The sequence below is a fragment of the Gemmiger sp. genome, from assembly GCF_057431175.1.
On the sequence record NZ_DBMDDV010000001.1, the window covers coordinates 170,973 to 227,788 of the forward strand.

Here is a 56,816-nt window from a genome sequence, read left to right on the forward strand (position 1 = left end):
GGACTGGTGAAGGCGGTGGGGTGAGAGATAAAGGAAAGGCGGCAAGAGCAACGTTTGCCATAGTCCCCTCTTTACTTTTTATAAAATACCTGCTACAATAGCTATATTCATCGTATAAAGAGGAGTGGACTATCCATGCAGAGAACGGAACTTGCATCGCTGTACAAGGCCACCCCCGCAGACGGTACCAAGGTCACTGTCTGCGGCTGGGCAAAAACCGTGCGCGATTCTAAAAATATCGGCTTTATCTCGCTGTCCGACGGCAGCTGCTATAAGCCCGTCCAGATCGTTTTCCAGGCTGACAAGCTCGCCAACTATGCCGAAATCGCCAAGTGCGGCCTGTACACGAGCTTTGAGGTCACCGGCACGCTGGTCGTGACCCCGGGCGCCAAGCAGCCCTTTGAGATCAACGCCGACGAGATCACGGTGCTTGGCCCCTGCGGCGGTGATTATCCGCTGCAGAAAAAGAAAATGGGCATGGATTACCTGCGCACCATGACCCACCTGCGCCCCCGCACCAACACCTTCAACGCGGCGTTCCGCGTGCGCGGCCAGGCGGCGTTTGCCCTGCATCAGTTCTTCCATGAGCACGGATTTACCTACGTGCATACGCCGATTTTTACCGGCTCTGACTGCGAGGGCGCCGGTGAGATGTTCCAGGTCACGACCCTCGACCTCAACGATATCCCCCGCAACGACGAGGGCGGCGTTGACTATACGAAGGACTTCTTCAAGCGCCCGGTCAACCTGACCGTCTCCGGCCAGCTGGAGGCCGAGGCCATGGCAATGGCCCTGGGCAACGTCTATACCTTCGGCCCTACCTTCCGCGCCGAGAAGAGCTACGATACCCGCCACGCCGCCGAGTTCTGGATGATCGAGCCGGAGATGGCTTTCGCCGATCTGAACACCTACCTGGAGACCGCCGAGGCCATGACCCGCTACGTCATCCGCTACCTGCTGGACAACTGCCACGACGAGCTGGCCTTCTTCAACCAGTTCTTTGACAAGGGTCTCATCGAGCGCCTGGAACTGGTTGCCAGCAGCGACTTTGCCCGAGTGACCTACACCGACGCCATCGAGCTGCTGAAGAAGAACAACGACAACTTCCAGTACAAAGTCGAGTGGGGTACCGATCTGCAGACCGAGCACGAGCGCTACCTGACCGAGCAGATCTTCAAGAAGCCGGTGTTCGTCACCGACTACCCGAAGGAAATCAAGGCGTTCTATATGCGCCAGAACGAGGACGGCAAGACTGTTGCTGCAGCCGATATGCTGGTGCCCGGCATCGGTGAGCTGATCGGCGGCTCCCAGCGTGAGGAGCGCCTGGACGTGCTGGAAGCCCGCATGAAGGAACTGGGCCTGAATACCGCCGACTACGACTGGTATCTTGACCTGCGCCGTTATGGCAGTGTCAAGCACGCCGGTTACGGCTTGGGCTTTGAGCGCCTGCTGATGTACGTCACCGGCATCCCCAACATCCGCGACGTCATCCCCTTCCCCCGCACCTGCGGTGGTTTTTGATGGAGCCCATTGCCGCACCGCTGCTGCAATGGTTTAACGCAAACAAGAGGCTCCTGCCTTTCCGGCAGGAGCCTTCTGCGTACCACATCTGGGTCAGCGAAATTATGCTGCAGCAGACCCGCGTGGCAGCGGCGATACCCTATTATGAACGTTTTATCGCAGCTTTGCCGAACCCTGCCGCCCTGGCGGCCTGTGAGCCGGACGCCTTGCGCAAGCTGTGGCAGGGCCTTGGCTATTACAACCGCGTCAACAATATGCAGAAAGCCGCCCGCATCGTCTGTGAGCAGTACGGCGGAGACCTGCCCGCTGACTACGACGCCCTGCGCAGCCTGCCGGGCATCGGCGACTACACGGCGGGCGCGGTGGCGAGCATTGCCTTTGGCATCCCCGCCCCTGCGGTGGACGGGAACGTCCTGCGCGTCTTTGCGCGGCTGTACAACGACGACGCCGACGTGATGAATCCGGCGACGAAGCGGCTGTTTACAGAGCGGGTTTTGGCGCAGATGCCCAAAGCCACCCCCGGCCCCTACAACGAGGCCCTGATGGAACTGGGGGCGCTGGTCTGCGTGCCCGGCACGCCCCGGTGCGGGGAATGCCCGCTGGCCGACCTGTGCCAGGGGTATGCGGCGGGCCGCGCGGCGGAACTGCCCGTGAAGCCCGCGCCCAAGGCCAAGAGCAAAGTGCCAGTGACGGTGGCGCTGATTGAAAGCGAGCGGGGGTTACTATTACAGCGGCGGCCCGCCCACGGCCTGCTGGCCGGATTGTGGCAGCCCGCCGCATGGGAAAAGGCTCTGACAAGGGACGAACTGTGCGCTGCGCTGGCGAAACTGGGCGTGCAGGCCGCGCTGGCCGCGCCGCTGCCGCCCGCAAAGCACGTATTTACGCACAAGGTTTGGGAACTTGGCGGGTGGAAAGGCACGGCGAAAGCGTGTGAGCTGCCCGACGGCTATGTCTGGGCAGCCGCCGAGGACTTGGCCGAGGTATACCCCGTGCCGAATGCGTTTGGGGCGTATGTGAAGGCGAAATAGTAGAGCTGTAGGGGCGGCATATATGCCGCCCGCGGGTTTCCCATTAGTGTCCGTTAGCCTTTTACCTGCGGGCCGGGCATGCCCGGCCCCTACAAGGGCAATAATAACACAAAGAGGAGCGCTACCCACATGCGGGTGGCGCTCCTCTTTCTTTTTACATACTATGGTTTGTGGTTACTCCAAATTCCCCGTCAGCAGCATCGTCGCTGTCAGCGCGGCCAGGGGCGCGGTCTCGCATCGCAGGATGCGCGGGCCTAAGCCTACCGTCACGGCCCCGGCAGCTTTCGCAGCGGCGGCCTCCTCGACGGAAAAACCGCCCTCGCTCCCGGTGACGATGGCAATGCGCTTGTATCGGCTGGGGTGCAGGATCTCCCGCAGCGGCGCACCGCCGCCCTCGTAGAAGAACAGCACAAGGTCAAAATCTGCAAATGCCTTGCACACCGCACCAAAATCCGGCAGCGGCATCGCCACATGGGGCAGCGTTGCGCGGCCCGCCTGCTTGGCGGCTTCGGCGGCAATGCGGTTGTACCGCTCGCACTTCACATCCTCTTTTTTTGGCGCTGCTACGCAGTATCGACTGAAAAACGGTACAACTTCAGTCACGCCCAGCTCGACGCTGTGGCGGATGACTTCTTCTAATTTGCCCGCCTTGGGGTAGCCCGCAAACAGCGTTACGGCGCAGTCCGGCTCGGCCTTGCTGGTCGTACCGTCGGTGACGGAAAACTCCACCCGCCCCGGCTCAATGGCCGTGACCGTGCCGAGATATTCCAGCCCGTCCGGGCCGCAGAGGACGACTTCCTCACCCAGTTTGGCACGCATGACGTCGGCCAGGTGGTGGGCATCGCTGCCGGTCAGCGCGGCGCGGCCATCGGCCAACTCCCGGGTAAAATAACGATGCGGCATACTTTACGCCTCTTTCTTTTCGCAGATGATGCAGACCCAGCCGCGCTTTTCCTTGACCTCGATGGGCGCAAGACCTGCGGCTTGCAGCCCGGTGAGCACTTCATCCCTGCGCTCGGTGATGATGCCGCTGGCGATGAAACGTGCGCCCGGGGCCATCAGCGGCGGCACGTGGGGGGCCAGCGACAGGATGGCCGCCGCCACGATGTTGGCCGTGATGATGTTGTACTGCCCGCTGGCCTGGTCGGACAGATCGCCGACGAGGACTTTAAAGTGGTCGGCCACGCCGTTGCGCTGGGCGTTCTCACCCGCAGTGCGCACGCACATCGGGTCGATGTCCACGCCCTCGGCCTCGGCTGCGCCGAGCTTCAGTGCGGCAATGGCCAGAATGCCGGAGCCGGTACCGATATCCAGCACCCGCTCGCCGCCCTTGACCAGGCTGTCCAGCGTTTCCAGGCAGAGCGAAGTCGTCTCGTGCGTGCCGGTGCCGAAGGCCATGCCCGGGTCCATGATGATCTTGATGCGGTCGGTCTGGTGATCCTCCCACCCGGGCACGATGGCAAGGCGGTCGCCAATATCCATCGCGTGGTAGTATTTTTTCCAGCCGTTCTGCCAGTCCTCCTGCTCGACGCCGGTGGTGTTGAGCTGGTAGTTGATGCCGCTGTTCTGCAGACGTTCCTCAAACAGGGGCAGAACCTCGGCGGGGTTTTCATCGGGTGCAAGGTACATATGTACGATGACGACGTCGCGGGGCTTGTCCAGCAGCTCCTGCTCGATGAGGTCCACGTGGGCGATCTCCCACGCCTGCTGTTCCAGGTCGCTGTAATCCTCGATATAAATGCCGCCGTTGGCGACCATCGTTGCGATGGCCTCGGCCGTGTCTGCGTCACGCTTGGCGACGGTAATGCTGATGTCAGTCCATTCCATGTGGGTGGCTCCTTGTTTATAAAGTGTGTCGCAAATGGCGGCGGTCAGAGGACTGACCGCCCTACAGGGCAGCTGCATGGTAGGGCGGCCAGTCCTCTGGCCGCCGTTGGGCAGCACCCGTGATGCGTAATTTTACCTATTATACCGTATTTTCCCCCACAATTCAATCACAGAAAGGAGAAATCTCCATGCAAATCAAGCGCCTGTCCCCTGCTGCGTGCGAAGAACTCTACCACACGGCGCTGCCGCGGGATTTCCCTGCGGCAGAGCTCAAACCCTTTGCCGAGATACAGCGCCTGTTAGACGCGGGCATCTACGAGCCGCTGCTGCTGACCGACGACGCAGGTGTGCGGCTGGCCTACGCGTGGCAGGTCGTGCTGCCGGGCCAGCGGACGGCGCTGCTGGACTACTTTGCCGTGCGGTGTGACCTGCGGGGCGGCGGCGTTGGCACCCAGGCATTGCAGCTCGTCAAGGCCTACGACGCCATGCGGGTGCATGATCTATTGTTGGAGTGCGAGCACCCCGCCGAGGCCCCTGACCCTGCCGTGGCGCGGCGGCGCATCGGGTTTTACCTGCGGGCGGGGGCGCGGGCCACGGCACTGGAAAGCCGGGTGTTTGGCACGCGGTACGCCGTGCTTTCCCTGCCCTGCGGCGGCACGGTTCCCGACGCCGCCCTTTGCAAAGAGCTGCGCGCACTGTACAAAACGATGATACCGCAGCCGTATTATCGCGGGAACGTTATATTTTACGGCAACTAAGCCCATACTACCCCCAAAAGGAGGTATGGACTGTGAAACTGGACCCCAAGCAATATGACGAAATGGTAAACCGCGCGTCGCCGCCTTCGCCGGTGGTGCGGGACTGTGTGTGGGCGTTCTGCGTCGGCGGGGCTATCTGCACCCTGGGCGAGGGGCTGCGCCAGCTGTTTTTGATTTGGTACGACAAAACGCTGGCAGGCACCCTGACGAGCATTGCGCTGATTTTCCTCGCCGCCGTTTTCACGCTGCCGGGCTGGTATCAGAAACTGGCCGCCAAGGCGGGCGCGGGTACGCTGGTGCCTATCACCGGGTTTGCCAACTCGGTCGTCAGCCCGGCGATTGAGTTCAAGGCCGAGGGCTGGGTGACAGGCGTAGGTGCAAAGATTTTTGGCATCGCCGGGCCGGTCATCGCCTTTGGCACGCTGGCCAGCTTTGTGTGGGGCGTCATCTACTGGCTGCTGGGAAAGGTGGGGTGACACATGATACGAAAGGGTGATACCCTGCTGTTTGACGCGCCGCCCACCGTGGCGGCCTGGGCGGCGGCGGGCGGCAAAAAGGAGAGCGAAGGCCCGCTGGCCTCGACCTTTGACTTCGTGACCCAGGACGCGGGCTTTGGTGAGCAGGGCTGCGAAAACTGGGAGCAGGCCGAGAGCATTTTGCAGCGCAAGGCGGCGGAACTCTGCCTGCGCAAGGCGGATACACCGCGCACGAAGGTGGATATCGCCTTTGCCGGCGATTTGCAGGCCCAGTGTACGGCCAGCAACTACACGATGCGGGAGCTGGGCGTGCCGTTCGCGGGCGTGTACGGCGCGTGTTCTACGATGGCAGAGACGTTGGGGCTGGCCGCTGCGTTTGCGGCGTCCGGTATGGCAGAACGCGCCATGGCGCTGACCAGCAGCCATTTTTGCGCAGCAGAACGGCAATTCCGCACACCACTGGAATACGGCGCCAAGCGCACCCCCACGGCCCAGTGGACGGCCACAGCGGCGGGAGCCTGCCTGGTGCGGGCGCACGGCGGGCAGGGCGTGCCGGTGCTCTCGGTGACGTTTGGCCGCGTGCAGGATTTTGAGGTACACGACATCAACAACATGGGCGCGGCCATGATGCCCGCCGCGGCATCAACGCTGCTGCGCTATTTTGCGGCGACCAACACCCGCCCGCAGGACTTTGACGCGATTTTTACCGGGGACTTGGGCGAGGTCGGCTCGGCCCTTTTGCGAGAGCAGATGGCAAAGGAGGGCGTACCGCTGGACAACCACCAGGACTGCGGCTGCCTGCTGTATAACACACAGGGCCAGAATGTGCAGGCGGGCGGCAGCGGGGCCGGGTGCAGCGCGGCGGTGCTGTGCTGTAAAATACTGCCCATGCTGGCGGCTGGTCAGCTGCGCCGCGTGCTGTTTATGGCCACCGGGGCGCTGATGAGCCAGACCACGTTTTTGCAGGGCGAGAGCATTCCAGGCATTGCCCACTGCGTTGAGCTGGGAGGTGCGGTATGAACTACGTCTGGGCGTTTGTGGCAGGCGGCCTGATTTGCGTCGTGGGGCAGTTGTTTATCGATTATACCAAGCTCTCCCCTGCCCGGATTTTAACCGGGTATGTGGTGGCGGGCGTAATCTTAAGCGCCGTGGGTCTGTACAAGCCGCTGGTGGACTTTGCCGGGGCTGGGGCCAGCGTGCCGCTGCTGGGGTTTGGGCACCTGCTGGCCCAGGGCGTACAGAACGCCGTGGACGAGTGTGGGCTGCCCGGCGCGTTTACCGGCGGGCTGACAGCCGCCAGCGGGGGGATTGCGGCTAGTTTGATTTTTGGAGTATTGGCCGCGTTGGTGGGGAAAAGTAAGGATCAGAACTGAGTTGAGAAAGCCTTCCTTTGACAAGGAAGGCCTTTCTGTTTTATACTAGGTATGGTGTAAAAACAGAAGAAGAGGTTTTCAGCTCTCATGCAAAAACAACTCACTACAGGCCCGGTCATGCCTACGATGCTGCAGTTTGCGGTGCCTATGATTTTGGGCGATTTGCTGCAGCAATGCTATAATATTGCCGATACCCTCATTGTGGGGCGGTTCATCGGCACCGGGGCACTGGCGGCGGTGGGGTCGGCGTTCACGCTTATGACCTTTTTGACGTCCATTCTGCTGGGTCTTGCCATGGGCAGCGGCACGGTGTTTTCCATCAAATACGGACAAAAGGACGATGCAGGGTTAAAAGAGGGCATCCTTGCCAGCTTTGTGCTGCTGGCGGGTGTCACGGCGGTGCTGGTGTTTGCTGTGTACGCCGGGTTCGACGGCATTATCTGGTTCCTGCGCATCCCTGCCGAGATCGACGCCATGATGCGGACGTACCTGCGCATCGTGTTTGCGGGACTGGCTGCAACATTTCTCTATAATTATTTTGCGTCGCTGCTGCGGGCGCTGGGCAACTCGGTCGTGCCGCTGGTGTTCCTGGCGGTGTCGGCGGGGTTGAACATCGTGCTCGACCTTTGGTTCGTCTGCGGGCTGGGGCGTGGCGTGGCCGGTGCTGCCGAGGCGACCGTCATTGCGCAGTACGTCTCCGGCGTGGGCATTGCGCTGTACACCTGGTTCGGGTTCCCGCTGCTGCGGGCGGCCTGCCGGGCCAAGCTGCGGCCCGCCCGCATAAAAGAAATCGCGTCCTTCTCGGCGCTGACCTGCATCCAGCAGTCTGTCATGAATCTGGGCATCCTGGCCGTGCAGGGTCTTGTCAACAGCTTTGGCACGGTGGTCATGGCGGCGTTTGCGGCGGCGGTCAAAATCGACGCCTTTGCGTACCTGCCGGTGCAGGATTTCGGCAATGCGTTCTCGATTTTCTTGGCGCAGAACTACGGTGCACAGGAGAAAGGCCGCCTCAAACAGGGTATGCGCGGCGCGTTTGCCGCGGCGGCAGGGTTCAGCGTGGCGGTCAGCGCTGTGGTGTATGGGTTTGCCGCGCCGCTGATGCGGATCTTTATTGATGCGGGCGAGATGGATGTCATCGCCGAGGGTGTGCGGTATCTGCACATCGAGGGCGCGTTTTATTTAGGCATCGGCTGGCTGTTTTTGCTGTACGGCCTATACCGCGCCGTGGGGCGGCCGGGTATGTCGGTGGTGCTCACGGTCATTTCGCTGGGCATCCGCGTGGCGCTGGCCTATACGCTTTCGGCAATCCCGGCGGTTGGCGTGGTCGGCATCTGGTGGAGCGTGCCCATCGGCTGGTTTTTGGCCGATGCTGTGGGGCTGGGGTATTATTGGTGGAAACGGCGGACGTTGTTTGAGATGCGGTGAAAACCGCTAGGCAGGGTTGCAGGGGCCGCAGATGTGCGGCCCGCAGCCTTCCCGCAAACGACCGTTCTCCCTATACGACCGGGCCGGGCATGCCCGGCCCCTACGGATAAATATCAAAAAAGGGATGCAGGCCGCAAAACCTGCATCCCTTTTCTTATGCTATTTTACTGTGCGCTCGACCCCAGGGCGACGTTCAGCGTCAGCACCTTACCGTCGCGCTCGACCTGCAAGGCCACCGTGTCGCCGATGGATTTATCCTTCAGATAGTTCTTCAACGCGGAAGTGTCGCTCACCGCCGTGTCATCCACGGCCAGCACGCGGTCGCCCGCCAGCACGCCGCCGGCTTCGGCACCGCTGCCTTTGGTGACTTCCACCACGTAAACGCCCATGGTGGAAACGCCCAGCTGCTGCGCGGTCTGTGCGTCGGTCACATCAACGATCTTGACGCCCAGCGCCGGACGCGCCACGCTGCCGCTTTCAATCAGCTGCTGGCCGATTTCCATGGCTGTGTTGATGGGGATGGCAAAGCCGATGCCCTCGGCTTCACTGTAGCTGCTCTTGGCGTTGACAATGCCGATCAGCTCGCCGTTGCCGTTGAACAGGCCGCCGCCAGAGTTGCCCGGGCTGATGGACGCATCGGTCTGGATCAGCGTCATATCGTTGTCTTGCACCGTGACCTGGCGGTTCAGGGCGCTGACAACGCCGTCGGTGACGGTGTTGGACAGCGTACCCAGCGGGTTGCCGACGGCCACAGCGACTTCACCCACGGCCAGCGCGTCACTGTCGCCGATGACCGCCGGGGTCAGGCCGGTGGCGTCGATTTTCAGTACCGCGATATCGGAGGTGGAATCCTGGCCGACGATGGTCGCGTCATAACTCTCATCGCTGCCGTCCAGCTGGACCTTAACACTGGTTGCGCCGCTGACAACGTGGGCGCAGGTCAGAATGTAGCCATCCTGGCTGATGATGACGCCGGAACCGGCACCGCTCTGCACGTAGTAGCCGCCGAACCAGGTCTGGCTGCTGCTCATCTGCTCGGTGGTGATGGCCACGACGCTGGGCGAGACGACAGACGCGATCTGCTGGACGCTCATGTTCGTGCCGCCGGTGCTGCCTGTGGTGGTGGCGTCGGTGTCCGTACTGCGCTGCACCTGCTGCACAACGACCTGGCTGCCGGTCAGGCCCATGCGGCTGGCGGCCACTGCGCCGCCAAAACCGCCGCCGAAGCCCAGCGCCACAACGCCGACACCGGCCAGCACGCGGAGCAGGACCTTGCGGCCGCCCTTCTTCTTCTCGGGCACAGGGGGCTGCTGCGGGGCGCTGGCGTAGCTGTACCCATTGTAGCCGCCGCTGCCGCCATTGCCGCCGCTGAAGCTGCTGGTGTAGCCGCTGTTGTCCTGCTGGGACTGCGGGCTTGCGCCGCAGCCGGAATAATCCGTGCGGGCGGTGTTTGCGGTGTTGGCCCCGCTGGAACCTACATTGGGGTAGGCGCTGCCCTGTGCGGGCTGCTGCGGGGCGGTTTGTTCGGGCTGTGCAGGCTGCGCATTGTTCTGTGCAGGCTGCCCGCCGGATGTATTGTTATAGAGACCGGAGTAATCGTATTCGTTGCTCATATGGGTCGTCTCCTTTCGCTTTCGATGCTTACAGTATACAGGGTAATTGTGAAATAGGTTTCGTCAGAGAGTGAAAACTCTGTGAAAAGCGGTGAAAACCGTGATAAATTCTCCGTTGCGCCGCGCAACAGGATGTGCTATAATCAAATTATAAAGTATACATATAAAAGGGAGGCGTTTTCTGTGAAAAAGATGATCCTGCGTGTTCTGTTGGCACTTTTGCTGCTGGTATTGCTGGCGGCAGCCGGGTTTGGCGTGCTGTATGCCGGGCGGCTGCGCACGGTGAACAGCATTGAAAAAATCACCGATTACAGCGACTATAATCTCTACCGCATGGACGTCCGGTACGATTACAGCATCGACGATGTCATCAACTACGGCATCACCGACAACCAATCGATGATCGATGCCATCCTGAAGGAAACGCTTCCCCTGCTGCCCATCCATATGAAAGCCCCACAGTTCGGGTGCAGCGCCTTTGCAACGGTGCAGGATAGGCATATCGTGATGGGCCGCAACTACGACTTCAAGCGTGATACCTCGGCCATGCTGGTCTATTGTACGCCGAAGGACGGTTACAAATCCGTGGCGCTGGCCGCGCTGGACAATATCTCGGCCAACCAGCCGGATGTGAGCATGGCGAAAAAGCTCGCCTGCCTGACCGCACCGTTCATCTGTCTGGACGGTATGAACGAGAAGGGCGTGTCCATCGCCGTGCTGACGCTGGACAGTGAGCCGGTCAACCAGGACACCGGCAAGCAGAAAATTTTTACGACCCTTGCCATCCGCCTGGTGCTGGACCGCGCCGCCACGACCCAGGAGGCGGTGGACCTGCTGGACAGCTACGATATGTTTGCAACGTCGGGGCGAGACTACCACTTCTTTGTCACCGATGCCGCCGGCGATGCCCGTGTCATTGAGTACGACCCGGAGCAGGAAGGCCGCCCGCTGCGCTGGACGGCGATGCAGGCCATCACGAACTTTTACGGCTGCTATGCCTATTTAGTGCAGCCGAACCAGAAAAATGGCATCTACGGCCATGGCAAAGAGCGCTATGACGCCATTATGGACGTTCTGGCAATGCGCGATTCTGATGGGAATATCCCTGCGGATACCGCATGGCGGGCGCTGCGGGCATCCGCCCAGAATCCCAACCCCGAGGACGTGACCAGCAATACCCAGTGGTCGCTGGTGTATGACGATACCGCGCTGACCGCGCAGATCGCCCTCCGCCGCAACTGGGACGATGTGATCCACTACGACCTGAACACAAACACGATTGGCGGGTAACGACTATGCAGATCAAGCAGGAAAAAGGGCACTACACTTTATATAAGGAGAACGAGGCCATCGGCATGGCGGTCGTGGACGGCGCGACCATCCTGCGGTTGGAGATCGTACCCGAGTGGCGCGGCCGCGGCTATGGCAGTTACTTAGTCAAAGAGCTGCTGCGGCGCGGCGGCGGGCTGGACCCCAAGCAGACCACCCGGTTTACTGCGCCCCTGCCCCGGGACGAGGCGGGCCGTGCGCTGGCGCGGCGGTTCGACTTTTTACCCGAGGGCGGGCGGCTGGTGCGCCGCCGCGTGCCCGACTTGTCTGCTGTGCAGCTCTGCCATGAATTTTTGGAGGCCCACCTGACCCCCGGCGGGCTGTTTCTGGACGCGACCTGCGGCAACGGCAACGATACGCTGTTTTTGTGCCGCCTGGCCGGGCAGAACGGCCGCGTGCTGGGCATGGATATCCAGCCCCAGGCCGTGGACCGCACGAACCGCCGCCTGAAAGAGGCCGGGTATGATAAAATCGGCCGCGCGGTGCTCTACGATCACGCCCGTCTGGGCGAGCTGGTGCAGCCCGGCAAGGTGGACTGCGTGCTGTTCAATTTCGGCTGGCTGCCCGGGGCCGAGCATGATATACATTCGACTGCTGATGGCAGTGTGCCCGCCCTGCGTGCGGCGCTGGATGCCCTGCGCCCCGGAGGGGTGCTGGCGGCGGTGCTGTACAGCGGCAAGGTCATCGGCGATGCCGAAAAGCAGGCGGCGCTGGCGTTCTTCCGCACGCTGCCGCTGACGAAGTATACGGTGCTGGTCTGTGAGTTTGCCAACTGGGCGGACACTGCCCCGCTGCCGTGCTTTGTGATCAAGAAATAAAAAAACTGCCATGCATCTTTCGCGATGCATGGCAGTTTTTTGTAATTATTCCGGCGCTCCCCCGCCCAATCGGGGGATTGGGCAGTGCTTAATATACCAGGCAAACAGCACCGACGAGATGCTCCAGGTGATAGGATACGCCCAGAACACGACACCGATCTGATGGATAAAGTGCAGCGTGATGGTGATATAGGTGATGCGCAGCGCACACCAGACCATCAGCATGACCATCATTGGCACGACTGGGCGGCCCAGCCCGCGCAGAATGCCCGCCGAGCAATGGCTGAACGCCAGCAGGCAGTAGAACAGTGCGGCCGTGTGGGCCTGCTGCACGCCGAAGGCAATGACCTCCGGCTCACGGCTGAACGCGCCGATGAGCCACGGCGACCCAAAGTAAATGCACAGGCCGACGATCTCGGCCATCAGCACCGAGCAGAGGGAACCGAATTTCATGCCCTTTTTTACGCGGTCAGGCTGGCCTGCACCAACATTCTGGCTGACGAAGGTCGCCAGCGCCATCGAGAAGCAGGTCACAGGCAGGAAGGCGAAGCCCTCCACCTTGCTGTACGCGCCGCAGCCCGCCATGGCCTGGGCACCGAACGAGTTGATGTTGGACTGCACAATGACGTTGGCAATCGAAATGACCGAGTTCTGCACGCCGGAGGGCAAGCCCTGCACAATGACCGCCTTGAGCGACGGGCCGTCAAATCTGACTTCCCGCCAGCGGACGGCCCATTCTTCTTGGGAGCGCATCAGCTTGGCGAAGGCGAGAATGGCACTGACCGTCTGGGAGGCAATGGTGGCGAAGGCTGCCGCGCCCACGCCGAAGCGCAGCCAGCCTACCAAAATTAAATCCAGAATAATATTGATGATGGACGCTGTGATAAGATACTCCATCGGGCTTTTGCTGTCGCCCACAGACTGTAAAATACTCGCACCTACGTTGTACATAACAACGGCGATCGAGCCCATAAAGTACATACGGAAGTAGGAAATCGAGTTGACGAGCACGTCGGCGGGGGTGCCCATCCAGCGCAAGATCTGCGGGGTCAGGATGACGCCGACGACGGTCAGCACCACACCGGCAGCCAGGCCCAGCGCCACGGTGGTGTGAATGGTGCGGCGCATCCTGTCCCAATCTTTGGCACCGAAATACCGTGCCACCACGACGCCCGCACCCAGCGAAACGCCGTTGACGAAGCCGGTCAGCAGAAAAATCAAACTGCCGGACGAGCCGACGGCGGCCAGCGCCTCGCCGCCCAGAAAGTTGCCGACGATCAGGGAGTCGGCGGCGTTATACAGCTGCTGGAACAGGTTGCTGACGAAAATCGGCAGCGCAAACAGCAGCATCCCTTTGGCCACGCTGCCCTGTGTCAGTGTGGTTTTTTGTTTTGTTTCCATGTTTTGTTTTTTACACCAATACGTCCTTAATCAACAAACTCAACCCGCCGGTGGCCGAATGGATGAACTCAACGGCATCGTCGGAACTGCACAATTCGGCGGGGATTTTAATTTCAATGCCGGATTCGGTCTTGAAACTGCGGCTTTCCAGCTTTTTGATGCGGGCGGGGGTCACGGTCACGCGGTCGTTCTCCTGCACGCCGGTCTCGGCCAGGGCTTCCTCAAATTTCGGCGCGGCCAGGGGAAAATTCTCCCGGATACGCTCGCGCACGTCCTCGACGGAGATTTGATTGTCCACGGCCTGGTTGCGCACCAGCAGCTCCACGGCGGTCTCGGTGCCGCCGTCAAAGGGCGGTACATCGTCCAGTTCCTCCGGCTCGGGGTAGGCCTCCTTCACCGCGGCGACGGCAGTCTCGCAGACGGCTTTCAGCTTGGCTTTCTCCTGCAAAGCCTCGGTGCAGCCGAACACGCGGGTGGAAAGGTAGAAGTCCTTTTTATCGTCCAGCGTGAATTTTTTCTCAATGAGCCGCACCGTGCCGTTGGCGCGGTCGATAAGGGCGGCCTCGTCGGCCTTGGGCGTGCCGGGCAAAAGGGTCCGCTGCGGGACCATGCTGCTGAACCGACCGTTGCCCATCAGCTCGGTGTGGTGGGTGTAACCGGGGCGGTAGTTTAATTTCAGCACGCCGTAGAACGGTACGCCGTCGGCGGTGAAATCCACCACGGCCAGATCGCCCGCCGGGATGGCCTGGTATTGCAGCATCTGCTCAAAAATCACGCCCGCAATGCGGCGGGACAGGTCGATGAAATCGTTGTTCTGCGCCATTTCGGCGGCAAAGGCCGAATCGGGCAGAAAGCGGCAGTTCTTGACCTCGTCGCTGGCAAAGGCGCGCTCGAGGGTGGCGGTGTAGTATTCGTACAGGTCGGCGTCCATATCCATGGCGCGGTCCGACAAAACCGGCTCCGACGCGCCGGGGTCGAGCAGGTGCAGCACGACCTGGTTGAGTTTGAGTTCCATAGTTTGCAAAGCTCCTTAAAAATGGCGATAAATTTTATTATACCACGATTTGGCAGGTTTGGGTAGAGCCTGCGGCGGGCAGAATGAAAATGAGGTGATTTTGTTGGATAAGAAATTGGATAGAAAACAAAAGGACGAACTGCTAAGCCGCACGGTGCCCAGCCGCCAGAAGCAAGCCAAGGAATACTTGCAGGGCCGCAGCCCCGGCACGATGCAGCGCTACGCCCCCGACGCCCACGCCGACAGGCGGGAAGGCTGGGTGGAGAGCGAGGAGACCGTGCGGGACCTGGTGGACTGGCGGGAGGAGGCAATTTATTAAAAGAGGCGGCGAGGGCGGAATCCCTCCGACCTCGCTTTGACAAGGGAGGCTTTAAAGCCCCCCTTGTTAAAGGGGGCTGTCCGCGGCAGCGGACTGAGGGATTCCTACTTCGCCGTCAGTTTGCTGTTTGCCTTGCGGGTAAAACGCTCGTTATCCACGATATACCGCTCATGGGTCGCGGTGGCAACTTCGGTAACATCGTCGTAGACGCGGGCGGTGAAGCACAGGCGGCGGTCCTCAACAGCGGTCAGTTCACAGTCGCATTGTACGACCATCCCCACCGGGGTGGGGGCTGTGTGGGCCAGAGTCAGCGCCGTGCCGACGGTGCCCTGGTCCAGTTCCAGCTCTGCCGCGACGGACTGCCAGCAGGTCTTTTCAATTAAAGCGGCTACGGCCGGGGTAGCCAGCACCGGCAGCTCGCCGCTGCCCATGGCCTGGGCTGTATTTTCGGTGGTGACACGCAGCGCCGCGTGCCCCTTGATACCGGGGGTAAGCATAAGTCAATATCTCCTATTATACTTTTTTATTTAATTTATAATAACACACTTTCCGACAAAAAGATAGTAGGGGCTGGGCATACCCGGCCCGCGCGTGTAAGGCGGACGACCATTTGAGGGAAAGTTGCGGGCCGGGCGTGCCCGGCCCCTACATGACGACAAAATTTTCCCAACATCTTGCACTTTCCCGCTATTTCTGCTATCCTTATAGAGATAAGCAAGGGGGCTGTGGTTTTTGGGTAAAAAACGTTCAGTCTCCCTTTTTTGCGGCCATTGTGAGGAGGAATTTCATTTATGGCAGAAAAAATCGATTACTCGCAGGGCATCTATGATGCCAAACAGCTGGGCACGCCCAAGCTGCTGATCCTCGGCGCACAGCATATGTTCGCCATGTTCGGCGCTACCGTGCTGGTGCCGCTGCTGACCGGCCTGAGCGTCAGCACCACCCTGCTCTGCGCAGGTCTGGGCACGCTGCTGTTCCACTTCCTGTGCAAGGGCAAGGTCCCCGCGTTCCTGGGTTCCAGCTTCGCGTATCTGGGCGGCTTTACCATCGTGACCAACGGCGGTGCCAACCCGGAAAACCTTCCCTACGCCTGCGCGGCCGTGGCCCTGTCCGGCCTGGTCTATGTGCTGTTCAGCGCACTGATCTCCGCGTTCGGCATCCGCAAGATGATGAAGTTCTTCCCCCCGGTCGTCACCGGCCCCATCATCATCGCCATCGGTCTGATCCTGGCCCCCAGCGCCATCAACAACTGCCAGAGCAACTGGCTGCTGGCCTTCGTCGCGCTGGCAACCGTCATCGTCTGCAACATCTGGGGCAAGGGCATGGTCAAGATCCTGCCCATCCTCATCGGCGTGCTGGTTTCCTACGCCGTGGCGCTGGTCACCGGCGCAGTTGACTTCCAAGCCATCGGTGCTGCCGCCTGGTTCGGCATCCCCCTGCATAAGGATTCCATGGGTCTGTTCGCCATCGACGGCAGCGAGACCTTCATCAGCGCCGTGTTCACCATCGTGCCCATCGCGCTGGCAACCATGATGGAGCATATCGGCGATATTGCCGCTATCTCCGCCACCACCGGCAAGAACTACATCCGTGACCCGGGCCTGAACAAGACCCTGCTGGGCGACGGCCTTGCCACCGCCATGGCCGGCCTGCTGGGCGGCCCCGCCAACACCACCTACGGCGAGAACACCGGCGTTCTGGCGCTGACGAAGATTTATGATCCCCTCGTCATCCGCATTGCAGCTGTGTTTGCCATGATTCTGAGCTTCTGCCCGAAGTTTGAGGCCGTCATCAACACGATCCCTTCCGGCATCGTCGGCGGCATCAGCTTTGTGCTGTACGGCATGATCTCCGCCATCGGCGTGCGCAATGTTGTTGAGAACAAGGTCGATTTCACCAACTCCCGCAACCTGATCATCGCCGCCGTCATTCTGGTCAGCGCCCTGGGCTTCAACTCCGTGGGCGGCATCAGCTTTGGTCTGGGCAATGTCACCATCAACCTGTCCGGTCTGGCCATCGCCGCCATCGCCGGTATCCTGCTGAACGCCATCTTGCCTGGCAACGACTACGAGTTCGACGAGGGCAGCAACGAGCCTGAGTCCGCCAGCCTGCGCGTATGATAAACGACTGCCAGGCGGCGGGGTGAGGGTACCCCGCCCTACGACCAACCCAAATGTGCGGCGTAGGGCGGCATACCCACATACCGCCGCAGGCAGCACTTTACGGAAAGGAATGCTTCTATGACCGCTTCTGACTTCACCAACCTGCACCTGCAATACAAATCCGCCCAGGCTGACGGCGAGGTCCCTGCGGTCATTGAACATGACTTCCCGGGCGGACGGATGGTGGACCACTACTTTGTCACCCCCTCCCCTGCTTTCTGGGCTGACGAGGGCGTGCAAAGTCTCGACGGCGTGTCCGGCATCCTGTTTTTGCAGCAGCCCGACGGCGCGCCGTGGAAGATACTCGTCCATGAGCAGAGCATGATTAAAGAAGTTGTCTTTGACTTTCCCGAGGAAGAGTTCCGAAAAATGCTGGCCGACAACGGCGTGACCCTGCCCGGCGAGCCGGGCTTTGCCCCCATCACCGACTAAGGGCAACACCGCACAATTCCCGCCTGACGGCTTAAGCACCGCTCCGGCGGATCTCCGCGCCAAGAGCCGCCGCAAGCGGCGGTTGCGCTCCGAAGCGCCTCGCTGCGGCTCGGTGTGCGGTACGGCATCTGCGTTGCCAAAATGCTCGATAATACACAAAGTATTATCTGCGCTTTTGGCTTAGCAGCTGCCGCACCTCGCTCGCCGTATCGGCACTTAGAATTATGCGGTATTGCCCTGAGATTTCCCCCGGATGTGAGAATTTTCACATCCGGGGGATTTTTTTGTGTTTTTCTATTGACAAAGTGTATATTAGGATGTATCATATGAACAAACGAACATATGAAGGGATGATGACGGTGTCCGAGAACGAAATAACAGGCGAAAAGCTACCTGAAACCGCCCAGCTGGGTGAGGCCGACATCCGCCGCCTGCAGGATGACCTGCCCAATGACGAGGTGCTGTACGACCTGGCCGAACTGTTCCGGGTGTTCGGCGATTCAACGCGCATCAAAATTTTGTATGCACTGTTTGAGAGCGAGCTTTGCGTCAATGATATCGCCCAGGTCGTGGGTATCTCGCAGAGCGCTGTCAGCCACCAGCTGCGGCTGCTGAAAACCAGTAAGCTCGTCAAGTTCCGCCGTGAGGGCAAGGCCATGTATTATTCCCTGGATGATGACCACGTTCGCAGCATGATCGCACTGGGCATGGAGCATACGGAAGAGTAAAAAGCCTCCCCCTAGGGGGAAAAAGGTGGCCGAGGGCCGGATGAGGGGCGGCGTTTCGGCAGTGACCCGCCAACGAGTAATAACGGCAAGTTTGCCCCTCATCAGTCCGCTTCGCGGACAGCTTCCCCCTCAGGGGAAGCCTTTTAATCCAGTTACCCATATTAAAAAAATATTTATTTATACAAAGGAGTCCACCATCATGCAGAAGAAATTCAAGATCGAAGTCGATTGCGCAAACTGCGCTGCTAAAATCGAGACCGCTATCAAGGAACTGCCCGGTGTTAAGAACGCCAGCGTCAGCTTTATGGCCCAGAAGCTGCTGCTCGAGGCCGACGATGATAAGTTTGACGCCGTGCTGAAGGATGCCGTCAAGGTTGCGAAGAAGGTCGAGCCTGATTTCGAGATTGAGCTGTAAGTTTGCCCATAAAGCGGCCCATCCCGACGATGGGCCCTTTTTATACCCAAAATGGAGGTCATATCCATGACGAAGAAGCAAAAAAAGACACTGAAGCGCATTATCATCGCGGCGGTGCTCACGGCGGTGCTGGCGCTGCTGTTCCACTTTGCGGAGCTGCCCTGGTTCGTGCAGTTGGTGCTGTGGCTGGTGCCGTATCTGGTCATCGGCCACGATGTCCTGCGCAAGGCGTTCATGGGCATCAAGAGCGGCGAGGTCTTTGACGAGAACTTCCTGATGGCGGTCGCCACGGTGGGTGCCATGGGCTGCGGCGAGTATGCCGAGGGCGTGGCCGTTATGCTGTTCTACCAGATCGGGGAGCTGTTCCAGTCCTACGCCGTCGGCAAGAGCCGGGCGAGCATCTCGGCGCTGATGGATATTCGCCCCGACAGCGCGAACTTGGAGGCCGAGGACGGTACGGTTTCCGTCGTTGACCCTGACGACGTACCCATCGGTTCCACCATCGTCGTCAAGCCCGGCGAAAAGATCCCGCTGGACGGCGTGGTCCTCTCCGGTGAGTCCACGCTGAACACCGCCGCCCTGACCGGCGAGAGCCGCCCGCGCACTGTGCGCCCCGGCGATGAGGTCATCAGCGGCTGCGTGAACGCCGACAGTGTGCTGCGCGTCCGGACGACAAAAATTTACGACGAGTCCACCGTTGCGAAAATTCTCGACCTGGTGGAAAATTCCAGCCTGAAAAAGTCCCCCGTCGAGAACTTCATCACGAAGTTTGCCCGCTACTACACCCCCGCCGTCTGCATCGGCGCACTGGTGCTGGCCATTGTGCCGCCGCTGTTCCTGGGCGGCTGGCTTGACTGGATCATGCGTGCGCTGACCTTCCTGGTCATCAGCTGCCCCTGTGCGCTGGTCATTTCTATCCCCCTCACCTTCTTCGGCGGCATCGGCGGCGCGTCCAAGTGCGGCATCCTGGTCAAGGGCGGCAACTACCTCGAGGCCCTGTCCAAGACCGGCGTTGCCGTGTTTGACAAGACCGGCACCCTGACGAAGGGCGTTTTCAAAGTCACCCACACCGCCCCTGCTGACGGCGTGAGCGAGAAGGATCTGCTCGAGAGTGCCGCGCTGGCCGAGAGTTTTTCGAGCCATCCCATCAGCAAGAGCCTTCGCGAGGCCTGCCCCGACCTGGATGCCCGCCGCGCCTCTGACGCGCAGGAAATCGCGGGTCACGGCGTGAAAACGCAGGTCGATGGTCATACCGTGCTGGCCGGCAACGCCCGCCTGATGGAGAGCGAGGGCGTCACCTACACCGCCGCAGAGGGCGCAGGCACCATCGTCTACGTCGCCCGCGACGGACAGTTCCTCGGCTCCATCCTGATTTCCGACGAGGAAAAGCCCACGGCCAAGGCTGCCATGCAGGGCCTGCAGGCCCAGGGCGTGCGTACCGTCATGCTGACCGGCGACACCCCTGCGGTGGCTGAGTTGGTTGCGAAAGATTTGGGCATCGATGAGGTCCACGCGGGCCTGCTGCCCGCCGACAAGGTCGAGTGGGTCGAGAAGCTGCTTGGCCAGAAACCCGCAAAGAAAGAGCTTGCCTTCGTGGGAGACGGCATCAACGACGCGCCGGTGCTGATGCGTGCCGATATCGGCATTGCTATGGGTGCGCTGGGCAGTGATGCCGCCATCGAGGCCGCCGATGTTGTGCTGATGGACGACGACCCGGCAAAAATCAGCCTTGCCATGCGGATTTCCCGCAAGTGCATGACGATTGCCTACCAGAACATTGTGTTCGCGCTGGCAATCAAGGCGCTGTGCCTGATTCTGACCGCGCTGGGCATTACCAATATGTGGTGGGGCGTTTTTGCCGACGTCGGCGTCATGGTGCTGGCCGTGCTGAACGCGACGAGAATGCTGAATGTGAAGCAGTACCAGTAAAATTTGCATAAGAACAGGCGTGTGCCCGGTGTGGGTACACGCCTGTTTGGGTTTCGGGCAGTGGGGAACGGCTTTTGCCGTCTGCCATTACAGCAGCCCCTCCGGGTCGAGGTACGCACCATCCTTGATGCACTCCAAGTGCAAATGCGCCTCGCCGCTGGTTTCGGCGGGGACGCTCCCCGCCTTGCCGATTGCGGTGGCGGTCGTCACGCTGTCCCCGGCTTTGACTTCCGTGTCAGTCAGCCCGCAGTACCGCCAGGTCACACCGTTCTTGTCGGTGATTTCCACCACATACCCCCACAGTGCGTCCTCGGTTACGGAATCGACCTTGCCCGCCTTGGCCGGGTACACACTCTCCCCTGCCGGGGCAGCGTAGTCCGCGCCGTTGTGGGTGCGCCAGTCGCCCAGCGTCGCACTGTACACCAGTTCATCCCCGCTGAATGCTGCCAGCGGCTTGGCGTCCCAGATGCCAGGGGCTGCGGCCGTCTGCGCCGAGGCAGTGCTCTCGGCGGGTGGTGTGGTCGTGCGCGGTTCAGCCGTCGGTGCGGTGGTGGGCGCTGTCGTCGGCTTGGGCACATCCTGGGCGGGTTTGTCGATGGCCGTGTCCGGCTGCGTCCAGGTCGTGTCGTCCTGCAAAGCCTCCTTGCGGAGGCGCGTCAGGTCGGCCACGTTGCCCACGATACTGCGCAGTGCCAGAATGCCCGCCGCCGTGGCCGCAAACACCATAGCCAGACAGAACAGGTACAGCCCTTTTTCCTTAAAAAATTGCTTGATATGGTTCATCTTGCCCCATCCTTTTCTTGTGGAAATGTTGTGTATGCCGTTAGTTTGGGCCGCACGCGGCGCTTTATACACGGCATACGAAATACGTTTTGTATAATTGCAAAATATAATACAAATCGTTGCGCTGCGCCTGAAAATTTCCGTTGCATTTCCGCACAAAACCGTGTATTATATACTATTGGATTATTATAGAGGAGTGTGCCCCGATGTGACGACCTCATAATTTCGTTTTTGCCCGCCGGGCAAAAACACCACCAGATTTATTATCTATTATCTAAATCAAGGGAGTAATCATGGCATCATTGCGCGAAGAAATCGAATCCCGGCGCACATTTGCAATCATCTCGCACCCCGACGCCGGTAAAACCACACTGACCGAAAAACTGCTGCTCTACGGTGGGGCCATCCAGACCGCCGGCTCCGTCAAGGGCAAGCAGAGCGCCAAGCACGCGGTATCCGACTGGATGGATATTGAGAAGCAGCGTGGTATCTCGGTCACCTCATCTGTCCTGCAGTTCAACTACCAGGGCAAGTGCATCAACATTCTGGACACCCCGGGCCACCAGGACTTCAGTGAGGACACCTACCGCACCCTGATGGCGGCGGATTCCGCCGTCATGGTCATTGACGCCGCCAAGGGCGTTGAGGCCCAGACCATCAAGCTGTTCAAGGTCTGCACGCTGCGCCACATCCCGATTTTTACCTTCATCAACAAGATGGACCGCGAGGCCCGCGACCCGTTTGAACTGATGGAGAACATCGAGGAAATCCTCGGCATCAAGACCTACCCGATGAACTGGCCCATCAGCTGCGGCAAGGACTTCAAGGGCGTCTACGACCGCAACGCCAAGCGAGTGCTGGCCTTTGAGAGCGACGGCCGTGCCAACGGTGTGAAGATGGTGGACGAGGTCGAGGCCGAGCTGGGCGACGCCCGCCTGGACGACCTGATTGGTGCTGCCAACCATGAGAAGCTGGCTGAGGACATTGAGCTGCTGGACGGCGCGGCGGAAGAGTTCGACCTCAACGCCGTGCAGCACGGTGAGCTGTCCCCTGTGTTCTTCGGCTCGGCTTTGACGAACTTCGGTGTTGAGCCGTTCCTGAAAGAGTTCCTACGCCTGACCCCCACCCCGCTGCCCCGCAAGGACGCCGTGGGCGGCGAGCTGGTAGAGCCGTGCAGCGACCAGTTCAGCGGCTTTATCTTCAAGATTCAAGCTAACATGAACAAGAACCACCGCGACCGCATCGCATTCTTGCGCATCTGCTCCGGCAAGTTTGAGCGCGGCATGGAGGCTTTCCATGTGCAGGAGGGCAAGAATATCAAGCTCGCCACCGGCACCAGCCTGATGGCCGACGACCGCGCCATTGTCAGCGAGGCTTACGCGGGCGATATCATCGGCCTGTTCGACCCGGGTATCTTCTCCATCGGCGACACGCTCTGCACCGGCAAAAAGCACGTGCAGTTTGCGGGTATCCCGACCTTTGCGCCCGAGCATTTTGCCCGCGTGACCCAGGTGGATACGATGAAGCGCAAGCAGTTCGTCAAGGGCATGGAACAGATCGCCCAGGAGGGCGCGATCCAGATTTTCCGCGACCTCGGCTCCGGCATGGAGGAAGTCATTGTCGGTGTTGTCGGTGTGCTGCAGCTGGAAGTGTTGGAGTACCGCCTGAAAAACGAGTACAACGTCGATATCCGTATGCAGCAGCTGCCCTATGAGCATCTGCGCTGGGTGCTGAACGACCCCGACGAGCTGGACATTAAGCATCTGGACGTGACCAGCGACACCCGCGCCATTGAGGATATGAAGGGCAACCCGCTGCTGCTCTTCGGCAGTCCGTGGAGCATCAACTGGGCCGAGCAGCATAACGAAACGCTCAAGCTCTCCGAGTTCGGCAACCTGACGTTCTAAGGGGAGGCAGTTTTGATGCTGGCGCAGCTGAAAAAGCACCTGACCCCGCACGAACTGTGGGAGGATGCGAAGTTTTTCTTCCTGCTGAACCTGGGGCTTATCGCCACGGCCGTGGGTATTGCCGTTTTCAAAACGCCCAACCACTTTGCGTTCGGCGGCACGTCGGGTCTGTCCATCGTGCTGGCAACGCTGTTCCCCCGCTTCAACGTCGGCGCGTTCATGTGGTTTGTCAACGCCGCGCTGGTGCTGCTGGGGTTTGTCTTTCTGGGTATCAAGTCCATGGGCTGGACCATCTACTCATCCTTTGCGCTGTCGTTCTACGTCAGCCTGTGTGAGCGGCTTTACCCGCTGGACCACCCGCTGACGAACGATGTGTTTTTGGAACTGTGCTTCGCGGTCATCCTGTCCGCGGTAGGCGCGGCCATCGTCTTTAACATCGGCGCGTCCACCGGAGGCACCGACATTGTAGCGATGATTTTGAATAAGTACACCAGTATGCCGGTCGGCCGTGCGCTGATGGTCAGCGATGTGGGCATTGTGCTGGTGGGCGCGTATCTCTACGGCCCAGCCACCGGGCTGTACTGCATCCTGGGCATGATTTTAAAGAGCACCGTCGCTGACAGCGCGATTGAGAGTATCAATATGCGCAAGGTCTGCACGATCGTGACGTCAAACCCAACGCCGGTGCGTGATTTTATCGTGAACGACCTGCACCGATCGGCTACGATGGAGCAGGCCGAGGGTGCCTACACCCACGACGAAAAGTGGGTGCTGACCACCGTGTTGACCCGCGGCCAGGCGCAGAAGCTGCGCCTGTATGTGCGCGGCCTGGACGACCACGCGTTTATAACCATCGTCAACAGCAGCGAGATCGTAGGCAAGGGGTTTAGGGCGATTTGAACTCCAATGCCTTCTCCCCTGAGAGAAAGCGGCCCCGCAGGGCTGGATGAGGGGCGAGCTGCCCGCAAGAAATCGAAAGCGGTCAATAGGGCAGACCTGCCCCTCATCAGTCCGCTTCGCGGACAGCTTCCCCTTAGGGGGAAGCCTTTTAGGAAGCACCTATCTTCGGATGGGTGCTTTTTCTATTGTAACCAGGTTGTAATCACCCCCGAAATATGCTATACTTTTTATGCGTATCGTAAGCAACCTGTATAAGAAACTTGAACGAGGGGAACCTCTTTTTATGAGATATTCAAAACATTTGACCTACTCGGAACATATGTTCCTGCGCAGCCGGCTGAACCGGGTGCGGCATATCACACTGGACCCGGACGGCCCCGGTGTGGTGCGCATCCATATCGTGCCCTGCCATAAGCCCGACCACGAGACGCCGTTCACCGTGATTTTGAACGGCCAGGATATTCTGCCGCTGAACGTCAGCTGGGCCATTCTGCTGACCAACCTCATCGAGGCTTTAAAACCCTGTACCGGCAAAGAAATACGTCCTGAAGAATGGGCGGCCATCAACGCCCAGGCTGTGGCGGCCACCCGCAAAATTTACCGCAAGACCGAGTATGCGCAGATCGAGAGCGATTTGCAGCTGCTGGTGGACAGCCTGTGTACGATTGCCCGGGGCGGCGAGCCGCCGCTGACCGTGCAGCCCATGAGCCTGGCCGAGTACGCGCCCCGCATGGTGGCCCCCCACCGCATGGATCTGATGGTCAGCTCGATGGTCAAGGACGGCGCGTGGCACTGCAACCAGAAATGCCTGCACTGCTACGCCGCAAACCAGCCGCTTTCCGCCGTGCCGGAGCTGGACACAGACCAATGGCTGGCCGTGATTGAAAAATGCCGCAACGCGGGTATCCCGCAGCTGACCTTTACCGGCGGCGAGCCGACGCTGCGCCATGATTTGGTCAAGCTGGTGCAGGCTGCGCAGTGGTTCGTCACCCGGCTGAACACCAACGGTCGTATGCTGACCAGCATGATGTGCAAGGAACTCCACGAGGCCAGTCTCGACGCCGTGCAGATTACCTTCTACTCCGCCGACGCCGATATCCACAATGAGCTGGTGGGCGTGGACGGCTACAATGACACGTTGAACGGCATCAAAAACGCGCTGGCCGCCGGGCTGAATGTGAGCCTGAACACTCCGCTGTGCAGCCTGAACCGGGATTACCTGTCCACGGTCAAACTTGCCCACAAGCTGGGCATCCGCTACCTGACCTGCAGCGGGCTGATCCCTGCGGGCAACGCCGAAACTGCCGCCAGCCGCGCCGTGCGCCTGACGCCGGAGGAGCTGGAAGCAACGCTGCGCCCCGCCATGGAATACGCCGCCGCAAACGGTCTGGAAATCAACTTTACCAGCCCCGGCTGGCTCAGCGAGGATACGCTGCGCGGTTTAGGCTTTACCCAGATCCCCAGCTGTGGGGCCTGTCTGTCCAACATGGCGATTGCGCCGGACGGCACCGTGCTGCCCTGCCAGAGCTGGCTGACCGGCAAGGGCCTGGGGAACCTGCTGCGCACACCCTGGCAGCGCATCTGGCGCAGCGACGAATGCCGCGCCATCCGCGGGCAGAGCGCCAAAATGGAGCGCCGCTGCCAGCTGGGAGAAACCCCGATGCAGGAGGGCTGCTGATGAAAACGAGTGTTCTGCGCCGTCTGGCGCTTTTGTGGGCCGTCCTGCTGTGCGGCAGTCTGCTGGCTCTGCCCGCTGCGGCGGCCGAGGTGGACGCCCCCTACGCCGAGAGCGGCGACATGGATTATATCCGCAGCTACATCGTGACCGTGGATCCGAGGGAGGACGGCACGGCGGATATTACCTACGACATTGACTGGCAGGTCATTGACGGCGACGCCACCGACTATTTGAGCTGGGTCAAAATCGGCCTTGCCAATTCCAGCGTGGACGAGCTGACCCCGCTGACCGATACGATTTCCGACTTGCAGTATTCCAGCGACGGCGGCAGCTATGCCAAGGTCGTGTTCAGCCGCCGCTACTATGCCCCCGATGTGGCCGCGTCGAATGGCGGTGAGAGCAGCGTACATTTTGTGTTCAGCGTACATCAGAGCCACCTGTTCACACGAAATGACGACGGTACGGCAAACTTTAACTTTACGCCAGGCTGGTTCGACGATTTGAGCGTCGGGAATATGCAGGTGCGCTGGCGCAATTACGACGGTTTTGTGGCGGATAATACGGGCATGGACGGTGATTACCTGACCTGGGATTTCGGCGCGATGGGCCACGGCCAGGCGGCCAATGTCCATGTGACAGTACCCATTACGAACGCCGCCGCCTTTGACCCGGGGGCCGAGATGACCACCGACGACTACGACAGCGGTGAGGATTTAGAGGGAATCATCGTGCTGCTGGCGTCGGCTGTTGTTGTGCTGCTGGCGGTGGCAATCATCATCATTGCGGTGGCCTCCCAGTCCCCTGACTGGGGCGGCGGCTTCGGCAGCGATATCGACCCCGATGACTGGTTCTGGTACACCAACGGCGTACACACGATCCGCTGCGCCCGCAGCGCACCCCCGCCCACCGGCTACCACCGCACCGACCCGCCCCCGGAGTACCGCTCCGGCGGCGGCAAGACCCGCGGCGGCGGTGTGGGCCGCAACCACAGCAGCCATTCCAGCTGTGCGTCCAGCTGCGCCTGCGCGTGTGCATCCAGTTGTGCGTGTGCCTGCGCCTGTGCAGGTGGCGGCCGCGCCGGGTGCAGTGTGAAGGACTTCTACACGGTAAAAATCCCTAAGGCAACACCGCACAATTCCCACCTTACGGCTTAAGCACCGCTCCGGCGGCTGCGGCACGGCATCTGCGTTGCCAAAATGCTCGATAAGACATCCAGTATTATCTGCGCTTTTGGCTTAGCAGCTGCCGCACCTCGCTCGCCGTATCGGCACTTAGAATTATGCGGTATTGCCCTAAGAAAAATGCAGGGGCCGATGTCAGCATCGACCCGGAAATCGAGGATGGAAAATGAGCCTGGAAGATCAGTACGATGCCTGGGTCCGCGGCCTGATGGGCGGCGGCAAATACGCCGCCAATGAGCAGCAGGCCGAAGCTGCCAGCGATGCCGTGCAGCAGATGCAGGCCCAGCTGGAAGCCCTGAGCGCGGCCCAGAAACGCCAATCCGCCGCCAGCAGTGCGCTGGGCGCGGTGCAGAAAGCCGGTGCCGCCACCGCTGAGAATGTGCGCAAGATGAGCAGTGAGCTGACAAAGTCGCTGAAACAGGATGGCCTGCTGGGCGGCACGGTAGCCGCGCCCTCCCCTGCCCCGGCTGCCCACGGCAAGGCAGATTTTACCGGTGTGACGGATAAAATCAAAGCCCAGGTGCTGGGGCAGGATGCCTTCGTCTCGGCGCTGGTCAAGGCGTTCCGCCGCCCCTTTGTGCTGGGCACGGCGGAGGATACCACCCGCGCCCGCAGCGTGATGCTTCTGTGCGGTCCCAACGGCACCGGCCGCCACTACGCGCTGAAATGCGTGGTGGAAGAATTGACCGCCCGGGGCATCCTGCGCAGTGCGTCGATTGAGACGCTGGACTTGGCGCTCTACCCCGGCCCCGCGCAGGAGAAGCTGTTTTTACAGGATCTTTACGCGGCGCTGCAGTCCGATGCCGAGGTGCTGGCCTTTGAGCATTACGAGGGCTGCGCCGCCAACTATTTAAATATGCTGTCCACGCTGGCCATCGATGGTACGCTGGCGCTGTCCAGCCGGTACGTCTTGCAGCGCGGCATCCTTGTCGACGTCGGCACAGCGCTGGCCCCCGGGGCCATCGGCGAATTGCAGGCGGGCGGCAAATACTTTGTGTTCTACTCCAACAAGGGCGAGGCTGCGCTGGCGGACCACTTCGGCGCAAAGTTCGTGGATGCCGTCGCGGGCGATATCTGCCGCACCGAGGCGTTCACCCCCGATGCGCTGGCGGCTGTGGCCGCGCGGGAGTTGAATTTCCTCGTCAAACGCACCCGCAAGCAGTGCGGGCTGGCACTGTCCATGGGCGCGGATGTACGGGATCTGCTGGCAGCCCAGTACGGCAAGACCAGCGGTATGCAGGCCATGCGCGATTACTGCGAGACGGTCTACCGCGCCATTGCCGAGTATGTGCTGAATGCTGACGCTACACCCGCCGAGGGCACGCCTGCCGTGCTGACGGCGGTGGACGGCAAACTGTGCATGGCCGTGAACGGCGGCAAGGCCATTGACCTGCTGGCACTGCTGCCCCAGCAGTACCGCGGCGACGTGGATGCTGTGGAAGCCGAGCTGGACGGCATCATCGGCCTGGAGGAAATCAAAAATTATGTGCGGGATATCGCCAAAAACGTGCAGACCCAGCAGCGCCGCAAGGCCCAGGGCCTGAAGGTGGCCGAGGTCAATATGCACATGATCTTCACCGGCAACCCCGGCACCGGCAAAACGACGATTGCCCGCATTCTGGCGAAATATCTGAAAGCCATCGGCGCACTGCGCGGCGGCCAGCTGGTGGAAGTGACCCGTGCGGACCTGGTAGGCCGCTATGTGGGCCACACGGCCCCGCTGACGAACTCGGTCATCCAGAGCGCCCTGGGCGGTGTGCTGTTCATCGACGAAGCCTACGCCCTCTACCGCGGCGGTGAGGACAGCTTCGGGCTGGAAGCCATCGACACGCTGGTCAAGGGCATTGAGGATCACCGCGACGACCTGGTCGTCATTCTGGCGGGCTACACGAAGGAGATGCAGCTGTTTTTGAGCGCGAACTCCGGCCTTGCCAGCCGCTTTCCGAACCAGATCGAGTTCCCGGATTACTCGGGCGAGGAGCTGTATAAGATTCTGTGCTCGATTGCCAAGGGCAAGGGCTACACACTGGACGACGCCTGCAAGCTGCCGCTGGTGACCTACTTTGACCGCAAGCAGGTCGAGGACGCTGCCACCAACGGCAACGGCCGTATGGCGCGCAATACCTTGGAAAAAGCGATTTTGAACCAGTCCAAGCGGCTGGTGGCCGACCCGGATGCCAGCCTGGAACTGCTGCTGCCAGGGGATTTTGAGTTGGAATAAGGCAAAGTTGCAGGGGCCAGGCAGGCCTGGCCCCTACATATAGCGACAAAAAATGGACACCTGACATTTCATCAGGTGTCCACTTTGTTTTATAAAACCAATTTTACCGTGCCGTATAATCCGAATCCAGCTCGGCCAGGATGCGCTCGCTGGTCTCGCGGGTGTCAGTCATGCGGACGGCGTTGCGCAGCGGCAGCACAGAGCGCGGCGTCACAGAAAGCTCGTCCACGCCGATGGCGAGGAACGTCTCGGTCAGGGCCAGGTCTGCGCCCAGTTCGCCGCAGATGCCCACCCAGATGCCGTTCTTGTGGGCGTTCTCCGTCACCATCTGGATCAGGCGCAGCACAGCCGGGTGGTGCGGGTCATAGAAACGGCCCAGGTCGTTGTTCTGGCGGTCGCAGGCCAGCGTGTACTGGGTCAGGTCGTTCGTGCCGATGCTGAAGAAGTCCACTTCCTTCGCCAGGCGGTCGCTCATCACAGCGGCAGCGGGCGTCTCGATCATAATACCGATCTGCACGTCCTCGCTGTACGGCGTGCCCTCGTGCTTCAGTTCACGTTTGACTTCCTCGCAGAGCTTCTTTGCTTCGCGGACTTCCCAGACGGACGTGACCATCGGGAACATAATGCCCAGCTTGCCGAAAGCCGACGCACGGAACAGTGCGCGCAGCTGGGTCTTGAAAATCTCCGGCCGGGTCAGGCAGATGCGCAGCGCGCGCATACCCATGGCGGGGTTGTCCTCCTTGGGCAGGTTGAAGTAGCCAATCTGCTTGTCCGCGCCGATGTCCAGTGTGCGGATGATGACTTCCTTGCCGTCCATGTCGGAGAGCACCTGCTTGTAGGCCTCAAACTGCTGGTCCTCGGTCGGATAGTCGCTGGTGTTCAGGTACAGGAATTCGGAGCGGAACAGGCCAATGCCGCCGCCGTCGTTGACCTGTACGGCGTGGACATCCTCGGGCGAGCCGATGTTGCAGTAGATGCGGATGGTCTTGCCGTCCTTCGTCACGTTGGCCTGACCCTTCAGCGTTTCCAGCAGGCGCTGCAGACGCAGCTGCTCGTCGCGCTTCTTCAGCAGGCGGTCGCGGGTGTCGTCGTCGGGGTCAATGACCAGTGCGCCGGTAGCACCGTCCGCAATGGCCTGGCGGCCCTCGTACTCGGGCTTCAGGGCGTCGCCCATGCCAACGATGGCAGGGATGCCCATGGTGCGGGCCAGAATGGCCGTATGGCTGGAGCCGGAGCCGCCCGCCGTGATGAAGCCCAGAATCTTCGACTTATCCAGCTGGATCGTCTCGGAGGGGGCCAGGTCGTCGGCGCAGAGCAGCACCGGCACATCGGACGCAATACCGCCCTGCACGATGCCGCACAGGATGCTGAGGATGCGCTGGCTGACGTCCTTGACGTCGGCGGCGCGGGCCTGCATATAGGCGTCGTCCATTGAGGCGAACATCTCGGCAAACTGCTCGGCTGTGTCGGAGACGGCGGCCTCGGCGTTCATCTTCTGGTTGAGGATGCGATCCTCGATGGCCTCCTCGTAGTCAAGGTCTTCGGCCATCATCTGGTGGGTCTCAAACAGCATGGCGGCCTCGTCGCCGGCTTCCTTGCGGGCCTGCTCGGCCAGAACGCCCAGTTGCTCGACCGCGCCGGTTTGGGCCCCCTTAAAACGGTGCCACTCGGCGTCTGTATCCTCTACGGTATAGCGCTTGATCTCGGCCGTGGCGCGGCGGTAGAAGTAGAGCGGGCCAACGCCGACACCGGCGGAAACGCCCTTGCCCTGAATCGTGATCATGGGAAAACCTCCTTACAAAAAGGGCCGCGCCCGCCGTTCTGGTGTGGCGGCCGCGGCCGTAAATGAAATCGGAATTACAGATGCTCGTTGAAGAACTTCTCCATGGCGGGGGCGGCGGTCTCCTCGTCGGCGCCCTCAATCTTGACGGTGACGGTGTCGCCGCACTTGATGCCCATGCCCATCAGAGCCATCAGGCGAGTGGCGTCAACGGACTTGCCGTTCTTGTCCACGATGGTGACGGTGCTCTGGCAGGTCTTGGCCTCTTTTGCAAGCATACCGGCGGGACGTGCATGGATGCCGACCGGCTCTTTGATGGTATACGTGAATTCTTTCATAGCTTTTTCCTCCCATAAGTGCGCAGCGGTAGAGCGCGGCGCAATCATTAAGCTGTTATTATAATAACATACTGCGCCGTATACGTCAACGGAAAAAGAGCCAAAAACACCCCTAATCTTTGGTGGATTTGTTAAAAATTTTCGGCAGGGACTGCACCGAAAAGCCATAATATGGGAGATTTTGTCATTTGGCGTCATTTTGCAAGAAAATCCCGCAGCACGTCCTCGGGGCGCGGGGTGTGCAGCGGATAACGGGCGCGCAGCGCGGGGGTGGCGCTGTCCATGATGTAGGGGGTGTCCACGATGTCCAGCATTGATACATCGTTAAAGTTGTCGCCAAAGGCCATGACCTCATCGGGGGCAATGCCCAGCACGCGGCAAAGGGACTGTACGCCGATGCCCTTGTTGGCGGTGGTCGTGTCGATCCAGAAAGGCCCGGCCACGGCAGCGTTGGCCTGCTGCCAGCGCGGCACAAAGCGGTCGACGTATTTTTCCACGCCCTCATGCAGGTAGATCGATGTCTTGACGATCTCCTCGGGCACCTCGGCGGGGTCGTGGATGATTTGGTAGCGGTTGCCGATGAACTTGATGCGATCCAGCATCCCCAGCCCGCGCTCCATTAAGTAGGCGCAGTTCTGGCCGGAGAGCATGACCTCACCCCGGCCGTCGCTGTTCTGCCACATATCGCGGGCAATTTCCTCCGCCAGGGCGCGGGGCATTGGGTTTTCGGCGATGCACTGCTCATCTTTGAACAGCACGCCGCCGTTCTCGCACAGAAAAACGCAGCAGTCGGCCACAGGCTCAAACAGCAGGCGCAGGCTGGTGTACTGCCGCCCCGACGCCGGGCAGAACAGGATGCCCCGGTCATGCAGGGCGCGGATCTGGTCAAAAATTTCGCCTTCCAGCTTCTGGCGGCCGTATTGCAGCAGCGTACCGTCAATGTCGCTGCAGATCATTTTGATGGACATAGTACAACTCCTTTTATTTCGCGCTTTTATTGTACCACAGGCGGCGGTGACTTTTCAATTTCGATTTCATTTTGTATAATAGATATAGGGGGCGGCGTCCCCGACGCCCCGTAGGACAATATCGAAAGGAAGAAAACCTATGCCTTTTATCACAGTGAACGCCCACTCCCCTGCCGATTACGGTGCGGCGTTTGTGGCGGAGAACGCAACACTGGCGGGCTGTGTGCGCCTTGCGAAGGAGAGCAGCGTCTGGTACGGTGCGGTGCTGCGCGCCGACACGGGCTGCATCACCATCGGAGAGAACACCAATGTGCAGGATAACGCTGTGCTGCACACCGGCCCCGGGCTGGATGTGACGATAGGGCGCGGCGTGTCCATCGGGCATGGAGCCATCGTCCACGGCTGCACGGTGGGCGATAACTGTTTAATTGGGATGCACGCCACGATTTTGAACGGCGCAGTCATCGGCGCGGGCAGTTTGATTGCCGCCGGGGCGCTAGTGCCGGAAAAGATGGTCGTGCCCGCAGGCAGCCTTGTCATCGGCGTGCCGGGAAAGGTCATGCACCCGGTCAGTGCGGCGCAGGCCGCAGGAATCAAAGCAAACGAGGAAGAGTACCTGGAATTGGCGAAGCTGCACGCGAAAGCCCCGAATTTGTAGGGGGGCAGCATCCTCGACGCCCCGCGGAGGGAGCAAGACCACTCTCTGCAAGGCAATTTCAATGGGCATTGCAGGGCAAAACGAGATCGTATACGGGAAGGCCGAGGGCCGGGCATGCCCGGCCCCTACCGTTCAATAAACCAAAAGAGGATGCCGTCAACCAAACAGCACCCTCTTTGATTTTTATTTCAGCACCGCACCCAGGTTGGCGCTTGTAACAAGCCTTGCGTAGCGTGCCAGCCAGCCGGTCTTGATGTTCGGCTCGGGCTGGATGTAGGCGGCTTTGCGGGCGGCAAGCTCGTCGTCACTGACGGCCAAGTGGATGGACGCATTCGGAATATCGATCTCGATGGTGTCACCCTCCTTGACGAGGCCGATGGGGCCGCCGGAGGCTGCCTCGGGGCTGACATGGCCGATGGCCGCGCCGCGGGACGCACCGGAGAAGCGGCCATCGGTGATGAGCGCCACGGTGGTGTCCAGCTTCATGCCCGCCAGCGCACTGGTGGGGTTGAGCATCTCACGCATACCGGGACCGCCCTTGGGGCCTTCGTACCGGATGACTACGACGTCGCCGGGGTGGATGTCCCCTGCGTAGATGGCCGCAATGGCGGTGTCCTCACTGTCAAAGACGCGGGCCGGGCCGCTGTGTACCTGCATTTCAGGCGCAACGGCGCTGCGCTTGACGACACAACCGTCCGGCGCAATGTTGCCCCACAGGATCTGCAAACCACCGGTCTGGCTGTACGGATTGTCGATAGAGCGGATGGCCTTGTCGTTGAGAATCTTCGCGCCCTGGATGTTCTCCCCCAGGGTCTTGCCGGTGACGGTGGGCACATTCAGGTCCAACAGGCCCTTCTTGGCCAGCTCGGCCTGCACAGCAGGGATGCCGCCCGCCTCGTACAGGTCGGGCATATGGGTCGGGCCTGCGGGGGCCAGGTGGCAGAGGTTGGGCGTCTTGGCGGAAATCTCGTTAAAGAGCTTCAAATCAATGGGGCAGCCTGCCTCCTGGGCAATCGCCAGCAGGTGCAGTACCGTGTTGGTGGAGCAGCCCAGCGCCATGTCACAGGTCAGGGCGTTGCGGATGGAGCGCTCGTTGATGATCTGACGGGCGGTCACGCCGCGGTTGACCATGTCCATGATGGCCATACCGGCGTGCTTTGCCAGCTGCAAACGCTTAGCGTAAACGGCGGGAATCGTGCCGTTGCCGGGCAGGGCGATACCGATGGCCTCGCACAGGCAGTTCATGCTGTTGGCGGTGTACATACCGGAGCAGGAGCCGCAGCCCGGGCAGCAGTTGCAGGTGCAGTCCTCGAGCTGCTCGTCGTCGATGAGGCCCGCTTTGTAGGCACCCACGGCCTCAAACATTTTGGAAAGGCTGACTTCCTCGCCGCCATAGCGGCCGGCCAGCATCGGGCCGCCGCTGCATACCACGGCGGGCACATCCATACGGACGGCGGCCATGACCATGCCGGGAACGATTTTATCGCAGTTGGGCACGAGAACCAGGCCGTCCAGCTGGTGGGCCATGAACATCGTCTCGACGCTGTCACAGATCAACTCGCGGCTGGCGAGGGAGTATTTCATGCCCACGTGGCCCATGGCGATGCCGTCGCAGACACCGATGGCGGGGATGAGGATGGGCGTACCGCCTGCCATGCGGACACCGGCCTTGACGGCGTCCGCAATTTTGTCCAGGTTCATGTGGCCGGGTACGATCTCGCTGTGGGCGGACACAACGCCGATGAGCGGGCGGTCCAGCTCCTCCGGTGTGTAGCCCAGCGCATAGAACAGGCTGCGGTTCGGGGCCCGCTCCGGGCCTTTTTTGACGTTATCGCTGTTCATAGTTTTTCTCCGTTTTTCTATCAGGGGCACTTGTAGGGGCGAGGCATGCCTCGCCCTCAACTTTGCGGCAGGCACCGGATAAAAGGGTGGCCGCCGCCAGGTTAAGGGCCGGGCATGCCCGGCCCCTACAAGTTGCCGGTAATGCGCGTATTGTTACAATTACAAACTTACTTCTTCAGCCAGCTCATCATCTTGCGGAGCTCGGCACCGACCTTCTCGATGGGGTGGTTGGCTGCGATGCGGCGCTGGGCCAGGAAGTGGGTCTTGCGGCCGCCCTTCGGGCTCATCTCGGTCAGGAACTCGGAGGCAAAGGTGCCGTCCTGGATCTCCTTCAGGACCTGCTTCATCTCCTTGCGGGTGTCCTCGGTGATGAGGCGCTTGCCGGTGCGGTAGTCGCCGTACTCGGCCGTGTTGGAGATGGAGTAGCGCATCTTGGAGAAGCCGCCCTCGTTGATAAGGTCAACGATGAGCTTCATCTCATGGCAGGTCTCGAAGTAGGCCATCTCGGGGGCATAGCCGGCCTCGACCAGCGTGTCGAAGCCAGCCTGGATCAGCTCGCAGACACCGCCGCAGAGGACAGCCTGCTCGCCGAACAGGTCGGTCTCGGTCTCCTCCTTGAAGGTGGTCTCGAGGATGCCGGCGCGGCCTGCGCCGATGCCGGAGGCGTAGGCCAGAGCGATCTCCTTGGCCTTGCCGGTGTAGTCCTGCTCCACGCAGATCAGGGAGGGGCAGCCCTCGCCCTCGGTGTACAGGCGGCGGACGATGTGGCCGGGGCCCTTGGGGGCAATCATGATGACATCAACATTCTTCGGCGGGGTGATGGTCTTGAAGTGGATGTTGAAGCCATGGGCGAATGCCAGGGCCTTGCCCTCGGTCATGTAGGGGGCAACCTGAGAATTGTAGATGTCGGCGCACAGCTCGTCGGGAACCAGCATCATGACGACGTCACCGGCCTTGGCGGCCTCCTCGACTTCCATGACCTTGAAGTTCTCGTGGGTGGCGGCAAACTCGGAGGCTTTCTCCCAGTGGGCAGAACCCTTGCGCAGACCGACGACGACATTGACGCCGCTCTCGGCCAGGTTCTCGGAATGGGCGTGGCCCTGGGAGCCGAAGCCGATGACGGCAACGGTTTTGCCGTCCAGCACGCCGAGGTTGCAATCGGAATCGTAATACTTGTTGATAGCCATGGTGGTGTCTCCTTTGTTGTTGATACTTTTTATATTTGTAATTTTAATTGGGAAACGAAAATAAAAATCCGTAGGGGCGCATTCTATATGCGCCCGTGCAGTGCAGCCTACGGCGGGCGGATATGGAATCCGCCCCTACAGGCATTGAAAATTTACGAGCAGCTCAATGGCAGTGCGTCCCGGGCAGCGGCAGCTGTGCCTCTCCGACCTCCTGCGCGGGTTTCTGCATATGCTGGTGCTTGCCGCCGCGCTCGAGAGCAGTGACGCCGGTGCGGCAAAGCTCCAGAATCTCATAGCCCTTGAACATCGTCAGGAAAGCGTCGATTTTATCCGGCTTGCCGGTCAGCTCAAATACCATGCTGTCAGGCGACAGGTCGATGATTTTCGCCTTGTAGATGCTGGAAATCTCCCGCAGCTCGGCGCGGTTTTGGTTGTCGCAGGCTACCTTTAACAGCAGCAGCTCGCGCTGTAAGCTCTTGTCGGGGTCCAGCTCAAAGACCTGGCGGGTGACTTCGAGGCGTTCCGTCTGCAAAATCAGCTGGGTCATGGCCTGCTCGCTGCCGCGCAGCGTGACCGTAATGCGGCTGACTTTGGGGTCATTCGTAGCCGAGACGGTCAGGCTGTCAATGTTGAAGCCACGGCGGCAGAACAGGCTGGAAATGCGGGCCAGAACGCCGTTGGAGTTATCGACCAGCAGGCTGATGACCCGCCGGGTGTTGTTGTTTTGTTCCATGCGTGTCACCTCATTCCATGATGATATCGTTGATGGTGCCGCCGCCGGGGATCATCGGAAGGACTTTTTCATCCTTGCCGATGCGGCAATCGATCCAGCTCGGGCCTTTCTGCTGCATGGCGTCGGCGAAAGCCGCCTTGAACTCGGCGGGAGTCGTGGCGCGGTAGCCCTTGGCCCCAAAGCCCTCGGCCAGCTTGACAAAGTCGGTGCGGCGGTGCGGGTCGGTGTCGGAGTAGCGCTTCTCGTAGAAAGTCGTCTGCCACTGGCGCACCATGCCAAGCACCTGGTTGTTGAAGATGACTGTGATAATGGGCAGGCCATAGCTGACGGCGGTGCAGGCCTCGTTCAGGTTCATGTGGAAGGAGCCGTCGCCGGTCAGCATGACGACGCGGGCATCGTTGCCCAGCGCCATCTGTGCGCCGATGGCCGCGCCGTAGCCGAAGCCCATCGTGCCCAATCCGCCGCTGGTCAGGAACCCACGGCTCTTGGTGTGATGCAGGTATTGCGCCGCCCACATCTGGTGCTGGCCGACGTCGGTGACATAGACGGCCTCGGGACCGGCCTGGCTGCAGATTTCGTCGATGATCTGATGGGGTTTCAGCTCGGTATCGCTGTCCACCGGCTTATAATCGTTCTTCTGCCAGCCGCGGATCTGCTCCATCCAGAACTCGTGCTCGGTCTTTTCGACGTAGGGCAGAATTGCCTGCAAAATGTAGCTGGCGTCGCCGGTCAGGCTCAAATCGACGTCGACGTTCTTGCCCAGCTCGCTGGGGTCAATGTCGATTTGAATGATTTTTGCGCGCTTGGCAAAGCTGTCGGGGTTCAGCGCCACACGGTCACTGAACCGCGTGCCCACGGCGATGACGAGGTCGGCCTCGTCGATGGCCTTGTTGGCGGCGTAGCAACCGTGCATACCCAGCAGGCCCAGATTGTGCGGCTCGCCGTAGCTGAGAACACCCGCGGCCATCAGGGTGTAGGTGGCGGGCATGCCGGTCTTTTCCAGCAGGTCGCGCAGGGGCTGGCAGCCCGCCGCACTGCGCACACCGCCGCCGAAGTAGACGATGGGGCGCTCCGACTCGTTGATGAGGCGGGCGGCTTCCTTGACGTCCTCTTCATTATAATAGGTCACGGTACGGATGAGTTCCGGCGCTTTGGGGGTGAACTCGCAGGACGCCGCCGTGATATCCTTCGGGATATCGACGAGCACCGGGCCTTTGCGGCCGGACTGTGCAATGCGGAAGGCCGCACGCATCGTGTCGGCCAGATCCTCTACCCTGCGCACTGTGTAGTTGTGCTTGGTGATGGGCATTGTGATGCCCTCAATGTAGGCCTCCTGGAAGGAGTCTTTACCCAGCAGCGTCGTGGCGACATTGCCGGTGAAGGCGACCATCGGCACGCTGTCCATGTAGGCCGTGGCAATGCCGGTGACAAGGTTCGTCGCACCCGGGCCGCTGGTGGCCAGCACAACGCCGGTACGGCCCGTGGCGCGGGCGTAACCGTCCGCCGCGTGGGACGCGCCCTGCTCGTGGGCGGTCAATACGTGACGTATACGATCAGAGTTTTTATACAACTCGTCATACAGATTCAGCACCGCGCCGCCCGGATAGCCGAACAGGGTATCGACGCCCTGCTCGACCAACACTTCGACGAAGATCTGTGAACCGGTCAATTTCATGGTGTTTGCTCCTTCCTACTTCCTGTGCGACTTCCCCGGGGCATCCGTATGGCGGGGTTCCCTCACCCCGCTGCGGCCCGGTAAGGGGCAATATAAGAAAACAGGCTTTGCCCCTTGCTTTTCCAAGAGACAAAGCCTGTGCGTTTCACATACTCTGCGGTACCACTCTCATTGGGGCGTTGCCCCCACCTCATGAACCTCTAACAAGGTCCGGCACTGTAACGGATGCGCCCGTACCGCCCTACTGTGATTTTCGGGTGGTCTGCTCCGGGATCAGTTCGCGGCTTGCCTGCCTTGCTGCCTTGCACCGACCGGCAGTTCTCTGAAAGGGGCGGGGCCGTTACTAACTTCCCATCCAAGCATTATCTGGATTTATGGTAAACTATACCGTACTTTTGCATGTTTGTCAAGACTTCTTTGAAAATTCTGCAACAAACCTTGCAACTTTTTGTCGCGGCAGTTATACTGGGGTAAAGAGTGTTTCTCTTGGGAAAGGATTATAAACTATGTTACGTAATGAATGGCTGGCCCATCTGGATGGGCTTGTGGTGTTTCGCGGCCTGCTGGCGGCCGAGCCGCTGTGCACGCTGCGTGCGGCGCTGGCGGCGGACGATGCCGCCCTGACCGGCGCAGTGGCCGCGTTTGAGGCGGCGCTGTTTGCCCGCGGCACCAACTGGACCGATGCCCTGCTGGAAGCGGTGCTCGAGGATGAGAACCTTTGTTTAAAGGTTGCCGCCGGGCAGGATGCCGGGCCGGTGCTGGAAAAGGCAATGGATGATGAATTGGACTTTCTGCAAGCGTTGGGCCGTGCACCGCTGGACGAGGTGTTCCCCGGTGCGGCAGCGTTCCTGCCCCGGTGGCAGGTCACGCCCGACGCCGATTACCACGCGGCCTACGCAGCCCGCCGTGCGGCCATGGGCCAGAAGGGTTACGGTATGTTTGCCCGCCACCATGTCTTTGCGCTGGAAGAGGGCCGCCTGGTGCCGGTGCGCTACCCCGACCCGCAGCGTTTGAGCGAGCTGCCCGGCTACGAGCAGGAGCGGGAGAAGGTCATCGCCAACACCCGCGCCCTGCTGGAAGGCCGCCCCGCCAATAACGTTTTGCTGTACGGCGATGCGGGCACCGGAAAATCCAGCACGGTCAAGGCCATTGCCAACGAGTTCGCCCCCGACGGCCTGCGCCTGATCGAAGTGAAGAAAAACCAGCTGTACCAGATTCCCGCCCTGATGGACGAACTGGCGAAAAATCCGCTGAAATTCATCCTGTTTATCGACGATTTGAGCTTTGCGTCCAACGACGATAACTTTGCCGCGCTGAAAGCGATTCTGGAGGGTGGCGTCGGCGGGCGCAGCCATAACGTGGCGGTCTACGCAACCAGCAACCGCCGCCACCTGGTCAAGGAGACGATGGCCGACCGCAGCGGCGACGACCTGCACGCGATGGACACTCGCCAGGAACTCATGAGCCTGTCGGCCCGGTTCGGCCTGACGGTGACGTTCCAGCAGCCCGACAAGGACCGCTACGACCGCATTTTGCTGGAACTGGCGAAGCAGTACAACGTCCAGATGCCCAGCGACCAGCTGTTCATCAAGGGCGCGGCCTTCGCTCTGCGTGCCGGCGGCCGCAGTCCCCGCGTGGCAAAACAGTTTGTGGAATTGCTGGCAGCGGGGGTCAAGGTCTGACCTTGACAGCGAAGAAATAAGAGAGAGGAGAGAAGAGAGTCTGGCAAGAGAAAATCTCTTTTCTTTTTTCTTTTGACTTAGTTTACGTTTACGCCCTCTCTGTCACCAGCTTAAATCCGGCCTCGGTCAGCTTCTCCCTGATTGTCTCGATCTGCGCGGCGTCGCGGGTCTCTAGCCCCAGCTTCAGGAAACAGCTGGTGATGGCCATGTTCGCGTCACTGCGGTCGTGGTGGACGCTGACGACGTTTGCGCCGCAGGCCGAGACAATGTCGCTGACCAGGCTCAGCTGGCCGGGCTTGTCCTCCAGGGCAATCATCAGGTTCGTCTTGCGGCCGCTCATGACCAGGCCGCGGGTGATAACGCGGGAGAGAATGTTCACATCAATGTTGCCGCCGGAAATCAGGCAGACGGTTTTCTTGCCCGCCAGCGGCAGTTTGCCGAACAGCGCGGCAGCCACCGGCGTGGCACCTGCGCCCTCGGCCACGAGCTTCTGGTTCTCCATCAGCGCCAGGATGGCGGCAGCGATCTCGTCCTCACTGACCGTGACAATGTCGTCCACGTACTGGCTCACCATGTCAAAGGTCGTCTCACCGGGCGTCTTGACCGCAATGCCGTCGGCAAAGGTCACGGCGGAGTCCAGCGTCTCGTACTTGTGATCGTGGAACGCGTGCTCCATGCTGGGGGCACCCGCCGCCTGTACGCCGTAGATTTTTACCTCGGGACGCAGGCTCTTGATGGCAAACGCCACGCCGGAAATCAGACCGCCGCCGCCGATGGGCACGATGACCGCGTCCACATCGGGCAGCTGGTCGAGGATCTCCAGGCCGATGGTTCCCTGCCCCGCAATGACCAGCTCGTCGTCATAGGGGTGGATGAAGGTCATGCCGGTCTGCTCCTGCAGTTCCACGGCGCGGTCATGGGCGTCGTCGTAGGTGCCCTTGACCAGCTCGACCTCTGCGCCCAGCCGCTTGGTGCTTTCCACTTTCATAATAGGGGCACCGTCCGGCATACAGACAACGCTCTTGATGCCCATGCGGGTGGCGGCCAGCGCCACGCCCTGTGCGTGGTTGCCCGCCGAGCAGGCGATGACGCCCTTGGCACGTTCTTCCGCCGAAAGTTGGCTGATTTTGTAGTACGCGCCGCGCACCTTGAAGCTGCCGGTGACTTGCAGGTTCTCAGTTTTCAGGTAGAGGTCAGTGCCCGGGCAGAGGCGCGGGGCGGCAATTAAATCCGTTTTGCGGGCGACCTGCTTTAAAATGAACTTGGCGTGGTAGATTTTATCCAGTGTAAGCATGGCGTGCTCCTTCATTTTTGACAAGAATTCAGCCCGACCCGGGACTTGCCGGATCGGGCCGGGCCGCACCCTTGCGGCCGGGACACTGACATGAGTATAGTTGAAATTTGCTAATTTGTAAAGTGAAATATTTTCATGATTAAACTGCACAATTAGGCTGCTTAATTATTGTGCAATTCTACCACTATGTTCTAACCCGAGGATGTTGTATAATAGGACTAACGATGGCAAAATATGTTTGCTTTTTAACAATCATCTGTTACGTCAAGGAGGCAGTTTCCGTATGGATATCCGTTATTCCTGCAACCAGCGCGATTTCAAGCGCTACACCACCGAGGAAACCCGAAACGAAATGCTCATCACCGGCCTGTACAAGGCGGACGAGGTCGTGGCCGTGTACAGCCACGTGGACCGCATGGTGACGCTGGGCTGCATGCCTGTACATGAGGAAGTCCCCATCGACAAGGGCATCGACGTCTGGGCCAACTTCGGCACCCATTACTTCCTGGAGCGCCGCGAGATCGGCATTTTCAATATCGGAGACGGGGCCGGCACCATCACGGCGGATGGCCAGGAATACCACCTGAACTACAAGGACTGCCTGTACATCACGAAGGGCAACGAAAAAGTTACTTTTAAGAGTGACGATCCCGAGCACCCGGCCAAATTCTACATGGTTTCTGCCCCGGCCCATTGCAGCTACGAGAACAAGCTCATCACCATTGAGCAGGCCGCCAAGCGCCCCCTGGGCAGCGTTGAGACCTGCAACAAGCGTACCATTAACCAGTTTATCCACCCCAGCGTCCTCAAGACCTGCCAGCTGTCCATGGGTATGACCGCCCTGGAGCCGGGCAGCAACTGGAACACCATGCCCAGCCACACCCACGAGCGCCGCATGGAGATCTACACCTACTTTGAAGTTCCCGAGGGCCAGGTCGTTTTCCATATGTGCGGTGAGCCTACCGAGACCCGCCATATCGTCATGCACAACTACGATGCCGTCATCAGCCCCTCCTGGAGCATCCACAGCGGCGTAGGCACGTCGAATTACACCTTTATCTGGGCCATGGGCGGCGAGAACATGGAGTTTGACGACATGGACAATATCGCTACCACCGACCTGCGCTGAACGCAAAAAACGCACATATCTTGCGTTGACTTGCGCAAGAAATGCGCAACAAATTTTGCGCACCACGCATCCCGTTTACTTAAATTCATGCGTCCGAGATACGGACGCTTGAATATATGACTGTTACAAACTTTAGGAGGTTTTGCATCATGTCTGTTTGCACCCCGAAATCCTTCGACCTGACCGGCAAGGTCGCGCTCATCACCGGCGCTTCCTACGGCATCGGCTTTGCCATTGCTACCGCTATGGCAAACTGCGGCGCCAAGATCGTCTTTAACGACATCAAGCAGGAGCTGGTTGACAAAGGCTTGGCCGCCTACAAAGAGGCTGGCATTGAGGCCCACGGCTATGTCTGCGACGTCACCAATGAGGACGCCGTCAACGCCATGGTCAAGCAGATCACCGAGGAAGTCGGCCACATCAATGTGCTGGTCAACAACGCCGGTATCATCAAGCGCATCCCGATGATCGAGATGACCGCTGCCCAGTTCCGCCAGGTCATCGACGTTGACCTGAACGCTCCCTTCATCGTTGCCAAGGCCGTTATCCCCGATATGATCGAGCAGGGCGGCGGCAAAATCATCAACATCTGCTCCATGATGAGCGAGCTGGGCCGTGAGACTGTTTCCGCCTATGCTGCTGCCAAGGGTGGCCTGAAGATGCTGACCAAGAACATCGCTTCTGAGTACGGCCAGTACAACATCCAGTGCAACGGCATCGGACCTGGCTACATCGCCACCCCGCAGACTGCCCCCCTGCGCGAGATCCAGCCCGATGGCTCTCGTCATCCCTTCGACCAGTTCATCGTTGCCAAGACCCCCGCTGCGCGCTGGGGTGAAGCCGAGGATCTGGGCGGCCCCGCCGTGTTCCTGGCCTCTGAGGCTTCCGACTTTGTCAACGGCCTGATCCTCTACGTCGATGGCGGCATCCTGGCCTACATCGGCAAGCAGCCGGGCTGATTTACTTTCTTCGAGAAGAAAGTAAACAAAGAAGCTTTCAAACAATAAAAAGGACATCCGCTCGTAATTGGCGGATGTCCTTTTTTGTTGCACGGTAGGGGCCGGGCATGCCCGGCCCGCAACTGTACGGCAAAAGCGCTTTTACGGTAAGGCTGCGGGCCGCACATGTGCGGCCCCTACCTCGCAACGCTTGTAGGGCGGCGTCCTTGATGCCCCGCAGAAGGGCTGAATCTCTCCCCTACTGCCGTAACTTTACTCGATGGTCACGCTCCACTTGAACTCTTTCGTCTCGCCGGGGTTCAACTCGATGTGATGGCCTGCCTCATTGACGGAGTTTGCCCAGCCGTTCCACGGCTCCATGCAGACGAAGCTCTCGGCGTCCTGCTGCCAGAGTACGCCGTTGGAGAAAACGCTCTCGTCAAAGGCAACCGTGACCTTGTGGCCGTTGCCGGCATCGGTCAGCTGCATCGGGCTTTTTACGCCGGTCAGCAGACGGATGGAGTCGGCGCTGCCTTCCTTGCGGGTCAGCGTAATCGTCTCGGGCGCGGCGGGCTGCTCGCCCTTGGCGCTCTCGCTGCAGGTGGCGGCGTCAATGGCAAAGGAGACATTGTCGAGGCTGGTCACGCCGAAGTAAGGGTGGAAACCAACGCTGAACGGCAGCGCCTTATCACCGGTGTTGGCGACGGTCAGCGCCAGCGTGGCGGTATTGCCAACCAGCGTGTAGCGCATGGTCAGGGCAAAATCAAACGGATAGACAAATTTTGTTAAACCGTTGGGGGTCAGGGTCAATTCAATGGCGCTGTCGTCGGCGCTTTTGACCTGCCAGGGCACCAGGTCGGCCAGACCGTGGACCTCGATGGGATAGGCTGTGCCGCCGAAGTGGTGCACGCCGCCGTCCGGCTTGCCGCAGTTTGGAAACAGGATGGGAATGCCGCAGCGGGGGCGGTCGGTGGATTCAAAGTTCTTATCGCGCAGCCACAGGTACTCATCACCGTTCTTGGTGAAAGAGGTCGCCATGCCGCCCTTCTCGGGCGTGACGGTGAACGCGCACTCGCCGTCGGTCAGGGTCAGGGTCTTATACGATGCGCCGTACTTTTCGTAGACGCCAGTGGTCAGTTTGGGCATAAATACATCCTCCTTATCAAATGCTTGTAGGGGCCGCACATATGCGGCCCGCAACTTTGTGGAAAGCACCCGATTGCGGGTAAGTCGCGGGCCGGGCATACCCGGCCCCTACAAGGGGTTACAATCAATTATATCACGAATTCGCTTACAGCACCACGCCGTCCTTAAAAATGGAGATCTCGCGGAAGCCCTTCTTCTCAGCACAGGTCTGCTTGCCGGAGGCAACGTCCAGCACCAGCTGGTACAGGTCGGCACCGGCCTCGTCCAGCGTGCGCTCACCGTCGGCGACAACGCCCGCATTGAAATCGATCCAGGTCTTTTTCTTGGCGGCCAGCTGGCTGTTGGTGGCAATCTTCAGCGTCGGGGCGGGGGCACCAAAGGGCGTGCCGCGGCCCGTGCTGAACAGCACCATATGTGCACCGGCGGCAGTCAGCGCGGTGGCGGAAACCAGGTCGTTGCCGGGGCCGTACAGCATATTCAGGCCCTTGGTCACGACCGGTTCACCGTAGCCAATGACGTCCATGATGGGGGCGGAGCCGCCCTTCTGCACGCAGCCACAGGACTTGTCCTCCAGCGTCGTGATGCCGCCCTGCTTGTTGCCCGGGCTGGGGTTATCATAGACGACCTCGTTGTGGCTGATGAAATACTCCTTGAAGCCGTTGATCATCTTGACAGCCTTCTCAAAGACTTCCTCGTTCTGGCAGCGGTCCATCAGGAAACCCTCGGCACCAAACATTTCAGGCACCTCGGTCAGCACGGTGGAGCCGCCGCGGGCGCACAGCATATCGCTGAAACGGCCAATCGTCGGGTTGGCGGTGATGCCGGACAGGCCGTCCGAGCCGCCGCACTTCATGCCGATGACCAGCTCGCTGGCGGGGATCGCCTCGCGCTGGAACTGTCCGGCGTAGGCGGCCAGCTCCTTCAAAATCTCGCGGCCTGCTACCAGCTCATCCTCGACATCCTGACAGGTCAGGAATTTGACGCGGTCGTGGTCGTAGTCGCCCAGCTCTGCCAGGAACTGCTCGTGGGTCAGGTTCTCGCAGCCCAGGGAGAGTACGAGCACTGCGCCCGCGTTGGGGTGGCGCACCAGAGAGGCCAGCAGCTTGCGGGTCTGGGCGTGGTCATGGCCGGTCTGGGAGCAGCCGAACGGATGGGTAAACGTATACAGGCCGTCGATGCTGCCGGTGACGAGATCCTGGTTATCGCGCACCAGCGTCTTGGCGCAGTCGTTGACGCAGCCGACGGTGGGGATGATCCAGATTTCGTTGCGGATAGCGGCGCGGCCATCCTTGCGGCGGTAGCCCATAAAGGTCTCGGGCACAACCGGGGTCAGCGGATGCACGTTGGGGTGGTAGCTGTACTCGACCTCGCCGGAGAGGTTCGTGTGGATGTTGTGGGTATGCATCCAGGTACCAGGCACGGCGTCCGCCGTGGCATGGCCGATGGGAAAGCCGTACTTGATGACGTTTTCGCCATCTTTGATGGGGGCGATGGCCATCTTGTGGCCCTGGGGGATATCCTCGACGGCGGTGATGGTGGTGTTATCGACCGGGACGGCCGTGCCCTTGGCGATGGGATGCAGGGCGACGACGACGTTATCTTTGGGGTTGATCTTAATGGCGATGGGCATAAGATGTCTCCTTACTCATAATAGAAACTGGGGCCGGAGGGCATTCTCCGGCCCCAGTGGGGTACGTTTTAAGCCTTCCCCCTTGGGGGAAGGTGGCCGTAAGGCCGGATGAGGGGCAGGTGTGCGGGGGCAGACCGTAAACGGTCAATATCGGCGAACGCGCCCCTCATCAGTCACCTTCGGTGACAGCTTCAGTCTACGCGCTAAGAGCCGCCTTCGACGGTTGCGCTTCGACACGCGCCTGCGGGCGCAGTCCCTCGGGGAGAAGCCTTTATGGGCTTACAGGCAGCTCTTGTAAGCGGCCAGCGCGCCATTCTCACGAATAGCGGTCAGGTTCTTGACGGTGGCTTCCTCGAAGCCGGGAACCTTGGTCAGATCCTGGCCCCACATCTTCTCGTTGGTCATGACGGCATGGACAAGCGTCGGAATATCGTCGTTCTTGTGCTCGTTGTAGAACTCAAGGACCCAGCGGTCGTCGGAGACCGTGTACTCGTTGCCCTTGGTACGCTTGCAGACCAGGCCCTTGTCGTTCAGCTCCTGCACATCATTGGTGTAGAAGGCGATGTAAGCGGCAAAGCTCATGGTCAGGCAGGTGGGCAGCTTGCCGTTCTTCTCAACATACTCGAGGAAGGACGGCATATTGCGGGCACGCCACTTGGAGGTGGAGTTCAGGGAAATGCTCATCAGCTCATGGTTGACGAACGGGTTGTTGAAGCGGTCCTCAACAGCGGCGGCGAACTTCTTGCAGTCCTCCTGATCCAGCGGCAGAATGGGGACAACTTCCTCGGACAGCATCTTGTTCATATAGCCCAGAACGGTGGCGTCGTGCATACAGTCGCGCACGATGTCAAAACCGGCCAGGTAAGCGCCCAGGACAAAGCCGGTGTGGGCACCGTTCAGGATGCGGACCTTGCGCTTCTTGTAGGGACTCATGTCGGGGGTCACGAAAACGTGATCCTCAAGACCGGCTTTGCGGAAAGGCAGGATGTCGTTCAGCTTGGTGTCGCCCTCGATGACCCAGACGCCAAAGACCTCGCCGACGTCCAGCAGGGGATCAGCGTAGCCGTGCTTTTCTTCCAGTTCGGCAACTTCCTTCGGGTCACGGATGCGGCCCGGAACGATGCGGTCAACCAGAGAACCGCAGAAGGTGCAGCCCTCGTTGACGTACTTCTTGAAGCCGTCCTCCAGGCCCCACTGCTCAATGTACTGGTTGACGCACTTGAGCAGCTCCTTGCCGTTGTTGTCAATCAGCTCACAGGCCAGCATGATGATACCCTTCTTGCCGGCCTTATAGCGGTGGTACAGCACCTGGGTCAGCTTGCCGGGGAAGCTGGATGCGGGCTCGTCCTCCAGCTTGCAGGCGGGGTCGTAGGCGATGCCGGCCTCCGTGGTGTTGGAAACGATGATTTCCAGGTCGTCGCTGGCGGCGACTTCCATCATCTGGTCGAAGCCTTCCTTCTCATATGGGTTCAGGCAACGGGAGACACTGGAGATAACGCGTTTGTCATCAACCTTCTGGCCGTTTTCACTGCCGCGCAGGTACAGGGTGTACAGGCCCTCCTGCTCGTTGATCATCTTGGAAAGGCCCGGGGCGATGGGCTGGACCAGAACGCACTTGCCGTTCCAATCGGCCTTCTCGTTGGCCAGATCGAACCAATAATCTACAAATGCGCGCAAGAAGTTACCTTCGCCGAACTGCAGCACTTTCTCGGGTGCATTCTTCAGAATGTAGCCGTTGTAGCCGGATTTTGCAAGAACTTCATAATTCAAGGTTTCCATAAACGCTTCTCCTTACTTAATAACAATTCTGGTGCGCGGCAGTGGGGGCCACAGCACGCCTTGTTACCTACATTGTATTTTTTTTGGCCTGGTTCGTCAAGTTTCATTCTGTAATCAGCGCACATATTTTGCGCAATTTTCCGGCCTTTTTGGGGATTCCACATCTTGCACAACAAACCACCGCGTTTTTTGGCTATAATTTCGATTAACGAGCAATTTTCGCAACTTGCTAAAGCATTTTTTATTATGTATAATAGTAGCAGAAGTAGCAGAGTATGTGGTTTTGGGCCGAAAAAGATGCGCAAAGTATGTGCTATCCGGCCCGGTGCCCACTCCCCCGCTATCATCCTTATAATGAATATAATGAAGGAGTGTCTGTACATGAAAGCGTTTATGGATAAGGACTTTTTGCTGGAGACCCCCACCGCGCAGCACCTGTACCATGATTATTCGGCCAAGCTGCCCATCATCGACTATCACTGCCATATTCCCCCGCAGGAAATTTATGAGAACCGCCGTTTTGAGAATATTGCGCAGGTCTGGCTGGGCGGCCATCAGGTCCTGGCCGACGGCAGCGACTACTACTTCGGTGACCACTACAAGTGGCGTGTGATGCGCTCCAACGGTGTGCCCGAGGAGTATATTACCGGTGACAAGCCCGACCGCGAGCGCTTCCAAAAGTTTGCCGAGAGCCTGGAAATGGCCATCGGCAATCCGATGTATACCTGGTGCCACCTCGAACTGAAGAAGTACTTCGGCTATGAGGGCGTGCTGAACGGCGAGACTGCCGAGGAAGTCTGGAACCTCTGCAACGAGAAGCTGCAGAACGACCCGAAATTGACCGTCCGCGGCCTGATCGAGCAGAGCAACGTCGCCATGGTCGGCACCACCGACGACCCCATTGACTCCCTCGAGTGGCACAAGAAGATCAAGGAGGACCCCTCCATCAAGGTCGTCGTCGCTCCTTCCTTCCGCCCCGACAAGGCCCTGAACATCCGCAAGGAGGGCTTCGCCGACTACATCCACAAGATGGAAGAGGTCGTGGGCCGCAAGTTTGCCTGCGCCGACTGCGTTGCCAGCGCCCTGGAAGAGCGCCTGGAATTCTTCGTCGAGATGGGCTGCCGCGCTTCTGACCACGGCCTGGACTATGTCCCCTACGTTGATACCGATGCCGAGAAGGCGACCGCCGCGTTCAAGAAGGCTATGGCCGGCGAGACCCTGACCCAGGAGGAGGGCGACGCCTACACCACCTACCTGCTGCTGAAGCTGGGCGCTGCCTACAAGAAACACAACGTTGCTATGCAGATTCATTACAGCTGCCTGCGCAACGTTAACGACAAGATGTACCGCAAGCTCGGCCCCGACACCGGCTTTGACATGATTGCCGTGACCGATTGCAGCGCCACCGTCAGCAGCCTGCTGAGCGCACTGACCAAGGCCGATGCCTGCCCGAAGGTCATCCTGTACAGCCTGAACCCCGCCGACTTTGATATGCTGGGCACCATCCTGGGCGCGTTCCAGGACGACGAGATCCCCGGCAAGATCCAGTTGGGCTCCGCCTGGTGGTTCTGCGATACTGACGACGGCATGTACCAGCAGATGAAGACCTTGGCCCGCCTGGGCCTGCTGGGCAACTTCATCGGCATGCTGACCGACAGCCGCAGCTTCCTGAGCTACACCCGCCACGAGTTGTTCCGCCGCCTGATGTGCAACCTGATCGGCAACTGGGTCGAGAACGGCCAGTACCCCAACGACGAGAAGGCTTTGAAGAAGATTGTTGAGGGTATCAGCTATTATAATGCCAAGCGGTATTTTAATCTGTGATATTCCTTGACTGAGATAGTGCAATCATAAACAGCACCGCCCCATCTGCTGATACGGCAGATGGGGCGGTGTTTTCTTTTAAAGGCAAGGCAGAGTTGTAGGGGCGGCACATGTGCTGCCCGCGGCTTTCCCGCAAGCAGTCGGAGCCTTACACATGCGGGTCGGGCATGCCCGACCCCTACATGGCAGCACTTAGAGGTCGGTCTCGCTAGTTTCGGAAGTCTCCGGGGAAATCTCCGGCACTTCCGGCATGGTGCGCAGCTGCTCCAGCGTAATGCCGTCCACATATTTGTTGATCAAATCATTCAGCCCGGACCAGAAATCCAGCGTGTGGCATTGGCCGCGGTGGGGGCAATCCACCGAGGAAGCCAGACACGGAATGGCCGTCAGCTCCCCTTCTACGGCGCGCAGAATCTCGCCGGAGGTGATTTCCGCCGCCGAACGGGCCAGGCGGTAGCCGCCCTGGGCACCGCGCACGCTGGATACCAGCCCCGCCTTTGCCAGCGGGGTGACGATCTGCTCCAAATATTTTAAGCTGATGCGCTGCTTGTCGCTGATTTCCTTTAACGGGATCAGATCATTGGGGCGGTTGGCAAGCTCCACCATCAGGCGCAAAGCGTAACGGTCACGGGTCGAGAATTTCATGTTCAGTCTCCCTTTTCCTGAGATTGTACTACTAATCATAGCATAATTATAGGAATTTTGCAAGCGTTCAACCTATCTGCCTGGTAGGATATATGCAAAATGCCGAAATGTGCAATTTTATGCAAAAGGGTGTTGACAGAATGTGTTCACTGGCGTATACTGTGAGCCATGGAAAGCAAATCACCGCTGACCAAACAACGAGAGAAAGGGGTACAAGACTATGAACGCAGCCTATTCCGGCATGATGATGTGCATGTGCATGATGCGTAAGCGTCCTGTGCCAGCTTTCTTGCGCGCAAATTTCAGCGCATAAAGAAAACTTGCAGCGGGATGCCGGAGAAAACCGACATCCCGCTTTTGTTTGGAAAGGAAGTTTGTGACTATGGAAAGAGGTCCCATCTACAAGCAGCCCGGTGTGCGAATGTGACGTTTGAGGGAACAACACATTCACAAAACAACACACCTGACAATAAAAAGGAGATTACTACCATGAAAAAACTGATTTCTGCAACGCTCGCCGCTACCCTGGCCCTGAGCCTGGCCGCCTGCGGCTCCACCGCTTCCACCACCGAGACCGCTTCTTCCGAGGCTGCCTCCACCGAGAGCACCACAGCTTCTTCTGAGGCTGCCGAGTCCACCAGCGACCTGGCTGGCACGACCCTGAAGGTCGCCGCCTCCCCCACGCCCCACGCCGAGATCCTGAATGTGGCCAAGGAGGTTCTGGCGGAGCAGGGCATCGACCTTGAGGTCGTTGAGTTCAGCGATTACGTCCAGCCCAACCTTGTGACCGAGAACGGCGAGGTTGACGCTAACTACTTCCAGCACACCCCCTACCTCGACAGCTTCAACGAGGAGAACGGCACCCACCTCGTCAGCGTCGGCGCTGTCCACTATGAGCCGTTCGGCATCTACCCGGGCAAGAGCAGCGACCTCGCCAACATCGCTGACGGCGCAACGATCGCCGTGCCCAACGACACCACCAACGAGGCCCGCGCCCTGCAGCTGCTGGCTGCTCAGGGTTTGATCACCGTGCGTGACGGCGCCGGTCTGACCGCCACCGTCAACGACATCACCGAGAACCCCCATAACGTGAAGATCGAGGAAATCGAGGCTGCCCAGCTACCCCGCACCGTGCAGGACGTTGACTTTGCCGTCATCAACGGCAACTACGCAATAGAGGCTGGCTTCTCCGTCGGCAAGGATGCTCTTGCCACCGAGGACGCATCCTCTGAGGCTGCCCAGACCTACGCCAACGTTCTGGTCGTGAAGGAAGGCAACGAGAGCGACCCCGCCATCCAGGCCCTGTACGCCGCCCTGACCAGCGACAAGGTCAAGGATTACATCAACAGCACCTATGACGGCGCGGTCGTGCCCATTTTCTAAGGAAAAACATATCCGCGGTAAGGTCGTAGGGGCGAACATTGCTCGCCCCTACAGTGCAAGGCACCAAACAGCAAGAAAAACCTTGCAACCTGTCGTGAAATAGAGTAGAATTAACAGCGAATGGGTTTTACACTCATTCGCTATCTTTGTAAGTGAGGGAGAATACCCATGATCGAACTGCAACACCTGACCAAGCGCTTTGCCACGCAGGGTGGCACGGTCGTCGCGCTGAACGACATCAACCTGACCATCCGGGACGGCGATGTCTACGGCATCATTGGTATGTCGGGCGCCGGAAAATCTACGCTGGTACGCTGCATCAATATGTTGGAACGCCCCGATGAGGGGAGCGTCATCGTCAACGGAAAACAGATGCAGGACCTGAATGCGGCTGACCTGCGCGCCGCCCGCCGCGAAATTACGATGATCTTCCAGCAGTTCAACCTGCTGATGCAGCGGACCTGCCTGCGCAACATTATGTTCCCGATGGAGCTTGCCAAGGTCCCTAAGGAAAAGGCCGAGGCCCGCGCCCGCGAACTGCTGGAGCTGGTCGGCCTGCCTGACAAGGCCGACGCCTACCCTGCCCAGTTGTCCGGCGGCCAGAAACAGCGCATTGCCATTGCCCGCGCCCTGGCGACCGACCCGAAGGTGCTGCTCTGCGACGAAGCGACGAGTGCCCTTGACCCCAACACGACCCACGCCATCCTGCAGCTGATCCAGAAGATCAACCGCGAACTGGGCATCACGGTCGTCATCATCACCCACCAGATGAGCGTGGTTGAGGAAGTCTGCAACCGCGTGGCGATTTTGGACAACGGTACCGTTGTCGAGGAGGGCGGCGTGCAGGCCATCTTCAGCCATCCTACTTCCAAGGCGGCACGCCGCTTGGTCTACCCCGCCGGTGCACCCAAAGCCGAGGCCCTGCCCGGCCAGCGCCTGGTGCGTGTGGCCTTCGGCGGCACCCAGACCACCGACAAGCCGCTGGTGGCAAGTCTTGCCATCGAGTGTGGTGCGCTGGTATCCATCATGGCGGCCGATACCCGCATTGTCAACGGCCAGACGCTGGGCAGCATGCTGTTGGCTCTGCCCGACAACGACAAGGCCGAAGCGGCCATCGAGTACATTAAAAATTATCCCGGCATTACCTATGAGGAGGTGAACGGCTGATGGCAGAGTTTTTTGCAGGCAAGGACTGGCAGACGTTCTTGCAGATTTTGCCCACCATTCCGTTTGAAACGTGGGAAACGATTTGGTCCACGGTCGTGGCCACCCTGCTGGCGCTGGTCATTGGCCTGCCGCTGGGTGTCTGCCTTGTCACCGGCGAGCAGGGGGGCGTGCGTCCCCTGCCCCGTTGGGTCATGGCGCTGCTGAACGGCCTGGTCAACCTGCTGCGCAGCGTGCCGTTCCTGATTCTGATGATCATTGTCATCCCGCTGTCCCGCGCCATCGTGGGCACATCCATCGGTACGGTGGCATCCATTGTGCCGCTGGTCATCGCGTCCTTCCCCTTCGTCTCGCGCCTGGTTGAAACGAGCATGCGCGAGGTCGATGCGGGCGTCATCGAGGCCGCCCAGAGCATGGGTGCGACGCCGCTGCAAATTATCACCAAAGTCATGGTGCCCGAGAGCATGCCCAGCCTGGTTGCCAATGTGACGATTGCGGCTACGACCATCATGGGGTACGGTGCCATGGCCGGTATCATCGGCGGCGGCGGCCTGGGCAAAATTGCCATCAACTACGGCTACTACCGCTTTAACGTGGTGCTGGAGTTCTTCGCCACCGCCCTGCTGGTCGTGCTGGTGCAGATCTTGCAGACCGTTGGCACGAAGCTGGCCATCAAGTGCGATAAGCGCATCCAGAAATAAATTATATGAAATTGCACAGTAGGGGCGGGGCTCTGCTCCGCCCGGGAACGTGGCCTCGGCCGCAAAGTCCCCGGGCGGACTGGAAGCCCGCCCCTACTGCGTTATAGGGAAAAGCAAAGAATTAACATATTTTTCAAATTGGCGTGACAGGCCAGACATAAATGTGGTGTAGTATTTAGACAGAGTCAAGGGGATGCCCCGAGACAACAACTACCACTGACGCCCCGGCCATGCCAGAAGCAATCGCTTCGGCCGCGGCGCAGACAACCAATAAGGCCGCGAAGCCATTTGAATAGATGAAAAGTCCCGCATCGTGTGATGCGGGATTTTTGGTGTACTGAATTACAGCGCGTTTACGTCCTCAATCAGCTGCTCCACGGTTTCATCCTTTGTGGCCCAGCTGGTGCAGATGCGCACGGCGGTGTGGTGCTTGTCAGGCTTGTCCATGTGGGTCATGGCGTAGCGCTCGGTCAGCTTGGCGTACCACTCGTCGGGCAGGGCAAAGAACTGCTGGTTCGTCGGGGAGTCGTGCAAAACCTTACAGCCCTTTGCCTCAAACGCGGCACGGATGTGCAGGGCCTGTTCGTTGGCATGGCGTGCCATCGTGAAGTACAGGCTCGTCTCGCCGCCGTCCTCGCCGTCCAGCAGGGCCAGGAACTGCTCACCCAGCAGACGGCCCTTGGCCAGCATGCCGCCGTGTTGCTTGATGCAGTAGCGGAAATCCAGCTTCAGATCGTCGTTGGTGATGACGACTGCCTCGCCGAACAGCGCACCGCATTTTGTGCCGCCCAGGTAGAACACGTCGCACAGGGCGGCGTAATCCTGCAGGCTCAAATCGTTGGCGGGGCTGGTCAGGCCGTAGGCCATGCGGGCACCATCCACAAACAGGTACAGCCCCAGCTCATAGCAAGCGGCGGAAAGCTCGGTCAGCTCTTCCTTATTATAAAGGGTGCCGACCTCGGTGGGGTTCGAGATATACACCATACCGGGCTGCACCTCGTGCTCGTGGCTGGCGTTGGCGCGGTGTTCCTCGACGGCCTTGCGCACCTGGCGGGCCGTGATCTTGCCGTTTTTGCCGGGCAGAGCCAGGCATTTGTGGCCGGTGGCCTCGACTGCGCCGGTCTCATGCACATGGATGTGCCCGGAATCCGCGCAGAGCACGCCCTGCCAGGGCTTGAGCGCCGCCGCAATCACGGTCAGGTTCGCTTGCGTTGCGCCGACAAAGAAATGCACATCGGCGTCGGGGGCATCGCACAGGCTGCGTATCTGTGCAGCAGCCTTGGCGCAGTATTCATCCTCGCCATAGCCGGGGGTCTGGTCAAAATTGGTTTGCTGCAAAAGGTCCAGCACGGCCGGGGCCGCGCCTTCGCCGTAGTCACATTCAAAACGAAGCATAATCTTAACTCCTTACACGTTAGTATGTACGCTGCTAGTAGGGGCAAACATTGTTCGCCCGCGCAGTGCGGCGGCTGCTGCAAAGTGCCCGGGCCGATGCAAGCAGCGGCCCCTACGCCGCACGGCGGGTGTTGCACTAATTATAACACTGTGATTCCGCGCTTGCAAGTTTCGCTGTACTACGCTATAATAATAGTACTTTGTGAGAGAAAAGAGGAATATTATGGAACCCGAAAAACAGCGGGAAGGCTTCGGCTCACGCCTTGGCTTCATCCTTGTCAGCGCGGGCTGTGCCATCGGCATCGGCAACGTCTGGCGCTTCCCCACCGTCACAGGCCAGTACGGCGGCGGTATCTTTGTCTTCTTCTACCTGATTTTCCTGGTGCTGATGGGCCTGCCGGTTCTGACCATGGAACTGGCCGTCGGCCGCGCCGGGCACGGTGCCGCCCGCAGCGCCTACAAGGCGCTGGAACCACAGGGCAGCAAGTGGCACATCCACGGCTGGTTCTGCATGGTGGGCTGTATACTGCTGATGATGTACTACACCACCGTCTCCGGCTGGATGCTCGATTACTTCTTCCGCTTCCTGACCGGCAATTTTGACGGCCTTACGTCGGAACAAGCGTCCGGCATCTTTGGCGAGATGCTCTCGAGCCCCGTGGAAATGGTGTTCTGGATGGTCATTATCACGGTGGCAGGCTTCATCGTCTGCGGCCGCGGCCTGCAAGGCGGCCTGGAAAAGGTCGGCAAATGGATGATGAGCGCACTGCTCGCTCTCATCCTCGTCTTGGTCGTCCACAGCTTTACCCTGTCCGGTGCGGGCGACGGCCTGGCCTTCTACCTGCTGCCAGACTGGTCCCGCGCCAGTGAGCAGGGCCTGGGCAACGTCATCACGGCAGCGATGAATCAGTCGTTCTTCACCTTGAGCCTGGGCATCGGTGCGATTGAAATTTTCGGCAGTTACATGGACCGCCGCTTTACCCTGCCGGGCGAGGCCGCGCGTATCTGCGTGCTGGACACCTTTGTGGCGGTCTGCGCAGGGCTTATCATCTTCCCGGCCTGTTTCTCCTTCGGCATTTCACCCGACGCAGGCCCGAGCTTGATTTTTATTACCTTGCCCAACGTCTTTACGAACATGGCAGGCGGCCGCCTGTGGGGCACAATGTTCTTCCTGTTCATGACCTTCGCCAGCTTCTCCACGGTCATTGCAGTGTTTGAGAACATCATCGCCTGCGCCTGCGAGGACTTTGGCTGGGACCGCCACAAAGCCTGCATCGTGGGCACGGCGGCGCTGGTGCTGCTGGGTCTGCCCTGTGCGCTGGGCTACAATGTGTGGAGCTTTATCCAGCCCATGGGCGCAGGCAGCACGGTGTTGGATTTCGAGGATTTCCTCGTCAGCAACCTGCTGCTGCCGGGCGGCAGTCTGGTGTATCTTTTGTTCTGTGTCACCAAATGGGGCTGGGGCTTTGACAAGTATGCTGCCGAGTGCAACACCGGCGACGGCCCCAAGATGCCCCGGTGGGTCAAGCCGTATTTCAAGTATGTGCTGCCGGTGCTGATCGCGGTGATTTTGGTGCAAGGGCTCGTCTAAAGGATTGGCGGCAGCCTGCCTGAAGGCAGCTTTCTTTTGGCAGCAAAAGAAAGCTGGCAAAGAAAACTGCCGCTGTTGCGACGCAGCGGACCCGC

The 56,816-nt window shown here is 60.0% G+C and carries 50 protein-coding genes and 1 other annotated feature (1 of these 51 only partly in view); of the genes, 30 read left to right on the forward strand and 20 right to left on the reverse strand.

Annotated elements, in window-relative coordinates; genetic code table 11:
* The 3 genes from spoIIP to ACZO0A_RS00790 all read left to right on the forward strand — a co-directional run.
* Positions 1-24 carry the 3' end of a stage II sporulation protein P gene (gene spoIIP, locus ACZO0A_RS00780; protein WP_302492631.1) on the forward strand. Its footprint begins 1,113 nt before the window's first position, so the window shows 24 of its 1,137 coding nt (coding positions 1,114-1,137); its start codon lies beyond the left edge, outside the window; it ends in the stop codon at positions 22-24.
* A 111-nt stretch (positions 25-135) separates the two neighbouring features.
* Positions 136-1,521: an asparagine--tRNA ligase gene (gene asnS, locus ACZO0A_RS00785; protein WP_302492630.1), complete on the forward strand. Its 1,386-nt coding sequence runs from the start codon at positions 136-138 to the stop codon at positions 1,519-1,521.
* Positions 1,521-2,549, forward strand: coding sequence for an A/G-specific adenine glycosylase (locus tag ACZO0A_RS00790; protein WP_302376323.1), 1,029 nt, complete (start codon positions 1,521-1,523; stop codon positions 2,547-2,549). Before asnS ends, ACZO0A_RS00790 begins: the two co-directional genes overlap by 1 nt.
* 174 nt (positions 2,550-2,723) lie before the next feature.
* Here the strand turns inward: ACZO0A_RS00790 and ACZO0A_RS00795 are convergent, their stop codons facing one another.
* Both ACZO0A_RS00795 and prmA read right to left on the reverse strand, forming a co-directional pair.
* Positions 2,724-3,452, reverse strand: a complete 729-nt coding sequence (locus tag ACZO0A_RS00795) for an RsmE family RNA methyltransferase (protein WP_302376322.1) — start codon at positions 3,450-3,452, stop codon at positions 2,724-2,726.
* Between the two features lie 3 nt (positions 3,453-3,455).
* Positions 3,456-4,376 carry a 50S ribosomal protein L11 methyltransferase gene (prmA, locus tag ACZO0A_RS00800; RefSeq protein ID WP_291231537.1) on the reverse strand — a complete coding sequence of 307 codons (921 nt, stop codon included), beginning with the start codon at positions 4,374-4,376 and terminating at the stop codon, positions 3,456-3,458.
* A gap of 188 nt (positions 4,377-4,564) precedes the next feature.
* Between prmA and ACZO0A_RS00805 the strand changes: the two genes are divergently transcribed.
* From ACZO0A_RS00805 to ACZO0A_RS00825, 5 genes are all read left to right on the forward strand, one after another.
* Positions 4,565-5,134: a hypothetical protein gene (locus ACZO0A_RS00805; RefSeq protein WP_302376321.1), complete on the forward strand. Its 570-nt coding sequence runs from the start codon at positions 4,565-4,567 to the stop codon at positions 5,132-5,134.
* 32 nt (positions 5,135-5,166) lie between these two features.
* Positions 5,167-5,610, forward strand: coding sequence for a SpoVA/SpoVAEb family sporulation membrane protein (locus tag ACZO0A_RS00810; RefSeq protein ID WP_215693798.1), 444 nt, complete (start codon positions 5,167-5,169; stop codon positions 5,608-5,610).
* Between the two features lie 3 nt (positions 5,611-5,613).
* Entirely contained in the window at positions 5,614-6,630 is a 1,017-nt protein-coding gene (locus ACZO0A_RS00815; protein WP_302492629.1) for a stage V sporulation protein AD, read from the forward strand.
* Entirely contained in the window at positions 6,627-6,983 is a 357-nt protein-coding gene (gene spoVAE, locus ACZO0A_RS00820) for a stage V sporulation protein AE (RefSeq protein ID WP_215693795.1), read from the forward strand. Before ACZO0A_RS00815 ends, spoVAE begins: the two co-directional genes overlap by 4 nt.
* Before the next feature lie 87 nt (positions 6,984-7,070).
* Complete coding sequence (locus tag ACZO0A_RS00825) at positions 7,071-8,408, forward strand: MATE family efflux transporter (RefSeq protein ID WP_215693793.1); 1,338 nt, start codon at positions 7,071-7,073, stop codon at positions 8,406-8,408.
* A gap of 164 nt (positions 8,409-8,572) precedes the next feature.
* Here the strand turns inward: ACZO0A_RS00825 and ACZO0A_RS00830 are convergent, their stop codons facing one another.
* On the reverse strand, positions 8,573-10,021 hold the full coding sequence (locus ACZO0A_RS00830; RefSeq protein ID WP_302492628.1) for a S1C family serine protease: 1,449 nt from the start codon (positions 10,019-10,021) through the stop codon (positions 8,573-8,575).
* Positions 10,022-10,213: 192 nt separating this feature from the next.
* Between ACZO0A_RS00830 and ACZO0A_RS00835 the strand changes: the two genes are divergently transcribed.
* A complete protein-coding gene (locus ACZO0A_RS00835) occupies positions 10,214-11,311 on the forward strand; it encodes a linear amide C-N hydrolase (protein WP_302376325.1) in 1,098 nt (365 codons plus the stop codon).
* A 5-nt stretch (positions 11,312-11,316) separates the two neighbouring features.
* Complete coding sequence (gene mnmM / locus ACZO0A_RS00840) at positions 11,317-12,168, forward strand: tRNA 5-(aminomethyl)-2-thiouridylate-methyltransferase MnmM (protein WP_294719052.1); 852 nt, start codon at positions 11,317-11,319, stop codon at positions 12,166-12,168.
* Positions 12,169-12,213: 45 nt separating this feature from the next.
* On the opposite strand, the gene ACZO0A_RS00845 is transcribed toward mnmM, so the two are convergent.
* Positions 12,214-13,569, reverse strand: a complete 1,356-nt coding sequence (locus ACZO0A_RS00845; protein WP_294719053.1) for an MATE family efflux transporter — start codon at positions 13,567-13,569, stop codon at positions 12,214-12,216.
* Positions 13,570-13,579: 10 nt separating this feature from the next.
* Positions 13,580-14,584 carry a nucleoid-associated protein gene (locus tag ACZO0A_RS00850; protein WP_215693785.1) on the reverse strand — a complete coding sequence of 335 codons (1,005 nt, stop codon included), beginning with the start codon at positions 14,582-14,584 and terminating at the stop codon, positions 13,580-13,582.
* A 103-nt stretch (positions 14,585-14,687) separates the two neighbouring features.
* On the opposite strand from ACZO0A_RS00850, the gene ACZO0A_RS00855 reads away from it, so the two are divergent.
* On the forward strand, positions 14,688-14,903 hold the full coding sequence (locus ACZO0A_RS00855; RefSeq protein WP_291211751.1) for a hypothetical protein: 216 nt from the start codon (positions 14,688-14,690) through the stop codon (positions 14,901-14,903).
* Positions 14,904-15,007: 104 nt separating this feature from the next.
* Here the strand turns inward: ACZO0A_RS00855 and ACZO0A_RS00860 are convergent, their stop codons facing one another.
* Complete coding sequence (locus tag ACZO0A_RS00860; protein ID WP_215693781.1) at positions 15,008-15,400, reverse strand: thioesterase family protein; 393 nt, start codon at positions 15,398-15,400, stop codon at positions 15,008-15,010.
* 294 nt (positions 15,401-15,694) lie between these two features.
* Between ACZO0A_RS00860 and ACZO0A_RS00865 the strand changes: the two genes are divergently transcribed.
* The 5 genes from ACZO0A_RS00865 (at position 15,695) to ACZO0A_RS00885 (ending at position 20,569) form a co-directional block, all read left to right on the forward strand.
* Positions 15,695-17,023: a uracil-xanthine permease family protein gene (locus ACZO0A_RS00865; RefSeq protein WP_302376314.1), complete on the forward strand. Its 1,329-nt coding sequence runs from the start codon at positions 15,695-15,697 to the stop codon at positions 17,021-17,023.
* A 120-nt stretch (positions 17,024-17,143) separates the two neighbouring features.
* Complete coding sequence (locus tag ACZO0A_RS00870; protein ID WP_215693778.1) at positions 17,144-17,497, forward strand: hypothetical protein; 354 nt, start codon at positions 17,144-17,146, stop codon at positions 17,495-17,497.
* Between the two features lie 326 nt (positions 17,498-17,823).
* Positions 17,824-18,225 (forward strand): ArsR/SmtB family transcription factor, encoded by a 402-nt coding sequence (locus ACZO0A_RS00875; RefSeq protein ID WP_291211743.1) that lies wholly within the window; start codon positions 17,824-17,826, stop codon positions 18,223-18,225.
* A 199-nt stretch (positions 18,226-18,424) separates the two neighbouring features.
* Complete coding sequence (locus ACZO0A_RS00880) at positions 18,425-18,640, forward strand: cation transporter (protein ID WP_291211740.1); 216 nt, start codon at positions 18,425-18,427, stop codon at positions 18,638-18,640.
* 66 nt (positions 18,641-18,706) lie between these two features.
* Complete coding sequence (locus ACZO0A_RS00885) at positions 18,707-20,569, forward strand: heavy metal translocating P-type ATPase (RefSeq protein WP_302376313.1); 1,863 nt, start codon at positions 18,707-18,709, stop codon at positions 20,567-20,569.
* Positions 20,570-20,656: 87 nt separating this feature from the next.
* On the opposite strand, the gene ACZO0A_RS00890 is transcribed toward ACZO0A_RS00885, so the two are convergent.
* Positions 20,657-21,352, reverse strand: a complete 696-nt coding sequence (locus ACZO0A_RS00890; RefSeq protein ID WP_302376312.1) for a M23 family metallopeptidase — start codon at positions 21,350-21,352, stop codon at positions 20,657-20,659.
* A 293-nt stretch (positions 21,353-21,645) separates the two neighbouring features.
* On the opposite strand from ACZO0A_RS00890, the gene ACZO0A_RS00895 reads away from it, so the two are divergent.
* The 5 genes from ACZO0A_RS00895 (at position 21,646) to ACZO0A_RS00915 (ending at position 29,239) form a co-directional block, all read left to right on the forward strand.
* Entirely contained in the window at positions 21,646-23,259 is a 1,614-nt protein-coding gene (locus tag ACZO0A_RS00895; RefSeq protein ID WP_291211731.1) for a peptide chain release factor 3, read from the forward strand.
* A 15-nt stretch (positions 23,260-23,274) separates the two neighbouring features.
* Positions 23,275-24,159, forward strand: a complete 885-nt coding sequence (locus ACZO0A_RS00900; RefSeq protein ID WP_294719063.1) for a YitT family protein — start codon at positions 23,275-23,277, stop codon at positions 24,157-24,159.
* Positions 24,160-24,442: 283 nt separating this feature from the next.
* Positions 24,443-25,837: a radical SAM protein gene (locus ACZO0A_RS00905; protein ID WP_302376308.1), complete on the forward strand. Its 1,395-nt coding sequence runs from the start codon at positions 24,443-24,445 to the stop codon at positions 25,835-25,837.
* The gene (locus tag ACZO0A_RS00910) at positions 25,837-26,991 is read left to right on the forward strand and encodes a hypothetical protein (RefSeq protein ID WP_302376306.1); all 1,155 of its coding nucleotides are present in this window, start codon (positions 25,837-25,839) and stop codon (positions 26,989-26,991) included. Before ACZO0A_RS00905 ends, ACZO0A_RS00910 begins: the two co-directional genes overlap by 1 nt.
* A gap of 193 nt (positions 26,992-27,184) precedes the next feature.
* On the forward strand, positions 27,185-29,239 hold the full coding sequence (locus tag ACZO0A_RS00915) for an AAA family ATPase (protein ID WP_294720131.1): 2,055 nt from the start codon (positions 27,185-27,187) through the stop codon (positions 29,237-29,239).
* 103 nt (positions 29,240-29,342) lie between these two features.
* Here ACZO0A_RS00915 and ptsP read toward each other — a convergent pair whose 3' ends face one another.
* The 3 genes from ptsP to ACZO0A_RS00930 all read right to left on the reverse strand — a co-directional run bounded on the left by ptsP (position 29,343) and on the right by ACZO0A_RS00930 (position 32,325).
* Positions 29,343-31,022: a phosphoenolpyruvate--protein phosphotransferase gene (gene ptsP / locus ACZO0A_RS00920; protein ID WP_291212055.1), complete on the reverse strand. Its 1,680-nt coding sequence runs from the start codon at positions 31,020-31,022 to the stop codon at positions 29,343-29,345.
* 74 nt (positions 31,023-31,096) lie between these two features.
* The gene (locus tag ACZO0A_RS00925) at positions 31,097-31,357 is read right to left on the reverse strand and encodes an HPr family phosphocarrier protein (RefSeq protein ID WP_215693760.1); all 261 of its coding nucleotides are present in this window, start codon (positions 31,355-31,357) and stop codon (positions 31,097-31,099) included.
* A gap of 194 nt (positions 31,358-31,551) precedes the next feature.
* The gene (locus tag ACZO0A_RS00930) at positions 31,552-32,325 is read right to left on the reverse strand and encodes an HAD-IIB family hydrolase (RefSeq protein ID WP_294720135.1); all 774 of its coding nucleotides are present in this window, start codon (positions 32,323-32,325) and stop codon (positions 31,552-31,554) included.
* 139 nt (positions 32,326-32,464) lie between these two features.
* Between ACZO0A_RS00930 and ACZO0A_RS00935 the strand changes: the two genes are divergently transcribed.
* Positions 32,465-32,983: a gamma carbonic anhydrase family protein gene (locus ACZO0A_RS00935; protein ID WP_486845919.1), complete on the forward strand. Its 519-nt coding sequence runs from the start codon at positions 32,465-32,467 to the stop codon at positions 32,981-32,983.
* A 183-nt stretch (positions 32,984-33,166) separates the two neighbouring features.
* On the opposite strand, the gene ilvD is transcribed toward ACZO0A_RS00935, so the two are convergent.
* The 4 genes from ilvD to ilvB form a co-directional block, all read right to left on the reverse strand.
* Positions 33,167-34,825 carry a dihydroxy-acid dehydratase gene (gene ilvD / locus ACZO0A_RS00940; protein WP_291232402.1) on the reverse strand — a complete coding sequence of 553 codons (1,659 nt, stop codon included), beginning with the start codon at positions 34,823-34,825 and terminating at the stop codon, positions 33,167-33,169.
* 167 nt (positions 34,826-34,992) lie between these two features.
* Positions 34,993-36,012 (reverse strand): ketol-acid reductoisomerase, encoded by a 1,020-nt coding sequence (gene ilvC / locus ACZO0A_RS00945; protein ID WP_215693752.1) that lies wholly within the window; start codon positions 36,010-36,012, stop codon positions 34,993-34,995.
* A 163-nt stretch (positions 36,013-36,175) separates the two neighbouring features.
* Positions 36,176-36,745 carry an acetolactate synthase small subunit gene (ilvN, locus tag ACZO0A_RS00950; protein WP_215693750.1) on the reverse strand — a complete coding sequence of 190 codons (570 nt, stop codon included), beginning with the start codon at positions 36,743-36,745 and terminating at the stop codon, positions 36,176-36,178.
* A gap of 10 nt (positions 36,746-36,755) precedes the next feature.
* Complete coding sequence (gene ilvB, locus ACZO0A_RS00955; RefSeq protein ID WP_291232063.1) at positions 36,756-38,420, reverse strand: biosynthetic-type acetolactate synthase large subunit; 1,665 nt, start codon at positions 38,418-38,420, stop codon at positions 36,756-36,758.
* Between the two features lie 122 nt (positions 38,421-38,542).
* Positions 38,543-38,787: a binding site (T-box leader), on the reverse strand.
* 139 nt (positions 38,788-38,926) lie between these two features.
* Here ilvB and ACZO0A_RS00960 point away from each other — a divergent pair.
* Positions 38,927-40,102 (forward strand): ATP-binding protein, encoded by a 1,176-nt coding sequence (locus ACZO0A_RS00960; RefSeq protein WP_291212033.1) that lies wholly within the window; start codon positions 38,927-38,929, stop codon positions 40,100-40,102.
* An 88-nt stretch (positions 40,103-40,190) separates the two neighbouring features.
* Here the strand turns inward: ACZO0A_RS00960 and ilvA are convergent, their stop codons facing one another.
* Positions 40,191-41,396 carry a threonine ammonia-lyase gene (ilvA, locus tag ACZO0A_RS00965; RefSeq protein ID WP_302376298.1) on the reverse strand — a complete coding sequence of 402 codons (1,206 nt, stop codon included), beginning with the start codon at positions 41,394-41,396 and terminating at the stop codon, positions 40,191-40,193.
* A 283-nt stretch (positions 41,397-41,679) separates the two neighbouring features.
* On the opposite strand from ilvA, the gene kduI reads away from it, so the two are divergent.
* Positions 41,680-42,525 (forward strand): 5-dehydro-4-deoxy-D-glucuronate isomerase, encoded by an 846-nt coding sequence (kduI, locus tag ACZO0A_RS00970; RefSeq protein ID WP_215693742.1) that lies wholly within the window; start codon positions 41,680-41,682, stop codon positions 42,523-42,525.
* A 149-nt stretch (positions 42,526-42,674) separates the two neighbouring features.
* Positions 42,675-43,484 carry a gluconate 5-dehydrogenase gene (locus tag ACZO0A_RS00975; protein ID WP_215693740.1) on the forward strand — a complete coding sequence of 270 codons (810 nt, stop codon included), beginning with the start codon at positions 42,675-42,677 and terminating at the stop codon, positions 43,482-43,484.
* A gap of 252 nt (positions 43,485-43,736) precedes the next feature.
* Here the strand turns inward: ACZO0A_RS00975 and ACZO0A_RS00980 are convergent, their stop codons facing one another.
* The 3 genes from ACZO0A_RS00980 to ACZO0A_RS00990 all read right to left on the reverse strand — a co-directional run bounded on the left by ACZO0A_RS00980 (position 43,737) and on the right by ACZO0A_RS00990 (position 48,018).
* The gene (locus tag ACZO0A_RS00980) at positions 43,737-44,609 is read right to left on the reverse strand and encodes an aldose epimerase family protein (RefSeq protein WP_302376297.1); all 873 of its coding nucleotides are present in this window, start codon (positions 44,607-44,609) and stop codon (positions 43,737-43,739) included.
* Positions 44,610-44,754: 145 nt separating this feature from the next.
* The gene (locus ACZO0A_RS00985; protein WP_302376296.1) at positions 44,755-46,239 is read right to left on the reverse strand and encodes a UxaA family hydrolase; all 1,485 of its coding nucleotides are present in this window, start codon (positions 46,237-46,239) and stop codon (positions 44,755-44,757) included.
* 279 nt (positions 46,240-46,518) lie between these two features.
* On the reverse strand, positions 46,519-48,018 hold the full coding sequence (locus tag ACZO0A_RS00990; RefSeq protein WP_486845921.1) for a tagaturonate reductase: 1,500 nt from the start codon (positions 48,016-48,018) through the stop codon (positions 46,519-46,521).
* 381 nt (positions 48,019-48,399) lie between these two features.
* Between ACZO0A_RS00990 and uxaC the strand changes: the two genes are divergently transcribed.
* Positions 48,400-49,842 carry a glucuronate isomerase gene (uxaC, locus tag ACZO0A_RS00995; RefSeq protein WP_215693733.1) on the forward strand — a complete coding sequence of 481 codons (1,443 nt, stop codon included), beginning with the start codon at positions 48,400-48,402 and terminating at the stop codon, positions 49,840-49,842.
* Positions 49,843-50,034: 192 nt separating this feature from the next.
* Here uxaC and ACZO0A_RS01000 read toward each other — a convergent pair whose 3' ends face one another.
* Entirely contained in the window at positions 50,035-50,487 is a 453-nt protein-coding gene (locus tag ACZO0A_RS01000; RefSeq protein WP_291232056.1) for an RrF2 family transcriptional regulator, read from the reverse strand.
* Positions 50,488-50,976: 489 nt separating this feature from the next.
* Here ACZO0A_RS01000 and ACZO0A_RS01005 point away from each other — a divergent pair, with 489 nt between their 5' ends.
* From ACZO0A_RS01005 to ACZO0A_RS01015, 3 genes are all read left to right on the forward strand, one after another.
* Positions 50,977-51,870 carry a MetQ/NlpA family ABC transporter substrate-binding protein gene (locus tag ACZO0A_RS01005; RefSeq protein ID WP_302376293.1) on the forward strand — a complete coding sequence of 298 codons (894 nt, stop codon included), beginning with the start codon at positions 50,977-50,979 and terminating at the stop codon, positions 51,868-51,870.
* Positions 51,871-52,038: 168 nt separating this feature from the next.
* A complete protein-coding gene (locus ACZO0A_RS01010; protein WP_302150339.1) occupies positions 52,039-53,037 on the forward strand; it encodes a methionine ABC transporter ATP-binding protein in 999 nt (332 codons plus the stop codon).
* Positions 53,037-53,735, forward strand: a complete 699-nt coding sequence (locus tag ACZO0A_RS01015; RefSeq protein ID WP_215693725.1) for a methionine ABC transporter permease — start codon at positions 53,037-53,039, stop codon at positions 53,733-53,735. The genes ACZO0A_RS01010 and ACZO0A_RS01015 overlap by 1 nt, the downstream gene beginning before the upstream one ends.
* Before the next feature lie 342 nt (positions 53,736-54,077).
* Here ACZO0A_RS01015 and ACZO0A_RS01020 read toward each other — a convergent pair whose 3' ends face one another.
* Positions 54,078-55,130 (reverse strand): threonine aldolase family protein, encoded by a 1,053-nt coding sequence (locus ACZO0A_RS01020; RefSeq protein ID WP_302150106.1) that lies wholly within the window; start codon positions 55,128-55,130, stop codon positions 54,078-54,080.
* A 223-nt stretch (positions 55,131-55,353) separates the two neighbouring features.
* Here ACZO0A_RS01020 and ACZO0A_RS01025 point away from each other — a divergent pair, with 223 nt between their 5' ends.
* Positions 55,354-56,721: a sodium-dependent transporter gene (locus ACZO0A_RS01025; RefSeq protein WP_291232055.1), complete on the forward strand. Its 1,368-nt coding sequence runs from the start codon at positions 55,354-55,356 to the stop codon at positions 56,719-56,721.
* Positions 56,722-56,816: the final 95 nt, after the last annotated feature.

Coding starts and splice junctions, on each gene's coding strand:
- asnS (WP_302492630.1), top strand. CDS start 136: ATGCAGAGAACGGAACTTGCATCGCTGTACAAGGCCACCCCCGCAGAC.
- ACZO0A_RS00790 (WP_302376323.1), top strand. CDS start 1,521: ATGGAGCCCATTGCCGCACCGCTGCTGCAATGGTTTAACGCAAACAAG.
- ACZO0A_RS00795 (WP_302376322.1), bottom strand. CDS start 3,452: ATGCCGCATCGTTATTTTACCCGGGAGTTGGCCGATGGCCGCGCCGCG.
- prmA (WP_291231537.1), bottom strand. CDS start 4,376: ATGGAATGGACTGACATCAGCATTACCGTCGCCAAGCGTGACGCAGAC.
- ACZO0A_RS00805 (WP_302376321.1), top strand. CDS start 4,565: ATGCAAATCAAGCGCCTGTCCCCTGCTGCGTGCGAAGAACTCTACCAC.
- ACZO0A_RS00815 (WP_302492629.1), top strand. CDS start 5,614: ATGATACGAAAGGGTGATACCCTGCTGTTTGACGCGCCGCCCACCGTG.
- spoVAE (WP_215693795.1), top strand. CDS start 6,627: ATGAACTACGTCTGGGCGTTTGTGGCAGGCGGCCTGATTTGCGTCGTG.
- ACZO0A_RS00825 (WP_215693793.1), top strand. CDS start 7,071: ATGCAAAAACAACTCACTACAGGCCCGGTCATGCCTACGATGCTGCAG.
- ACZO0A_RS00830 (WP_302492628.1), bottom strand. CDS start 10,021: ATGAGCAACGAATACGATTACTCCGGTCTCTATAACAATACATCCGGC.
- ACZO0A_RS00835 (WP_302376325.1), top strand. CDS start 10,214: ATGATCCTGCGTGTTCTGTTGGCACTTTTGCTGCTGGTATTGCTGGCG.
- mnmM (WP_294719052.1), top strand. CDS start 11,317: ATGCAGATCAAGCAGGAAAAAGGGCACTACACTTTATATAAGGAGAAC.
- ACZO0A_RS00845 (WP_294719053.1), bottom strand. CDS start 13,569: ATGGAAACAAAACAAAAAACCACACTGACACAGGGCAGCGTGGCCAAA.
- ACZO0A_RS00850 (WP_215693785.1), bottom strand. CDS start 14,584: ATGGAACTCAAACTCAACCAGGTCGTGCTGCACCTGCTCGACCCCGGC.
- ACZO0A_RS00860 (WP_215693781.1), bottom strand. CDS start 15,400: ATGCTTACCCCCGGTATCAAGGGGCACGCGGCGCTGCGTGTCACCACC.
- ACZO0A_RS00865 (WP_302376314.1), top strand. CDS start 15,695: ATGGCAGAAAAAATCGATTACTCGCAGGGCATCTATGATGCCAAACAG.
- ACZO0A_RS00870 (WP_215693778.1), top strand. CDS start 17,144: ATGACCGCTTCTGACTTCACCAACCTGCACCTGCAATACAAATCCGCC.
- ACZO0A_RS00875 (WP_291211743.1), top strand. CDS start 17,824: ATGAACAAACGAACATATGAAGGGATGATGACGGTGTCCGAGAACGAA.
- ACZO0A_RS00880 (WP_291211740.1), top strand. CDS start 18,425: ATGCAGAAGAAATTCAAGATCGAAGTCGATTGCGCAAACTGCGCTGCT.
- ACZO0A_RS00885 (WP_302376313.1), top strand. CDS start 18,707: ATGACGAAGAAGCAAAAAAAGACACTGAAGCGCATTATCATCGCGGCG.
- ACZO0A_RS00890 (WP_302376312.1), bottom strand. CDS start 21,352: ATGAACCATATCAAGCAATTTTTTAAGGAAAAAGGGCTGTACCTGTTC.
- ACZO0A_RS00895 (WP_291211731.1), top strand. CDS start 21,646: ATGGCATCATTGCGCGAAGAAATCGAATCCCGGCGCACATTTGCAATC.
- ACZO0A_RS00900 (WP_294719063.1), top strand. CDS start 23,275: ATGCTGGCGCAGCTGAAAAAGCACCTGACCCCGCACGAACTGTGGGAG.
- ACZO0A_RS00905 (WP_302376308.1), top strand. CDS start 24,443: ATGAGATATTCAAAACATTTGACCTACTCGGAACATATGTTCCTGCGC.
- ACZO0A_RS00910 (WP_302376306.1), top strand. CDS start 25,837: ATGAAAACGAGTGTTCTGCGCCGTCTGGCGCTTTTGTGGGCCGTCCTG.
- ACZO0A_RS00915 (WP_294720131.1), top strand. CDS start 27,185: ATGAGCCTGGAAGATCAGTACGATGCCTGGGTCCGCGGCCTGATGGGC.
- ptsP (WP_291212055.1), bottom strand. CDS start 31,022: ATGATCACGATTCAGGGCAAGGGCGTTTCCGCCGGTGTCGGCGTTGGC.
- ACZO0A_RS00925 (WP_215693760.1), bottom strand. CDS start 31,357: ATGAAAGAATTCACGTATACCATCAAAGAGCCGGTCGGCATCCATGCA.
- ACZO0A_RS00930 (WP_294720135.1), bottom strand. CDS start 32,325: ATGTCCATCAAAATGATCTGCAGCGACATTGACGGTACGCTGCTGCAA.
- ACZO0A_RS00935 (WP_486845919.1), top strand. CDS start 32,465: ATGCCTTTTATCACAGTGAACGCCCACTCCCCTGCCGATTACGGTGCG.
- ilvD (WP_291232402.1), bottom strand. CDS start 34,825: ATGAACAGCGATAACGTCAAAAAAGGCCCGGAGCGGGCCCCGAACCGC.
- ilvC (WP_215693752.1), bottom strand. CDS start 36,012: ATGGCTATCAACAAGTATTACGATTCCGATTGCAACCTCGGCGTGCTG.
- ilvN (WP_215693750.1), bottom strand. CDS start 36,745: ATGGAACAAAACAACAACACCCGGCGGGTCATCAGCCTGCTGGTCGAT.
- ilvB (WP_291232063.1), bottom strand. CDS start 38,420: ATGAAATTGACCGGTTCACAGATCTTCGTCGAAGTGTTGGTCGAGCAG.
- ACZO0A_RS00960 (WP_291212033.1), top strand. CDS start 38,927: ATGTTACGTAATGAATGGCTGGCCCATCTGGATGGGCTTGTGGTGTTT.
- ilvA (WP_302376298.1), bottom strand. CDS start 41,396: ATGCTTACACTGGATAAAATCTACCACGCCAAGTTCATTTTAAAGCAG.
- kduI (WP_215693742.1), top strand. CDS start 41,680: ATGGATATCCGTTATTCCTGCAACCAGCGCGATTTCAAGCGCTACACC.
- ACZO0A_RS00975 (WP_215693740.1), top strand. CDS start 42,675: ATGTCTGTTTGCACCCCGAAATCCTTCGACCTGACCGGCAAGGTCGCG.
- ACZO0A_RS00980 (WP_302376297.1), bottom strand. CDS start 44,609: ATGCCCAAACTGACCACTGGCGTCTACGAAAAGTACGGCGCATCGTAT.
- ACZO0A_RS00985 (WP_302376296.1), bottom strand. CDS start 46,239: ATGCCCATCGCCATTAAGATCAACCCCAAAGATAACGTCGTCGTCGCC.
- ACZO0A_RS00990 (WP_486845921.1), bottom strand. CDS start 48,018: ATGGAAACCTTGAATTATGAAGTTCTTGCAAAATCCGGCTACAACGGC.
- uxaC (WP_215693733.1), top strand. CDS start 48,400: ATGAAAGCGTTTATGGATAAGGACTTTTTGCTGGAGACCCCCACCGCG.
- ACZO0A_RS01000 (WP_291232056.1), bottom strand. CDS start 50,487: ATGAAATTCTCGACCCGTGACCGTTACGCTTTGCGCCTGATGGTGGAG.
- ACZO0A_RS01005 (WP_302376293.1), top strand. CDS start 50,977: ATGAAAAAACTGATTTCTGCAACGCTCGCCGCTACCCTGGCCCTGAGC.
- ACZO0A_RS01010 (WP_302150339.1), top strand. CDS start 52,039: ATGATCGAACTGCAACACCTGACCAAGCGCTTTGCCACGCAGGGTGGC.
- ACZO0A_RS01015 (WP_215693725.1), top strand. CDS start 53,037: ATGGCAGAGTTTTTTGCAGGCAAGGACTGGCAGACGTTCTTGCAGATT.
- ACZO0A_RS01020 (WP_302150106.1), bottom strand. CDS start 55,130: ATGCTTCGTTTTGAATGTGACTACGGCGAAGGCGCGGCCCCGGCCGTG.
- ACZO0A_RS01025 (WP_291232055.1), top strand. CDS start 55,354: ATGGAACCCGAAAAACAGCGGGAAGGCTTCGGCTCACGCCTTGGCTTC.